Origin of the sequence: Aquabacterium sp. A7-Y (assembly GCF_026153205.1) — a bacterium.
GTDB lineage: Bacteria > Pseudomonadota > Gammaproteobacteria > Burkholderiales > Burkholderiaceae_C > Caldimonas.
Genome location: NZ_JAPFBW010000035.1, coordinates 1 through 54465 on the forward strand (window position 1 = coordinate 1; position 54465 = coordinate 54465).

Consider the following 54465-nt stretch of genomic DNA (forward strand, 5'->3'; position numbering starts at 1 on the left):
GGTCCACGTGCAGCAGGCCGGGCGCCGTGAGCGCCAGGCGCCACGGGTCCTCGCCCTTGAAGAAGCACTCGGGCTCCGGCTCGTAGCGCAAGGCCGTCGCGCCGCCGTGCGCGGCGAGCAGGGCCGCGGGGATACGGCCGAGCCAGCCGGGCGCGCCGTCGGCGGGGCTGTCCTGGGGCGCGGCGGCGCCAGCTCCGGGCGCCTGCTCGGCCGCGGCCTGGGGGGCGGCATGCTGCGCCTGCGGCAGCAGCGCGCGCAGCGCGGCCGCGAGCGCGTCGGAGCGGCCGTCGGCCGCCTCCAGGCGCTGGTCGCGCTCGATGCGGTCGATCAGCTCGCTGCTGTAGTCCATCGCGTCGAGCAGGGCGTCGGCCAGCTCGGGGCCGTAGGTCAGCTGACCGTGGCGCACGCGGTCGAGCAGGTCCTCGCCGGCATGCACCACCCGCTCCAGCGCCTGGAACTCGAACAGGCCGCAGTTGCCCTTGAGCGTGTGGACCAGGCGGAACAGGTCGTTGAGCAGGGCGCTGTCGGTCGGGTCGCGCTCGACCTCCAGCAGGCGCTCGCCGATCGCCTCCAGGCACTCGCGCGCCTCGGTGACGAACTGGTCCAGCAGTTCGGCGGTGTTCATCGTTGCACTCCTCGGGCGGCGGCGCGCGCGATCTCGGGCGTGCCGAGCAGCAGGGCGGCGGTCAGCACCAGCGCACCGGGGCGCGCGGGCTTGACCAGGTAGGCGTTGGCGCCGGCGTCCAGCGCGGCGCTGGCGTCGTGCGCCTGGGCCTCGGTGGAGACCATCACGACCGGCACCTGGTGCACCAGCGGCAGGCGGCGCAGCTCGCGCACGAAACCGTAGCCGTCGAGCTTGGGCATGTTGACGTCGACCACGTAGAGGTCGAACGCCGGCTCATGGGGCTCGGCATGCAGCCGCTCCAGCGCCTCGATGCCGTTGCTCGCCTCTTCGGTGTGCCAGCCGGCGTCGCCGAGCAGCTTGCGGTGGTAGAGCCGCACCGTGGCGGCGTCGTCGATGACGAGGATGCGGTTCATGACAGCGGCTTCTGGTGCACCATCGCCTCCGGGAAGCGGCGCACGGTAAAGAGGGACGAGATGCGGCTCATCGACTCGGAATGGCCGAGGCAGATGAAGCCGCCGGGGGTCATCGCGTCGTACATCGCCTCGGCGGCGACGCGGCGTGACAGGTCGTCGAAATAGATCAGCAGGTTGCGGCAGAAGATCACGTCGATGTCGCGGAAGCGCCGCGTGTCGGCCGGCTCGCTCAGGTTGACGCGGCTGAACTCGACCGACTCGACCAGCTCGCGCGAGATGCGCCACTGGCCGTCCGGCTGCGCCGTGAAGTACTTCTCCAGGTAGGCCGGGGGCAGCTGGGCCACCGAGCGCTGCGTGTAGACGCCGCGCCGGGCCGCGGCCAGCACGTCCGTGTCGATGTCCGACGACAGGATCTCGACGTCCCAGTTCCTCAGGCCGGCCCAGCGCTCCAGCAGGTAGATCGCGATCGAGTAGGGCTCCTCGCCGGTCGACGAAGGCACCGACCAGATGCGGATGCGCTCGCCGGGGCGCTTGCGCGACGCGACCTCGTCCATCAGGTGGCGCACCAGGCAGTCGAACTGGTAGGACTCGCGGAAGAAGTAGGTCTCGTTGACCGTCATCGCGTTGACGAGCTGCTGCAGCTCGCGCCCCGACGCCTCGAAGCGCAACGAGATGAAGTACTCGCGGAAGCTCTCGGCGCCGGTCGCCTCGATGCGCTCGATCAGGCGCTTGTCGACGAAGTAGCGCTTGTTCGGCTCGAAGTGGATGCCGGTCTTGCGGTAGAAGAACTCGGCGAACTTCGCGAAGTCCGCGTCCGTGATGGTCGGCTTGGCCGCGTCGGCGGCCGCGCTGGCGAGGGCGGGTTTCATGCGGCCTCGATGCGCGCCTGCGCGAGGTCGGCCGCGAAGCCGATGAAGGGGTCGTCGGCGAAGCGCCCGCGCGCGGCGGCCAGCGCGCCGAGCGCGGCCGGCGTGCCGACCTCGGCCAGCACCTCCAGCGCGGCGGCGACGACGTTCACCGCGTGCTCATCGCGCAGCACCCGGTCCAGCCACTGCGGCACGCCCGCATGCGGCAGCTCGCCGAGCAGGTTGACCGCGAAGATGCGCACGTCGTCGTCCGCGTCGGCCAGCAGCGCGTCGAGGTGGGGGCCGACCGCGTCCGGCAGGCGCGCCAGCACCTCGATGGCGCCGTTGCGCAACGCCGCCTCCTCACTGCGCAGCAGCGGCAGCAGCGCGGCCACCGCGGCGCCGCCGCCGGTGCGGGCGAGGCTGGTGAACAGCACGCTGCGCACGCTCGGGTCGGCTTCCTCGGAGAGGCGCGCGCCGAGGGCCGGCGCCGCCTCGGCGCGGCCGGCCAGGTCGCGCGCCGCGCCACGGCGGTCTGCCGCGTCGGCGGCGTGCAGCCGGGCCAGCAGGGCCGGCAGGGCCGCGGCGTCGTCGGCCGGGCGGGCCGGCTCGACGGCATGCAGCGCGCGTTGTGCGGAAGGGGCTTTGGTCAGGGCCATGGAAGACTCGCGGGGATCTGGAAACGGGTCACTGCACCCAGTGGCGCAACTGGTTGGCGATGGCGCCGGCCGGCAGCACCAGCGAGGCGCCGCCGCGCTCGATCAGCTCCTGCGGCATGCCGAACACCACCGCGGTTTCGGCCGACTCGGCGATGGTGCGGCCGCCGGCCTGGCGCAGCCGCGTCATCGCTGCGGCACCGTCGTAGCCCATGCCGGTCAGCATCACGCCGACCAGCCGCTGCGGCGGCAGCACCTTCATCGCGCTGTCGACCAGCACGTCCACCGACGGGTGCCACGGCATGCCGGCCTGCTCGGGGCGCGGCACCGCGTAGGGGCGGCCGCCGCGGTCGCTCAGCGCCAGGTCGGTGCCGGCGCGGCCGATGTAGACACGGCCCGGCTCCAGCGCTACCGGCGCCTGCACCTCGCTGACCTGCAGCGCGCACAGCCCGTCCATGCGGCGCGCGAAGGCGTCGGTGAAGTTGAGCGGCATGTGCTGGGCGATCAGCACCGGCCACGGGAAGTCGGCCGGCAGCCGGGGCAGGATGTCCTCCAGCGTGCGCGGGCCGCCGGTGGACACACCGATCAGCACCGCGCCCATCGCCGCGGTGGCGCCGGCGGCCGCCCGCGCGGCCGCCGGCGCGGCGGCCGTGCGCAACGGCGCCGCGGGCGGCTTGGCGGTGGGCCGGGCCTGCAAGGCCGGGCGACCCGCCGCGGTGCCGGCACGGCCGGCGGGGGCCACCCGGGCACGCGCGGCGGCCGCCACCTTCTCCAGCAGCATCGCCTTGATGTCGTCGACCTTGAGCGTGATGGTGCCGCCCGGCTTGGCGATGAAGTCCACCGCGCCGAGCGCGAGTGCCTCGAAGGTCGCGAGCGCGCCCTTCTCGGTCAGCGAGGACACCATCACCACCGGCGTGGGGCGCGCCGCCATCATCAGCGAGAGGGCGGTCAGGCCGTCCATCTCGGGCATGTTGATGTCCAGCGTCACGACGTCGGGCTGGACCGCCAGCAGCTGCTCCACGCCTTCCGCGCCGTGGCGGGCGGTGTGGACCTGGTAGCCGGCTTCGCTCAGCACGCCGCCGATCAGCTTGCGCATCAGGGCAGAGTCATCGACGACAAGCACCTTTTTCATGCCGCGGTCCTCCCCTCCCTCAGGCGGCCAGCGGCAGGGCCGCGGACTGGTTGCCCAGCAGGCGGGACACCAGGCCGGCCTCGCCGCCCTGCAGCAGGTGCTCGGGCTCGATGAGCATGACCAGGCGCTTGCCGCCGTCGAGGTTGGCGACGCGGCCGATCAGCCGGCTCTGCTCGTCCGACAGGCGCGGTGCCGGGGCGATGTGGCCGCGCGGGATGCGCAGCACCTCGGCCACCGAGTCGACGATGAAGCCGGTGCGCATGCCGCCCAGCAGGTAGACCATGATGCGCTGGCCCTCGTTGCGCGGGATGGAGGACATGCCGAGGCGGCTACGCTGGTCGATCACCGGCAGCACCGTGCCGCGCAGGTTGATGACGCCTTCGACGAAGTCGGGCGTCTTCGGCACGCGCGTCAGCGTCTCGGGCACGCGCACGATCTCCTGCACGCTCATGATGGGCACGCCGAACTCCTCGGCGCCGAGGCGGAAGATCACGACCTGGGTGTCGTCGTCGCCGCTGTCGCGGGTGGTGTCGGTGGTCTGCATGTCGGGCGAGGCGGTGGGGGCGTCGTCGTCGTTGGCGGCGCCGACGGCCTGCAGCGCGTCGTGCATGCCGGGCAGGCGCAGCAGGGCGCCGGTGTCGACGATGGAGACGAGGCGGCGGCCTTCGTCGAGTCGGCAGATCGAGGAGAACTCCTGCAGCTGCTGGTCGGCGGCGAGCACGCCGGGCATGGGTTCGGTCTGCGACCGGGGCACGCTCATCACTTCCTTGACGGCATCGGTCACCAGGCCGACATGGGCGCCGCCGGGCAGGGTCGTCACGAGGATGCGCTGCAGCGTGTCGTCGCCGGCAGTCGGCAGGCCAAACAGCGCGCGCAGGCTCACCAGCGGCAGCAGTCGCTGGCGCAGCGACATCACGCCGACCACGTGGTGGGCGGTGTTGGGCAGCACGCTCAGCCGCTCCGGCATCTGGACGATCTCCTGCACCTCGGCGATGTCGAGCGCGTACTCCTGCTCGGCGACCGAGAAGGACACCAGGCGCAGCTCGTCGCTGGTGCGCTCGGCCTCCGCGGCCTGCAGGTGCGCCGCGCCGGCGCCGTCGTTCGCATCGATGCCGCCGCTGCGCGAGCTGCCGAGCGCGGCGAACTGGCCGTCCACCAGCTGCTCGAAATCGACGATCAGCAGCATCTCGGTGCCGCCGCCGGGCTGCGGCCGCTTGATCACGCCGCGCAGGTAGTCGGCGCTGACGATGGTCTGGATGCTGGACGCGCTCTCGATCTCGGAGGGGTCCACGTTCACGACGCTCGCGACGCGGTCGACCACGAAGCCGAGCGGCTGGCCGAGGTTGATCACGACCGCGCGGGTGGCGTCGTCCTGCGGGCGCTCGGGGCAGCCGAACAGCCGGCGCAGGTTCATGATGGGCAGCACGCGGCCGCGCAGGTTGGCCAGGCCGTCCAGCGCTGCCGGTGCGAGCGGCAGGCGGGCGACCTCGGGCACGCGGATGATCTCCTGCACCGGGCCCATCGGCACCGCAAACATCTCGTCCGCGACCGAGAAGGTCACAAACTGGCGGTTGCCCGCCTCGGCCGCGGCGTCTTCACGCGCGGCCGGCTTGTCGGATGTGCTCATCGCACACCTCCTTCAATCTGGGGAGTGGGGATCAGGCGCTTTGCAGTTCGTCGGCGAGCGAGGCGATCTCCTCGATCGCGGCGGCCAGTTCCTCGGCGCCCTGCGACTGCTGCCGGGCGGCGCTGGCGGCCTGCTCGGCGGCCTTCTCGGCCTCGCTGGCAGCGGTCGAGACCTGCTGCACGCCGACCTTGACCTGGGTCACGGCGGCGGCGATCTCCTGGGCGGCCGCAACGGCCTCCTGGTTGCCCTTCTCGATGGTCTGGACGTCGTTTTCGATCTTGACCAGCGCTGTGGTGATGGTCTTGGCCTTCTCGACCTCGCCGAGCGCGGCGGTGACGATCTCGTGCAGGTCACGGCCGACCAGGCCGATCTGGTCCTGGATCGCCTTGACCATGTCCTTGATGCGGTCCGCGTTCTCGGCGGAGTCGTGCGCCAGGTTGCGGATGTCGGTCGCGACCACGACGAAGCCCTTGCCGTACTCGCCGGCACGCGCGGCCTCGATGCTGCCGTTGACCGCCAGCATGTTGGTCTGGATCGAGACCTGCGTGATCGCATCGACGATCTTGTCGATCTTGCGCGAGACCAGCTCCAGCTCCTTGACCTGCTGGATGCTGGTCTGCGTGGCGGCCACGCTGCTGGAGACGCCGGTGATCAGGTTGTCGATGTTCTGCTTGTTCTCGACCATCAGCGTGCGGATCGCGCGGGAGCGTTCACCGGCCTGCGTGGCGCGGCTCTCGGCGAGCTGCGCGCCCTTCTCGATCTGGGCCACCGCGGCGGCCGACTCGGCCGTTGCGGCCGCCTGGGTCTGGGCGCCCTTGCGGATCTGCTCCAGCGCCACCATGATTTGGCTGGCCGAGCGGTTGATCTCCTGCACGGCGGAGGACAGTTCCTCGGCGGAGCTCGCGACTTCCTCGGCGCTCTTGGCGATGTCGGTCGAGTTCTTCAGCTCGTCGGCGATCTCCGACAGGCCTTGCGCGGTCTGCTCGCAGATGCCGAGCGCCTGGGTCTGCTCGCCCACGGTCTTGTTGGCTTCCTCGCAAGCGGAGGACTGCTCGGTGGCGGCCGCGGCGATCTGCTCGGCGCCCTTGAGCGCCTGCTGCGCGGCGATGTTGCTCTGGCCGGCGGCGGTGGCGATCTCGGCGGCGCCGCTGGAGATGTCGGCCGCATCGGTGCGGATCTGCTCCAGCTGGCGCAGGATCACGCCGCTCTTGTCGACCTCGCCCTTGACGGTCTCGGCCGACAGGTTGATGCCCTCGGCGATGAGCTTGACCTCGCCCTGGATCTGGCCGACCAGTTCCTGGATCTGCTTGGCGCTCTTCTCCGACGTTTCGGCCAGCGTGCGCACCTCGTCGGCGACCACTGCGAAGCCCTTGCCATGCTGGCCGGCGCGCGCCGCCTCGATGGCGGCGTTCAGCGCGAGCAGGTTGGTCTGGTCGGCGATGCGGGCGACCGCCTTGACAATGTCGCTGATGTTGGCGGCCTGACGCTCCAGCTCGGTCATCATCTTGACCGAGGCGGCCTGGCGGTCCGCCGCCGTCGCGACATTGCCGACGGTGGCTTGCACCTCGCCGTTGACTTGCGCGGCGAGCGTCTGCATCGCTTCGGCGGTGCCCTGCGCCGTCGTCACGGCGGCGATCTGGCGGGTGATGGCGCCCGAGACCTGCGTGATCGCGGCCAGCGACTCCTGCGCTGCGCCGGAAGCCTCTTCGGCGCCGGTGGCGATCTGCTGCGCGGCGCGCTTCAGCTGCTCGGCGGCCGAGGCGGCTTCGTTGATGCCGGACGACAGCTGGCTGGACGCCGCGGCCACGCGCTCGGCGGCCTGCTGCTGCTTGGCCAGCGTGCGGGCGCGCTTGCGTTGCTGGTCGGCGTCGCGGGCGACGCTGCGGGGCAGGGCGCCGGCAACGGCATGGAGGGCGGGAGAGGACTCCGTGGTGGCCGGGGCCTTGCGAACGAGGGACATCGTGAAACTTTCGACAGTGGAAGGAGGAGGCTGCGTCCCGGGGAGCGGGCAGCGCAGCGGGATAGCCTGCTTTTCGGCGCCGGCCGGGCCGGCCGCATCGGATTCCGCCTGAAGTGCCATGCTCCGATGGCTGAGGGGCCGGCACGCCGTTGTTTGATGCAGCGCAAGGCGCGCGCCCGGCGCGGCCCTGCAGGCCGCACCGGTGCTGGGACCGCCGTCTCCGGGGCCCTCGGGAAAAACCTGAGGCGCCTCAGGTCTGGTCGGGCGAAATCAGTCCCTGCCGCAACGCGTAGAGCACCAGGCGGGGCAGGTCGCGGATGTTGAGCCGCTCCATGATCTGCGCGCGATGGGTCTCCACGGTCTTCACGCTCAGCCCCAGGTCGTAGGCGATTTCCTTCATGCCTTTGCCCGAAGCGAGCAGGGTCAGGATTTCGATCTGTCGTGGCGTGAGCGGCGAGGCGCCCGGCGGCAGGGGCGCCGGCCGGGTGTCGGCAGCGTGGGAGAGGGCATGTTCGACCACCGTGCCCGAGACGGCGGGGCTCAGGTAGCGCTGGCCGCTGGTGACGGCGTCGAGCGCGAGTTGCAGCTCGACGGCGGCGGAGTCCTTCAGCAGGTAGCCGTCGGCGCCCAGGCGCAGCGCCTGCATCACGAAGTCGGCGCTGTCATACATCGAGACGATCAGCAGCCGGGTGCCGGCGCTGGCCTGCTTGATGCGTGGCAGGGCATCCAGGCCGGTCAGCCGCGGCATCGTGATGTCGAGCAGCAGGACATCCGGCTGCAGCCGCAGCACCAGGGCGATGGCCTCTTCGCCGTCCTGCGCCTCGCCGAGCACCTGGTAGTCGCCAAAGTCCTCGATCAGCGAGCGCAGGCCGGCTCGCACCAGCTGGTGGTCGTCGGCCAGCACAACCGTCTTCCGGCCGGGTGTCATGATGTCTTCCACGGTAAGGTCGCTTCAATCCGGGTGCCCGAGCCCGGGCGGCTGTCGATCGAGAGTCCGCCACCGAGCAGGCGGGCGCGCTCCTCCATGCCGAGCAGCCCGAGCGTCGGCCGCTGGGGACCACGCGGGCGCAGGAAACCGATGCCGTCGTCCTCCACGTCGACCATCAGCGCTTCCGCGTCTTCGTGCAGGCGCACGTCGATGCGCGTGGCCTGCGCATGGCGCAAGGCGTTCGAGAGCGCCTCCTGCACGATGCGGTACGCGGCGATGGCGACGTCCGGGTGCACCGGGTGGGTGAGGGGGGAGGTGATGAAACGGATGTTCGCGCCATGCAGCCGGCGCAGCTCGTTGAGGTGCCAGCGCAGCGCCGCTTCCAGCCCCAGCGTCTCCAGCTGGGGCGGGTGCAGCAGCAGCGACAGGCTGCGCACCCGGCCGAGCGTGCTCTCGGTCATGCTGGCGGCGCTCTCGATCAGCCCGAGCAACTCAGAGCCTTGCACCCGGCGCTGCAGCTTGGCGAACTGCACGCGGATGGCGCTGAGGCTCTGGCCGATCTCGTCATGCAGCTCGCGCGCGATGGAGCGGCGCTCGCGCTCCTGCACTTCGATCAGGCTGCTGGAGAGCGCCGCGAGCTCGGCACGCGCCTGCTCCGCCTCGCGTTGCGCAAGCAGCACCTCGTCCAGGTTGCGGACGATCTGCAGCACCGCGGGGCGGTCGTCCACGTGCACCAGGCTGATGCCCAGCAGCGCCTCGAACCGGCTGCCGTCGAGGCGCTGCATGACCCGCGGCATGAAACGCAGGTCGCGCGCGCCGCCCTTGAGCACGCTGTCCACGCGCTGCTCGACCTCGGCGCGGTATTCCGGCACGAACCGCTCGAGCAGCGGGGACCCCCGCAAGGCGCCGGTGCCCCCGGGGTCGAGCAGGTCCTGCGCGACCCGGTTCGCGTAGAGGATGCGCCGGTCGCGGCTGATCAGCACTGCCTCGGGCAGCAGGGTGACCACGTTCTCGAGTTCGCGCGCGCTGCGTTGCGCCGCCGCGGCCGCCTGCCGCGCCTTGGACGCGGAGACCCGCAGCCGGCGCTCCAGGCCCCTCACCAGGAGGTAGAGCAGCAGCGCCGTGACGCAGACGAAACCGATGCCCTTGACCGTCTGCAGCTCCTCGCACAGGGCGGCATCGGTGCAGGGCGCGATCCAGTGGTCCGACACGGTGATCCAGGCGATGCTGAGGACCGCGTAGGCCAGGCTGATGTAGAACGGCGACAGCAGGCGCACGCCGCGCCGGGCCCGCACCTGCGGCGTTGCGCCCGGAGGCCAGGGATCGAGCGGATGGTCCTGGTGTTGCACCCCAGTACCACTTTAAAGGTCTGTGTCCGCCGGCGCGGCCCGGAACAGGTCGACATCGCCGAGCAGGTCCCGCGCCAGCGCCTCCAGCGGCGGAAGCATGGGGGGGTGGGCGCCGCTCGCCAGCCGTGCCAGCGTGTCCGCCAGGCGGTCGCCCGAGCAGAACAGCAGCCCGATCACGCCCAGCTCGGCGTTCCTGGCGGTGGCGACCTTCAGGATGCGGCGCGGTTCCGGCCCGCGCGGGTCGACGCTGCTGCGGCTGATGTAGAAGGGACGGTAGACGGGGGCCATGGAAGGGCGCGCAGGCTGCACTACCGGGCAGCAACTGGCACGCCCGCGGCGCGGCCGCGGTCCCTCACCAGTTTCTGCCGCAGCGCCTCTTCACGATTGCGCCGTTGCGTAAGGTCGCGCGCACCTTGGAGAAACCCACCAGTTGCCCGGAGGCGGCTCGCATGGGAGTGATGACGACGTTCGCCCAGAAGAGCGACCCATCCTTGTGGACGCGCCACCCTTCGTCCTCGAAGGAGCTTACGCGCGCGGCGACTTCCAGCTCGCGATTCGGGAACCCCCAAACACCCGGTTCAGGCGGATAGAACTCGAAAAAGTGACGACCGATGATCTCGTCGGCACGATACCCCTTGCCCTTAATGCGCTCGGCGCCGGTGTTCCACCTCAGGACATGGCCGCATGGGTCCAGCATGAAGACTGCGTAGTCGCGCACGCTCTCGACCAGCTGTCGAAAACGACCCTCGCCTGGCTCGAGCAGTTTGGCGCTCGGATCCGAGCGCCGCTTTTCGCCGTCCATTTCCGTCCTTTGTCAGCAGACAGCAGCGCGGTGGAGCGTTGCGGCAATCGGCGCGCCGGCCGGACATTGGCTCCGCTAGCCGCAGCAGCCATTGGCCGTGCAGCGTTGGCCGGGCAGGCACCGTGGTTGCCGCAGCGCTTGACCCCGACCCAGGGCCCCGATTGGCGTTTGTTTCGGTAAAACTGACATGGCACAGAGAAGCGATACAGCCGCTGGGGACATTCGGACAAAAGATCGGGCTTCGCGTCAGCGCGCTTCGTACGCTTGCCGCCATCGAAAGGAGCGGGCCTGAAAGTCAATCCGGCGGCGACCGTCGACGAAGCGCCAGGTTTTCGCCGCATGTTCCGCGCGGTCCGCCTCATGCTCGGCGTCTTCTTCCCCATCGGAAACCTTCAAGGGCGATGAGCCGTCGGCTGGTGCTGGGGGTAGCGTCGGGCGACCGGCCAGTGGAGTTCCCGGCATTTGCCATCGACATCGAACGGCGGGCAGTCCTGTTCCGCGATTCCTTCGAGGTGATCCACCACGTGCTCGAGCGAGAGTATCCGACCCTGCGAGCCACGGGCGGCAACCACGTCATCGCCGACCTCAAGTACGGCTCGCGCCGGCGTCCGAGGTGCTCGACCAGATCGGCAGCGAGGTGCTGCCGCCGCTGGCCGACGTGCAGGTCGACGATACGCTCGCGCCGCAGTCATGAGGCCGGCCCCGCAGGAGAACACCGATGAAGCGCATCTTCCTCTTCCTCGCCACCAAGGTCGCCGTGATACCGGTGCTGTCGGTCACGCTGCGGCTGACCGCAGGTTTGCGTCGCAGAGCGCGCTGTTGAAGAACGCCCGGTGTTGCACGGTGCGGCGCCGAGGCGCACGCTGAGAGCCGACACGCATCATCGACGCCTGGGCCGCCCGCGCAGGGCGGCCCAGGCACTCCCGCCGAAAACACACCCATGGCCACAGTGTGCAGACATCTCGACCAGATCGTCGTGACGACCACCGACACGGGGGTCTGCGAGGACTGCGTGAAGCTCGGCGACGACTGGGTGCACCTGCGCCTGTGCATGAGCTGCGGCCACGTCGGCTGCTGCGACTCGTCGAAGAACCGCCACGCCAGGCGGCACTTCCAGCACACCGGACACCCGCTCGTGCGCTCGATCTGGTGCTACGCCGACGAGGTCATGCCGGGCGAGCTGGCGGAGTGATGCCGGGCGAGCTGGCGGAGTGATGCCGGACGGCGCGCCAGCGGTCGGGATCATGTCCCGCCCCTCGTTCGAGACATGAAGTGCAAGCGTCGGGAAGAAGCCGGCGCCTGCGCTTCCTATGTTTGTTGGGATCGGTTTGCGAAGGAGAGACGCATGAGCGATTTGATCGTGGTGAGCTTCAGCAGCGAAGACACGGCCGACCAGGCGCTGAACAAGCTGCAGGCGCTGCAGAAGGAATACATCGTCGAGCTGGAAGACGCGGTGGTCGCAGTGCGCGACAAGAGCGGAAAGGTGCACCTGAAGCAGGCCGTCAACCTGGCGGCGACTGGCGCCCTGGGCGGCGCCACCTGGGGCATGCTGATGGGCACGCTGGTGGGCCTGCTCTTCCTCAACCCCCTGGCGGGGATGGCGACCGGCTTGGCGGTCGGCGCCGGCGCCGGTGCCTTGTCGGGCGCCCTGGCCGACTACGGCATCAACGACGACTTCATCGAGAACACGGCCAAGGAGTTCCAGCCGGGAACGTCGGCGCTGTTCATCCTGGCCCGCCGCATGAACTTCGACAAGGCGCTGCCCGAGCTGAAGAAGCTCGGCGGCAAGGTGCTGAAGACCTCGCTGACGAACCACGACGAAGAGCGCCTGAAGCACGCGCTGGAGGACCTGGTCGCTGCGCCGGCGTGACGGCGACGGGGATCGAGCGATGCTGGGCTATTGCACCATCCTGGTCCACCTGGAATTGAATTGACCCGGTCGGGAGCCACACCATGCCAGCCGTCATCCAGGCCTCGCAGCGGGACTTCGCTTCGACACTCTCGGCGCGGCAAGAGCCCGTGCTCGTCGACTTCTCGGCGTCCTGGTGCGGCCCGTGCAAGGCCCTGGCCCCCGCCCTGGAGGCCTTTGCCGAGCGTCGCCGCAACCAGCTCGCCGTCGTGAAGCTCGATATCGACGAGGCGCCGGACGTCGCTGCCCAGTATTCGATCCGCTCCGTGCCGACGCTGATGCTGTTCAAGGACGGCAAGCCGCTGGCGATGCAGGCGGGAATGATGAGCGAAGCGCAGCTGGACCGGTTCGTCGAGAAGTACCTGCCGGGACGCGGGGTCGGGCAGCAGGATCCGACGAGGCCTCAGATCGACCTCGACTGGTAAGACGCGAGATGGACACTCCGCTCTTCCGCACCCGCAACGACCTGCCGCACCCCGTGCGGCTGCGCGCCTGCCGGCGGCTCAACCAGCTGCTCGCCGACTGCATCGACCTGCAGACGCAGTGCAAGCAGGCGCACTGGAACGTGAAGGGCGCCGACTTCATCGCCCTGCACAAGCTGTTCGACGACATCAACGACGCCGTCGAGGACGATGTCGACCTGCTGGCCGAACGTGTGGTGCAACTCGGCGGCGTTGCCGAGGGCACGCTGCGCGGGGCGGCCCAGCGCTCCACGCTGGACTTGTATCCGTTGTCCATCAGCGATGCCGCTCAGCACATCGATGCCCTGGCCGGCGCGCTGGCTGCATTCGGCCGCAGCTCGCGCCGCGGCATCGACGAGATGGACGGACTGAACGATGCGGCAAGCGCCGACATCCTCACGCAGATCGTCCGTGGCATCGACCAATGGCTGTGGTTCGTCGAGGCCCACGTGCCGCCGCAGCCCGCGACGCCGCCTGCGAGCGAGGAGCCGGAACTGGCCTACGAGCCGGACATCCCGCCCGAGCGCTCGCCGGCAGCGTAAGCAGCGGCCGGCTGCGGCCGGTCATCGGCGCCCAGTTCGCGTTGGACGGCGTCGCCCGCGCGCATGCGCTGAGCGTGTCGGGTCATGCCCGCGCGAAGATCGTGCTGTACATCGGACGGCCATGAGGCAGGACCGGCCTTCGTTCACGGGACATCGCGGGCAATCCTGCGGCCGACTCCTAGGCCACCCACACGGTCTTGATGTTGACGAACTCCCTGATGCCCCAGTCGGACATCTCGCGCCCGTACCCCGAAGCCTTGATGCCGCCGAAAGGCAGACGCGGGTCCTCGTGGACCACGGCGTTCACCCACGCCATGCCGCAGTCCAGCAGCTCGGCCGCGATGTGCTCGCCGCGCTGCCGGTCGCGCGTGAGCACGCAGGCGCCGAGGCCATAGACCGAGTCGTTAGCCGCCGCGATCGCCGCGTCTTCGTCCTTCACCGGCACGATCGCGCCGACCGGGCCGAACAGCTCCTCGTCGAACGCCGGCATGCCGCGGTGGACATCGGTCAGCACGGTGCACGGATAGAACCATCCCGGGCCGTCGGGAACCCGGCCGCCGAGCAGCAGGCGCGCGCCGGCGGCGACGCTCGCCTGCACCTGCCGGTGCAGGTGTCGCGCAGGTCGGCGCGTGCCAGCGGCCCGACCTCGGTCTCGTCGCTCAGCAGATCGCCCACGCGCGCCGCCGCCATCAGCTCCAGGAAGCGCCGCTCGAAGGGCTGCCGCACGGCGTCCACGACGATCATCCGCTTGGCCGCGATGCAGCTCTGGCCAGAGTTCATCAGGCGGCCCCGCACGCACACCTGCGCGGCGAGCTCGAGGTCGGCATCGGCCAGCACGAGGTACGGGTCGCTGCCGCCGAGCTCCAGCACGCACTTCTTCAGCTTGTCGCCGGCCGCGCGGGCGACCGCCGCGCCGGCGGGACCGCTGCCCGTCAGGCTCACGCCGCGCACGAGCGGATGGGCAATCAGCGCCTCGACCTCCTTGCTCGCCACCAGCAGCACGCGCAGCAGGTCGGGCGCAATCCCGGCGCGGTGGAACAGATCCTCGATGGCCAGCGCGCTGGCGGGACGTTGGAAGCATGCTTGACGACGACGGCATTGCCGGCCATCAACGCCGGCACGGCCATGCGGAATACCTGGTGGTACGGCCAGTTCCACGGCTGCACGCCGACGATGACGCCCAGCGGCTGGAAGACGATGCAGCTGCGCGTCGCCTCGGTCGGGATGAGCTCGCTGGCCAGCGCCCGCGCAGCATGGTCGGCGAAGTGCTCGCAGATCTGCGCGCAGGCGCGCACTTCCTCGACCCCGCCGCGGACCGGCTTGCCCATGTCCTCGGCCATATGCCGCGCATGGTCGCGCTCTTCGTGCCGCAGCAGCTCGGCGGCACAGCTTTGCGAAGCTTGCGGTGGTTGGCAACGCGCGAGGTTGACGATGCCCGCGTGCTTGAGCGGACTGCGCCGGCTGTCGATACTGGAGCCATGAAGCAAGTTGCCTTCCCCGGCGGACAACGTGTACCCGCGCTCGGCCAGGGCACCTGGCACATGGGCGAGGACCAGGACCGGCACGACGAGGAGGTCGCGGCCATCCGCCTCGGCATCGACCTCGGCCTCACGCTGATCGACACCGCCGAGATGTACGGCGAAGGGCGCGCCGAAATGCTCGTGGGCGAAGCGATCCGGGGGCAGCGCGACAAGGTGTTCATCGTCACCAAGGTCTACCCGCACCACGCCTCGCGCGTCGAGATGCACCGCGCCTGCAACAACAGCCTGCAACGGCTGCAAGTCGACACCATCGACCTGTACCTGCTGCACTGGCCGGGCGAGGTTCCGACCGACGAAACCGTGCAGGCGTTCGAGGCACTGCAACACGAGGGCAAGATCCGCCACTGGGGCGTCAGCAACTTCGACCTGAGGCTGATGAAGAGCTTGTGGCAGGTGCCCGGCGGCGCGGCCGCGCAGACCGACCAGGTGCTCTACAACCTCGCCACCCGCGGCATCGAGTGGGACCTGCTGCCGTGGCAGCGCGAGCATCGCCTGCCGGTGATGGCCTACTCGCCGTTCGACGAGGGCCGGCTGCTGCGCACGCGCGCCCTCGTCGCGTTCGCGAAGCAGCATGCGATGACGCCTTCGCAGGTAGCACTCGCGTGGCTGCTGGCCCAGGACGGCGTGATCGCGATACCCAAGACGGGCCATTGCGAGCGTGTCCGCGATAACGCCGCGGCGTTGGAGCATCGCCTCACGGCGGCCCACCTGCGCGAGCTCGACGAGCTGTTCCCGCCGCCGAAGGGCCCGAGCCGCCTGGCCATGATCTGACGCGCGGGCTTCAGCCGCCGGCCGGCCTGCTCGACATGCTGGACCCCGAGCAGAACGTCCCCTTCCGGGACACCGACATCGTGCCGGGCCCTATGCGCGACCGCATGGAGGTGATCGAGCTGCCCGGCTACACGCTGGAGCAGGCCGCGCACCGCGTCCGTGGCGTCAAGGCGTGACCAACCTGATCGACGTCAAGCCGAAGGTCCAGGCGGCGGCGGTCAAGCGCAGACACGCATTGCGCTGCCGCAGCGTTGGAGAAGAGGCACGTCGCTCGCCGTTGCCTCGACCGACGTCGAAGCGCACGCTCACGAACTGTTCTTTCGACTCTTGAAAGGAGCGAATCATGGCCCGTGGTCATCTGTCGCCGTACGGCAACCAGAGCAACGATCCCTTCCTCATGCTGCGCAACGAGATGGAGCAGCTGTTCGACAACGTCCTGCGCGAGCCTTCGCAAGCGGTCGCTGGGCGGGCCACGGTGGTGGCGCCGCGCATGGACGTGAGCGAGGACGACCAGGAAATCAAGATCACCGCGGAGATGCCGGGCACGACGCCCGACAACATCGTGGTCACGGTCGACGACGACGTGCTGACGATCCGGGGCGAACGCGAGCAGGAGCGTGAGACCAGCCGGAAGAACTACCACGTGGTCGAGCGCACGGTCGGCGTGTTCCAGCGCTCGCTGCGCCTGCCAACGCCGGTCGATCCCGAAAAGGTCCAGGCGCGCTTCGACAACGGCGTCCTGACGATAACCGTCCCGAAGGGCGCCGCGGCACAGCGGTCGCGCCGCGTCCAGGTCACCGGCGGCACTTCGGGGGGATCCGCCGGAAAGGACACGCAGGGCGGCGCGGCAGCGGGGGACGGCGGCGCGCAGCAACAGCGCGACAAGACCCACTGAGCTTTCGAGCGGAGGCACTCTCCGCGGCGGGCGCCGTCGCGGCGGCGCCTGCCTGCCCTCCTCGTGTGCGTGCAGATGAGGCTACGGATCGCGCACGAGCCGAGGCTTGCGAGGCGAGGTCGACCTCGGGCGCGGCGACGCTCGGTTCCAGCTCGCCGCCGAACGGTTTGTCGGCATGGGTCGCGGCAAAGCCCAGCGCCTCTCCGCGCCGCCCAGGCCGGCAAGGCCTGGCCCCGGGCAGAACCCGGCCAGACCCGTCCGATGCCGAAGACCAGGTTGCTGCCCGCAAGCCGACGGTCGATAGGGCGCGCATTCGGCCCCACCACCTTTCCCGTTTTCCGCGCTCGCGGCCTACCGCAACGGCGAGGTGGAAGTGGCAGCGCTGCGCAACGTTGATCTCGACATCGCGCGCGGGGAATGTGGTAGCCCCGCACCGGAGCTCGGCATGAAGCACTGGACCGCAAGCGGCTGCGCGACCTGCGCTTGATGTGGAGCCAGCTCGGAAGCCTGGGTGACGAAGGGCTTGCAGGCCGGTGTCAGGGTGATCGTCTACCCGCCCGCGGCACTGAAGGATGGGGTGCGAGCGGCGATGCGACAGTCTTGAGGACTCGGCAGCCGGCCTTGACGGCACTTCGCACCCACCTATCCTCATTGTGGGGGCCGATGGCGGCATCGGCAGCGGGTTCGACGCCGTGAAGACCCAGTTCGGCTGGCAAGCGCACGAGTCCCGAGGCAGGAAGGTATGCGATGAGAAGCTCCAACGATTTGCGTTCCTTGATCGCGATGGTGGTGGCGGCGCTTTCCGGTTGCGGCGGCAATGGCAGCATGCCGACCGAGGGGCTTCAAGTGGTGCAAACGGATGCCGGGAGTCAGCCTACCGCCGCGGTGCGCGTGCTGTCGAGCGCGCCGCAATGGGTGTCGGGTGGCGACGCACGCATCGAAGTGCGTGCCGTGCCGGGCCTGCACGGCCAACTGCAGATCTGGATCAACGGGCGCAGGACCGCTCAATCGCTCGCGTCACAGGGCGATCGGCTCGACGGTGTCGTGAGCGGCTTCGCGGTCGGCGGCAACCTGCTCGAGATTCGTGATCAGCACGGCCGGCGTGTCCTCGCGTCGCTGCGCCTGAACAACCATCCAATCACCGGGCCGATGTTCTCCGGTCCTCAGCAGCAGCCGTTCGTCTGCAACACGAGCCAGTTCGGCCTTCAGCCGAAGATCGACAGCCGGGTGCCACCTGGCCATGCCGTGCGCCCTGGAGGGGGCAACCTGGTGGCCGGCTTCAGCCGCAACTGCTCGATCGACACCTTCGTGACCTATCTCTACCGATCGACCGACCACAGCTGGAAGACCTTGCCCTCAAACGGTAACGCGCCCGCCGACATGACCCAGGTGACGCTGCCCGATGGGCGCACGGTCGACTTCGTGGTTCGGCGCGAGGTGGGCTCGATCAACCGCTTCCTCTACAGCTTCGCCATGCTGGCGCCTCGCAGCGAAAGGGCGGCGCAGCCCGACCTCGGCCTGTGGAACAAACGCCTCGTCTACTACTTCCAGGGCGGCGTCGCGATCGGCCACACCCAGGGCAGCGTGAACAGCAGGTCGCTGAACGCTGACCTGCTGCGACAGGGGTATGCAATCGCGCACTCCAGCGGCAACAACACCGGCACGCACTACAACCTGCAGGTCGCCAGCGAAACCGCGATGATGACCAAGGAGCGCTTCATCGAACGTTATGGCCTGCCGCTGTACACGGTGGGGCTGGGCGCCTCGGGCGGCGCCATCCAGCAGTACATGCTGGCGCAGAACCACCCGGGTGTGCTGGACGCCGCATTGCCGGCGCAGTCATACCCGGACATGGTGACGCAGACGATACACGTGGGCGACTGCGAGCTGCTGGAGCACTACATGGACGTGACCGACCGCGGCAACTCGCGCTGGCAGCAGGCCAAGAACCGCACGCTGCTCGTCGGCTTCAATGCGGAGCAGACGGTGGCGGACCCGCTGGCGCCCATCAAGTCTCGGATCGGCTTCGCTGGCGCCAGCATGAGCACCGGCTCCACCGAGTGCAGTCACGCGTGGCGCGGCCTCTGGCCGCCCCTGGTGGCGAACCCGTGGTACGGCTCGGTACGCCACCAGGAGGAGTACGTGCCGCAAAGCGATATCGCCGCCATCCGATGGACCCACTTTGACGACTTGCGCCACATCTATGGCGTGGACCCTGACGGGTGGGCGCGCCCGACCTGGGACAACGTGGGCGTGCAGTACGGACTGAAATCTCTCAAGCAAGGCAGGATCACGCCCGCCGAGTTCCTCGACGTGAACTTCAAGGTCGGCGGCTGGAAACAACCAAGGCAGATGATCCAGGAGGCGTTTCCGTTTCTGTCCGGCATCACCGAGGACATGGCCGTGAACGACCCGAGCCTGTTCGACCCCTGGAGCCGACGCAACATGAACCTGAGCGCCAGTCCCGGGACGCCTGCAGCGCGCACCGAGGGCGACCCGATCGCCATGCGGGCAGCGTACACGTCCGGCATGGTGTTTGGAGGTCAGATGCCGGTGCCCACGATCGACCACCGGCAGTACATGGAGCGCGAACTCGACATGCACAACGTGCACCAGTCGTTCGCGGTGCGCAAGCGCGTGCTGCAGAAGATGGGCACGACCGACCACCTGGTGATCTGGTTCACCGACACAGTGCCCGGCGTGCCGAAGGCCAGCCAGAGTCTGGAAGCCCTGGCGGTCATGGACGAATGGATGGCCAACATCCGCGCCCATCCGGGCAAGACCATGGCCGAGAACCGTCCCGCGCGGGCGGTGGACAGCTGCTTCGATGCGAAGGGCCGGTTGATGCACGCCGGTCCCACCGTTTGGGACGGGGTGATAGACGACAAGCCCAAGGGCGCCTGCACACGGGCCTTCCCGATGTTCGGCACCTCGCGGACCGTCGCCGGCGCGCCGCTGGAAGGGGGTGTCTACAAGTGCGCGCTCAAGAGTGTCGACACGGCGTTGAGGGACGGCACTTATGAGCCTTGGGCTCCCGACGCAGCCGCCATTGCGAGCTTGAAACGGGTGTTTCCGCACGGCGTGTGTGACTATGCGCGCCCGGACCAGGCGCGGCCGTGACACCTTCCCTGCGCCAAAGCCAGAGTTGCTTCCTCCATCTGGTGTCTGTCTGTCGATACCTGCTGGAGCGACTTAAGCAGGGCACGACATGCATCGGGGACGCGCTGGCGCACAGGCGGGTCGCGTCCCCATTCACTCCAGCAGCTTACCCCGATGAAACACGGACTGTCACGTTGCTGCTTCCTGCTCGGCCTCGGAACCGTCATGCCTTCCGCCTGCCCGGAGGACCCCGATATCCTGGAATGGCCGGGGGACGAGGCCGACGCGGGCCTTGCCGCCAGGTCCCGCATTTGCTTGACCGGGAGGTCCTGTTTCAGCCCGACCTTGCAAAGTGAGGATCTGCCGACATACTCAGTGGATGGCCAAGTATGTGCTCTACAGGGAGCTGGTCGAATCCGTTCGGCCCTCCGCTGTTGCGTCGCCGGAGGCAGCCGCGAAGGTCGTGCTTGCCGAGGGCGCCGCGGTGGTCGGCCAAAGTGCCGGCACTTTGATCATCGACGCCGATGCTGATCAGGCCGAGCGTGTCCTTCACCAGCTGCCAGGGTGGTCGTGCACCCCGGAAAGCCGTGCCTTTCGCATCCCGCGGCCGCCGCGCATCCACCCGCGCTGACGCTCGTCGCCACACGGGTGCTTCATGGAGGGGCCGCCGCTCGGCTCGCGCCAAAGTCTGCAGCCGCAGCGCGCCTACGGGGCCGCAGCGTCCCGGTTCGGGAAGTCGACGAGAGCCGGTGGCGGGGGTCTCAAGGGTGCGGCGCTCAGCTGCGGTACTGACCACCGTTGATGGAGAAGTCCGCGCCGGTGATGAAGGCCGCCTGGGGCGACGCGAGGTGGCCCACCAAGGCGGCGACTTCGGAGGGCTCGCCGAGACGGCCCAGGGGAATGTCGGGCAGGATGCGGTTTTGCACCACCTCGGCCGGCACCTGGGCGACCATGCGCGTGCGCAAGTAGCCCGGCGACACGGTGTTGACGGTGATGTTCTTGCCCGCCAGCTCCAAAGCGAGCGACTTCGTGAAGCCGTGCATGCCCGCCTTGGAGGCAGCGTAGTTGGTCTGGCCGTGCGCCCCGCGCTGACCGTTGACGGACGCGATATTGATGATGCGTCCCCACCCGAGCGTCACCATGTCCTCGATGACCTGCTTGGTGACGTTGAACACCGAGTCCAGGTTGGTGCGCAGGACCGCCTGCCAGTCGGTGAACGTCATCTTCCGGAAGCTGGCGTCGCGGGTGATGCCGGCACAGTTCACGAGTACCGAGACCGGGCCATGGTGCGCGCGCAGCGTGGCGAAGCCCTGCTCGCAGGCACTGAAGTCCGCGACGTCGACACCGAGGGTGGCGAACCGGTAGCCGGCGTCCTGCTGCGTCTTCAGCCACGCCTGCACGCGCTGGTTGCCGGGTGTGTGCAGGGCGATCACGCTCAGTCCGTCATCGGCCAGACGCCGGCAGATCGCTTCGCCCAGGCCACCCGTGCCACCGGTGACAACGGCCAGTTTCAGAGAGGTGCTCGTCATGGTTCGGCTCCCGAGGTTGTCGTGCTGTACAGGGTCGCGCAACAGGCTGGCCTGCACTTGATTTTGCGCAAACGAAGCGACGGGCAGGCTGACAGGATGGATCGAAATCGTGTGCGCACGCCGTCCGGCGTGTCGCCGTACCGAGGAGCGCCTGCATGAACGAGCCCAACCCTGGCGGACTGTCTGCCGATCTCTCGGAAGACGAGGTCACTGCGATCGTCGCCCGGTTCGACGGGGACCGCACGCGGCTGCTCGACATGGTGCAGGCCGTGCAGCGGCGTGCCGGCTGCATCGATGCGGCGCGTGCGGCGATGCTGGCCAAGGCGCTGGGCATGCCGGTCGTCGCGGTCGAGGACATGACCTCTTTTTATGCTTTCCTCGACCGCGAGCCCAAGGGCCGCTTCCGGATTCGCCTGTCGCGGACACCCGTGTCCCTGATGAAGGGGGCCGAACTGTTGGCGCGTGCCCTGGTCGAGGCCACCGGGGCGCCGCTTGGCGGCACTTCCGCGGACGGCATGTTTTCCTTGGCATGGACCAGCGACATCGGCATGGCCGACCAGGAACCGGCGGCGCTGGTCAACGGCCGCGTGTACACCTCCCTGACAGCCGCCGATGCCGTTCCGCTCGTGCAGGCACTGCGTGACAGCGCCGACCTGCCGCTTGTCGACGACGCGGGTCCGCCCCTGTTCGCCGATCTGGCGGGCGCCGTACTGCACCTGCCTCAGGGCAGGGTGGGGCGCAGCCTGGTGGCGGCCGGCCCCGTCCTCGGCGGCCCGCAGGTGCTGGGCGAAGCCCTGCAGGCCGCGCTGGCGCGTGAGCCAGAGGCTGTCGTCGAGGAGATCTCGCGGGCGCAGTTGCGAGGGCGGGGTGGCGCGGGCTTTCCGACGGCCCTGAAGTGGAAGTTGTGCCGGCGGGTGGCAGCGCCCGAGCGTCATGTGGTTTGCAATGCCGACGAGGGCGAGCCCGGCACCTTCAAGGATCGGGTGCTGCTGACCGAGGCGCCCGATCTGGTGTTCGAGGGCATGACCATCGCCGGCTACGCGGTCGGGGCACGGGGCGGCCTGCTCTACCTTCGCGCCGAGTACGCCTACCTGTGGAACGACCTGCAGCGCTGCCTGGCCGAGCGGCGGCGCTCGGGATTGCTGGGGGGACGGGCCGGCGGGATGGAGGGCTTCGACTTCGACATCCGGATACAGCTCGGCGCCGGCGCCTACGTCTGCGGCGAAGAATCCGCCTTGATCGAATCGCTGGAGGGCAAGCGGGGCGCGCCCCGAGACCGGCCGCCGTTTCCCACCGAACGCGGCTACCTGCAGCAGCCGACCGCCGTCGACAATGTCGAGACCTTCGCTTGCGTCAGCCGGATCCTGCAACACGGCGCTGCGGCCTTCGCCCGCCTCGGCACGGCCGAGTCCACCGGGACCAAGCTGCTGTCCGTCAGCGGGGACTGCGAGCGCCCCGGCGTGTACGAACTGCCGTTCGGGGTGACGCTGCACCGCTTGTTGGATCTGGTGGGAGCGCCCGAGACCGGGTTTGTCCAGGTGGGCGGCCCCTCAGGGCAGTGCGTGGCGCCCAAGGACTTCGGGCGGTGCATCGCCTACGAAGACCTGTCGACGGGCGGTTCGGTCATGGTGTTCGGGCCGCAGCGCGACGTGCTGACCACCGCGCTGCAGTTCACGGAGTTTTTTGTGGAGGAGTCGTGCGGCTGGTGCACCCCCTGCCGCGTCGGCACCACCCTGCTCCAGCAGGGCCTCGAGAAGATCCTCGCCGGCCGCGGCACGCTGAGCGATGTCGCGTCGCTCGAAGCGCTCGCTGGGCTGGTTGGGCGCACCAGCCGATGCGGCCTGGGGCAGACCGCGCCCCAGCCCATCCTGTCTACCTTGCGCAGCTTTCCGCAGGCCTACGAGGCCCGGCTGCGCCCCGAGCCCTTCCTGCCGCGTGTGCCTATAGAGGCGGCGCTCTCGGAGGCGGCGAACATCCGCGCGGAGGGGCGCAGCCGCCCAGCGCCGGGAGTCAAGGCATGAGCGCTCGCCGTTTCAGTCTGCGCGTCGACGGCATCCCGGTCGAGGCGGCACCGGGGCAGAGCATCCTGCAAGCCTGCGACGCCGCCGGCGTCTACATTCCGCGGCTGTGCGACCATCCCGACCTCCCGCCGGCTGGCCACTGCCGCGTCTGCATTTGTCTCGTCGACGGTCGCCGTGCCTGCGCCTGCACCACCCCGGCCGCCGCTGGCCAGGTGGTGCTGAACGACACCCCGGAGCTGCAGGACGAGCGCCGTGCGATGGTCGAGTTGCTGTTCATCGAAGGCAACCACTACTGCCATTTCTGCGAGAGAAGCGGCGACTGCGAGCTGCAGGCGCTGGGCTACCGGCTCGGCATGTCCGTGCCGCGCTGGCCTTACCTCTGGCCGCGGCGCGAACTCGACGGGAGCCACCCGGACGTTTTCATCGACCACGACCGCTGCATCCTCTGCTCGCGCTGCATCCGCGCCTCCCGCCTGGAGGACGGCAAGTCACTGTTCGGCTTCGAAGGCCGGGGGATACGGATGCGCCTCAAGGTGGAGGCCGAAGGCCACCTCGACGCCACTGCCCTGGCGGCCGCCGACCAGGCCGTGCGGGTCTGCCCGGTCGGCTGCATCGGCGTCAAGCGCACCGCGTTTCGGGTGCCGCGTGGGATGCGCCGCTACGACCAGACACCCATCGGTGCCGATATCGAGGCCCGGCGCGAGCCGCTCAAAGACTGAGCCCCGTCTACCAGGAGCGCATCCATGGCCAAACCGCGACTCGCCACCTGTTCACTGGCCGGCTGTTTCGGCTGCCACATGTCGCTGCTCGACATCGACGAGCGTCTGCTCGAGCTGGTCGACCTGGTCGACCTCGACCGCTCGCCACTGGACGACAAGAAGGCCTTTGACGTCCCGGTCGACCTCGGGCTGGTGGAAGGGGGCTGTGCCAGCGAGCACAACGTGCAGGTGCTGCGCGAGTTCCGGGAGCACTGCCGATGGCTGGTGTCGGTCGGTGCCTGTGCGATCAACGGCGGGGTGCCGGCCTTGCGCAACACCATCGGCCTGCGCGCTTGCCTGGAGGAAGCCTACGTGCGGGGCCCCACGGTCGAGGCCGGCGCCTCGATTCCCGACGACGAAGACCTGCCGCTGCTGCTCGACCGGGTCTATCCCTGCCATGAGATCGTCAAGATCGACGGCTTCCTGCCCGGTTGCCCGCCTAGCGCGGACGCGATCTGGACCGCGCTGACGGCGCTGCTGACGGGGCAGGCGCCCCGCCTGCCGTACCGGCTGCTCAAGTACGACTGAGTCATGGCCGACCCCTCCAGCGCCAGCCCGCCGCCCGCCCGCGGCCCCCGCAAGATCGTCATCGACCCGGTGACGCGGGTCGAGGGCCACGGCAAGGTCACCATCCGCCTCGACGAGGCGGGCGAGGTGGCGCAGGCCCGCTTCCACGTCGTGGAGTTCCGTGGCTTCGAGCGTTTCATCTGCGGCCGGCTGTACTGGGAGGTGCCGATGATCGTGCAGCGGCTGTGCGGCATCTGCCCGGTCAGCCACCACCTGGCTGCCGCCAAGGCCCTGGACCAGGTCGTGGGCGCCCGCAGGCTCACGCCCACGGCAGAGAAGGTCCGGCGTCTGATGCACCACGGGCAGGTGCTGCAGTCCAACGCCTTGCACCTGTTTCACCTCGCCTCTCCCGACCTGCTGTTCGGCTTCGGGGCACCCGCCGAGCGTCGTCACATCGTCGCGGTGCTGGAGCGTTATCCGGAGGTCGGCAAGTGGGCGATCTTCATCCGCAAGTTCGGGCAGGAGGTCATCCAGGCGACCGGAGGACGCAAGATCCATCCGAGCAGTGCCCTGCCCGGCGGGGTCAACCAGAACCTCTCGATCGAGAACCGCGACGCGCTGCGCCGCGGCGTCGACCAGATCATCACGTGGTGCTGCGAGGCGCTCGAACTGCACAAGCGGCTGGTGCGCCGGCATGCCGCCTTGCACCGCGACTTCGCCGCGTTCGAGTCGAGTTTCATGAGCCTGGTCGGAGAGAACGGGCGCATGGATCTCTACGACGGCCGCCTGCGGTCCGTGGATGCGGATGGGCGAACGCTGTTCGACGGCGTCAGCCCCTCGGACTACCGAGAGCACCTGGTCGAGGAAGTGCGGCCCTGGAGCTACATGAAGTTCCCGCACTTCAAGGCGCTCGGACGCGACGCGGGCTGGTACCGCGTCGGCCCCCTGGCGCAAGTCAATTGCTGCGACGCCATCGACACGCCGCTGGCGGAGGCGGCGCGGCGGGAGTTCGCCGCGGAGGGCGGCGGGCGCCCGGTCCATGCGACGCTGGCCTACCACTGGGCGCGCTACATCTGCCTGGTGCACTGCGCGGAAAAGATCAGGGAGTTGCTGTTCGACGACGAGTTGCAGGGCCAGGAGCTGCTCACGCAGGGCGAGCGGCAGCCGGAGGGCATCGCCTGCATCGAGGCGCCGCGCGGCACGCTGTTCCACCACTACCGCGTGGACGAGCACGATCGCGTCACGGCGGCCAACCTGATCGTCTCGACGACCAGCAACAACGAGGCGATCAACCGCGCGGTCACCCGGGTGGCGCGCGACTACCTGTCCGGCCGTGAGATCACGGAGGCCTTGCTCAACCACGTCGAGGTCGCCATCCGGGCCTTCGACCCCTGCCTGTCGTGCGCGACGCATGCCTTGGGGCAGATGCCGCTGGTGGCGACGCTGGAGGATGCGGACGGTCACGTCCTGCACACGGGGGTGAAATCATGACCGCACCCTGGCACGTGCCGGGCGGCGGAGCCGGCGCCCCGCGAGAGCCGGGCCCAGCGCGTGTGCGGGTGATCGGCTACGGCAACCCGGGGCGGCAGGACGATGGCTTGGGCCCGGCCGCGGCTGCCGCGGTGGCGGGGTGGCAGATTCCGGGCGTCGCCGTGTCCAACAATTACCAGCTGGTGGTCGAGGACGCGCTTGAGCTCTCGACGGCCGATGTGGTTTGGTTCGTCGACGCGGACCGCACAGGGCCGGGGCCTTACCACTTGGCCCGCGTGGCCCCGGACGGCGAGGCGAGCTTCACCAGCCATCTCCTGTCCCCTCATGCCGTCCTCGCGCTGTGCGAACGCTACTGGGGCAGGTCACCCGAGGCCTGGCTGATGGGCATACGCGGCTACCGCTTCGACCTCGGCGAGGGGCTCGGCAGCGCGGCTCAGGCGAATCTCTCTCAGGCCTTGGTCTGCCTGCGCCGCGGCTTGGTGGTCGGCAGCGGGGAGGCCCCATGAACGTCGGCTGGGGCGAGCGCCGCAGAACCGTGCTGCTGATCGATGCCGATCCCCACGCGCGGGCGGCCTTGAGAAACGCCTTGGAGGCAGCGGGCTTCTCGGTCGGAGAGGCGGTCGACCGCCGCGAGGGTGCGCGGACGGCGGCACGCGTGTGCTTCGACGCGGTGTTGGCCGACTTGCCGATGGAGCAGATCGAGCCCCTCGGGCAGGGCGGGGCGGACGACACGCCTTTCTACCTGCTCAGCACGGCGGGCGACGCCCTGGTCGGCGGTGTCGGATTGCAGGAACTCGGCATCTCGGGCTTCTTCCTGAAGCCGGTCGATGCCGCCGTCGTGGTGCAAACACTCAGGATGCGCCTCGCGGTCGACCCATCGGGGCAGGCAGGGGGTTGAAGGATGCATGAGATGTCGATCACCGAAGAACTGGTGCTGCTCATCGAGGCGCAGGCGCTCCAGCATGGCTTTCAGCGTGCCGCGCGGGTGCACGTGAAGCTCGGGGCCTTGGGCCACGTGGCGCCCGAAGCCTTGCGCTTCTGCTTCGACGCAGCGGCTCGCGGAACCCCGGCGGAGGGCGCCTGTCTCGACATCCACGTGGTGCCAGGCGTGGGCTGGTGCCCGAACTGCCAATGCGGCGTGGCGCTAAACGAGCGTCACGCCCCCTGTCCCCGCTGCGGCAGTGGCCCGCTCCGCCTCGAGGCGGGCGACGAGTTGCAGCTGACCGAACTGGAGGTGGAATGATGTGCACGATCTGCGGATGCGAGGCCCACGCCGACCACGAGCATGACACTCTGCTGGAGCACGGACATCCCGCAGGGGATCACGTCCATGCCGGGGAGGACGCGCTGCGCCTTGACTCCGTTCACGCCGCGGGCATGGACGGCGCGCGCACGGTGCAGGTCGAGCGCGACATCCTCTCGCGAAACGCGGCCTTCGCGGCCGCGAACCGGCGGCGGCTGCAGGCCGCGGGGTGCTTGACGCTCAACCTCATGTCGAGTCCGGGCGCAGGCAAGACGTCCCTGCTGGTGAGCACGGTCGGCGCGCTGGCCGGCCGCAGCACCGTCGGCGTGATTGAAGGCGATCAGCAGACCTCGCTGGACGCGCAGCGCATCCGACACGCTGGAGCGCAGGCGGTGCAGATCAACACCGGACGGGGTTGCCACCTCGACGCCCACATGGTGGGGCACGCATTGGATCGCATCGGGCCGCCACAGGGCGGACTGTTGTTCATCGAGAACGTCGGCAATCTGGTGTGCCCGGCCGCTTTCGATCTGGGCGAGCACCGCAAGGTCGTGCTGCTGTCGGTCACCGAAGGGGAGGACAAACCCCTGAAGTACCCGCACATGTTCGCGGCGGCGGACCTGCTGCTGCTGACCAAGCTCGATCTGTTGCCGCACGTGGATTTCGACATGGAGCGGTGCATCGCCCATGCGCACCGGGTGCGCAGCGGACTGGAGGTGTTGGCCGTGTCGGTGCGGACGGGCGCCGGGCTGGGCGACTGGCAGGCCTGGATCGAACGACAGCGCGCTGCCGCGGTGGAGACCGCAGTGCTACCGCGGTGAGGCAAGCATGTCGAGCCCGCAGATTTCTTGCTCCGGCCAGGCCCTGTCTCAGGCCCCCACGACAGCGTCGCCGCGGGTTCGGGTTCGGGTTCGGGTGCGTGGTGCGGTGCAGGGTGTCGGATTCCGTCCCTGGGTCCATGGGCTCGCAACCCGGTTGGGGCTCGGCGGCTGGGTGTGCAACGACGCCGAGGGCGTGCTGATCGAAGTCGAAGGGGCCGACCGGCAGGTCTTCCTGGCAGCTTTGAGGGACCAGCCGCCGGCGCTGGCCCGGGTCAACGCGATCGAGGTGGAGGAGCAGCCGGCCTCGGAGCCGGGGATGGAGGAGGGCTTCCGTATCCTGCCGAGCGGGAATGGGCCGTCGTCCACCGGTATCGTGCCCGACGCGGCAAGCTGCGACGCCTGCCTCGACGAGTTGCGCGACCCGGACAGCCGCTTCTACCGTTATGCCTTCGTCACTTGCACGCACTGCGGTCCGCGGTACAGCCTGACGCGGAGCCTGCCCTACGACCGCTGCAACACTGGCATGGCCGATTTCCCGATGTGTCCGGCCTGCGCGGACGACTACCGCAACCCGGACAGCCGTCGCTTCCATGCGCAGGCCACGGCCTGCCCGCGCTGCGGTCCGCGGCTCAGCCATCCGGTGGACGAAATCGTCGACCGTTTGCAGGCCGGTCAAATTGTCGCGCTCAAGGGGCTGGGCGGCTTCCACCTGGCCTGCATGGCGTGCAACGAGGCCGCCGTCGCGCGCTTGCGTGTCGTGAAGGGCCGGGATGCCAAGCCCTTCGCGGTGATGGTGGCCGACCTGGCCGCGGCCGGCCGGTGGGCCGAGCTGGATGAGGCTGGCGCAGCGCTGCTCACGGCGCCGGCGCGGCCCATCGTGCTACTGCGTCGCCGAGCCGATCCCGTGGACACGGAGCGCCTGGCTGCCTCCGTCGCACCCGGCCTCGCCCGCATCGGCCTGATGCTGCCGCACACACCGCTGCAGCACCTGCTGTTCGAGCCGCCGCCGGGCAGCACGGCAGCCGGCGGGCGCGAGCGCCGGCCTGCGCTGACCCTGGTGATGACCAGCGCCAACCTCGGCGGGGACCCGTTGCTGGCCGACAATGCCGACGCCCAGCGGCAACTTGCCGGCATCGCGGACCTCGTGGTCACGCATGACCGTCCGATCGTCGCCCGCTGTGACGACTCGGTCACCCTGCTGGTCCGGGGACAGCCCCGGCTGGTGCGGCGCGCCCGCGGTCATGTCCCTGATCCAATCGATCTGGGCGCCGACGGCCCCGCCGTGCTGGCCGTCGGCGGGCAGTCGAAAAACACCGTCTGCCTCACGCGGGGGCGCGAGGCCTTTGTCTCGCAGCACATCGGTGACCTCGACCGCGCGGCGACACGCCGCTTTTTCGACGAGACGGTGCACCATCTGTGCGACTTGCTCGGCGTGGAACCCGAACTCGTGGCCCACGACCTCCATCCGGACTATCACGCGACCCGCTATGCCCTGGACACCGGCTTGCCGCACCTGGCAGTGCAGCACCACCGGGCCCACATCGCTGCCGTCGCGGCGGAGCATCTCGCTCGCGGCCCCTTGCTGGGCCTGGCACTCGACGGGCATGGACTGGGCAGCGACGGCACGAGCTGGGGCGGTGAACTGCTGCTGATCGAGGGCGGGCGCTTTACGCGGCTCGGTCACCTGGCAGCGCTGCCGCAGCCGGGCGGCGACCGAGCCGCCCGTCAGCCGTGGCGCCTGGGTGCCGCCATCCTGCACCAGCTCGGACGCGGCGCCGAGATCGCCAGCCGCTTTGCCGAGCAGCCGGAGGCGGGCAGGCTCGCGGCGCTGCTGGACCGCCCGCGGCTCGTGCCGTCGGGCTCCAGTTGCGGCCGCTATTTCGATGCCGCCGCGGCGCTGCTGGGCGTTCGCGAGGTCAGCAGCTACGAAAGCCAGGCGGCGATGGAACTCGAGGCCCGGGTCGCACAGACCGAAAGTCTCCCCGATGGCTGGCAGCTGCAGGGCGAGACCCTGTCCCTGCTGCCGCTGATGGCCTGCCTTGCGGACCTCGGGCCGCCAGGGCAGCCGCTGGGCGCCGCCTTGTTCCATGGCACGCTGATCGAGGCGCTGGCGGACTGGGTCGTCCGGGCAGCGAAGCGCACCGGCGTCCGCCGGGTGGCTTGCGGCGGTGGGTGCTTCCTGAACGCGATCCTGAGCGCCGGCCTCGATGAGCGGCTGGCTGCGCAGGGCATCGAGAGCCTGCACGCGAGCGCGCTGCCCTGCCACGACGGCGGCTTGTCGCTCGGCCAGGCCTGGATCGCCCGGCAAGGTGTCATCGGGCAGGAGGGGCCGCCATGTGCCTAGCCATCCCGGTCGAGGTCGTCGAGCTTCTGCCGGGCGATACCGCGCGCGTATCGCTCGACGGCGTCACCAAGGTCGTCTCGGTGGCCTTGCTCGACGCGGTGCGGCCCGGCGACTTCGTGATCCTGCACGTCGGCTACGCGTTGTGCCGCCTGGACCCGGAGGAAGCTAGGCTGACCTTGGCACTGCTGGCCCAGGGCGGGGTGCTTGACGGCGGGAGGGACGCCGGATGAAGTTCGTCAACGAGTTCCGCGATGCAGGGATGGCACGTCGGCTGGCCGCCACGCTGAAGGAGGAAGTCGATCCGGCGCGGCACTACGCCTTCATGGAGTTCTGCGGTGGTCACACCCACACGATCGCCCGCTACGGCATCGAGGACGTGCTGCCGCCCCAGGTGCGCATGATCCACGGACCTGGCTGTCCCGTCTGCGTGCTCCCCACCGGCCGGATCGACAGCGCCATCGCGCTGGCACGTCGCCGCGAGGTGATCCTGTGCACTTACGCCGACCTGATGCGGGTGCCCGGCTCCCACCGCAGCAGCCTGATGCAGGCCAAGGCCGAGGGCTGCGACATCCGCATGGTCTACGCCACCAGCGATGTGTTCACCATCGCCCGGGCGGAGCCGTCGCGGGAGGTGGTGTTCCTGGCAATCGGTTTTGAGACCACCACGCCGGCGACGGCGGTGGCCTTGCACGCTGCGCGCGCGGCCGGGCTGCGCAACTTCAGCGTGCTGTGCAACCACGTGATGACGCCCCCGGCGATGCAAGCCATCATCGCGGCGAAGGGCCCAGGCGGCCCGGTCCGCATCGATGGTTTCGTCGGCCCGGCGCATGTCAGCACCGTGATCGGCACCCGACCCTACGAGAGGTTCGCGGGGGAGGGCGGCCGCCCGGTCGTGGTCGCGGGCTTCGAGCCGCTGGACGTCCTGCTGGCCGTCCTGATGCTGGTGCGACAGCTCAACGAGGGGCGTTGCGAGGTGGAGAACCAGTACACCCGGGCCGTCACCCGCGACGGCAACCGCCGCGCTCAGCAGTTCATGGCCGCCACGTTCTCCACCCGGCCGGCATTCGAGTGGCGCGGGCTCGGCGTGCTGCCGCGCAGCGCGTTGGCGCTGTCCGAAGGCTGGGCCGAGCACGACGCCGAACGGCGCTTCGGCATCGAGTACCAGCCGGCCCCCGATCATCCGGCCTGCGAGTGCCCGGCCGTCCTGCGCGGGGCCAAGCAGCCGCGGGACTGCAAGCTGTTCGGCGTCGCCTGTACGCCCGAGACGCCTGTCGGTGCCTGCATGGTGTCGTCGGAGGGCGCCTGCGCCGCGGCCTGGACCTACGGCCGCTGTCGGTCGCGGGAGCGTGCCCAATGACAACCGGTCGTCCGCGGAGGTCACGCCTGGACCTTCAGGAGGGGCGCGTGGAGCTGTGCCACGGCGCCGGGGGGCGCGCGACGCGGCAACTGATCGCCGAGGTGTTCCAGGCCGCGCTGGACAACGAGTGGCTGCGCCAGGGCAACGACCACGCCTTGCTGCCGCCCATGCAGGGACCACTGGTCATGACGACCGACGCCTACGTGGTCTCGCCGCTGTTTTTCCCGGGTGGTGACATCGGCAGGCTCGCGGTACACGGCACGGTGAACGACCTCGCGATGGGGGGTGCCCAGCCGCTGTGGCTGTCGGCGAGCTTCATCATCGAAGAAGGCTTTGCCTTGGCCGACCTGCAGCGCATTGCCGACAGCATGGGACGGGCCGCGCGCGAGGCCGCTGTGGCGGTCGTCGCAGGCGACACCAAGGTGGTCGAGCGTGGCAAGGGCGACGGCGTGTTCGTCTCGATGACGGGCGTGGGCTGTGTCCTCCCGGGCGTCCACGTCTCGGGCGACCGCGCCCGGCCAGGGGATGTCGTGCTTGTGTCGGGCACCCTCGGGGATCACGGCGTGGCGGTGATGTCAGGGCGCGAGAACCTCGGATTCGACACCCATATCGTGTCGGACTCGGCCGCCTTGCACGGACTGGTCGCCGCGATGGCGGCGCGGCACGGCCCCGCGCTGCATTGCCTGCGCGACCCGACCCGCGGCGGTCTGGCGGCGACCTTGAACGAGCTGGCCTGCCAGTCGGGGGTGGGCATCGTGCTCGATGAAGCGGCGCTGCCGGTGCGTCGCGAGGTGGCTGCCGCCTGCGAACTGCTGGGTCTGGATCCGCTCAATGTCGCCAACGAGGGCAAGTTGGTGGCTATTGTGGCGGAGGAGGCCGGGCCCGGCGTGCTGGCCTCGATGCGCTCCCACCCGCTAGGCCGGGAGGCGGCCTTGATCGGCACGGTGGTGACAGATGCGCAGCAACTCGTCCGCATGAGCACCGGCTTTGGCGGTGAGCGGGTGGTCGACTGGCTGTGGGGCGAACAGCTGCCGCGGATCTGCTGAAGGGCAGGAAGGAGAGCCGGTGGTGGGAGACGTGCTGAAGAGCCAGGCAGGTGCCGAGGAGGCGGCCCGTCTGCAGGAGGGGCGACACGTGGTCGAGGGTTTGCGCCGTCATCTCGAAGCGTCGGATCCAGCCGGTGCGGTCGAACTCCTGGAAACGCATGCGTCCTGGGTCTTGCTGGCCGGTCGCTTCGCCTACAAGCTCAAGAAGCCGGTGTGTCTGGGATTTCTCGACTTCAGGACGCTGGACGCACGGCGTTGCTACTGCGAGGAAGAACTGCGGCTGAACCAGCGCTTGGCGCCGACGCTGTACCTGTCGGTGCTGCCCGTGCGGGGCACCTCGGACGAGCCGCGTCTAGGTGGAGACGGCCCGGACCTCGACTACGTCGTGTGGATGCGGCGCTTTCCCGCCGGCGCGCTGTTGAGCGAGCGACTGGCCGCCGACGCAGTGCCCTCATCGCTCATCGACCGCCTGGCTCGGCGGCTCGCGACGTTCCATGAAACGGCACCGGTTGCGGACCCGCACACCGCCCATGGGTCCGCAGAAGTCGTCGCGGCCGGAGCCGATGCGACTCTGCAAGGCTTGCGGGCGTTGGGCAGGGACGTCAGCGGCCTCGATACCTGGCTGGCAGAGCAGGCGCGCGTCCTGACACCGGCGTGGGCGGCGCGCCGCGCGGCCGGCCGCGTGCGGGAGTGCCATGGCGACCTCCATCTGGGCAATGTGGTGGTACTGGGCGACGAGGCGGTTGCATTCGACTGCCTCGAGTTTGCGCCCGCGTTGCGATGGATCGACGTGGCGAACGACCTGGCGTTCCTCGCCATGGACTTGGCCGCGCACGGACGCTCGGATCTCGCCTGGCGCGCTCTGAACGAGTGGCTCGACCACACCGGAGACCACCAGGCCCTGCCGGTGCTGCATTTCTACATGATGCATCGGGCCCTGGTGCGCGGGCTGGTCCTTGGGATTCAGGCCGCTCAGCAAGCCGAGACGTCGGCGGGCCGGCCGGACTACTTGCAGCTTGCGCGGCAGCTGCTCATCCGGCATCGCGGGCCACTGCTGCTGATGCATGGCGTGTCGGGATCCGGCAAGACCTGGGTGTCCGGGAGGCTTCTGGAGCTGACAGGCGCGGTACGGCTGCGCTCGGATGTCGAGCGCAAGCGGCTGTTCGGGATGCGGCCCGCGCAGCGTGCGGAGACCGGCGCGCAGACAGCCGCGCTCTACGACGACGCCGCGAACCAGCGGACCTATGACCGCCTGTTGGCACTCGCTGGCCTGTCCCTGGACGCCGGCTATCCGACCATCGTCGACGCGGCATTTTTGCGACGCGAGGAACGACAGCGGTTCGAGCGGATGGCACGAGATCGAGGTGTCCCCTTCCTGATCGTGCAATGCGAAGCCGCGCCGCCAACGCTGCAAGAGCGGGTACGCGTCAGGCGGGTGGAAGGGCGTGACGCGTCCGATGCCGATGAGACGGTGCTCGCCAGGCAATGGAGTCGGATCGAGGCTCTCGACGATGGCGAACGTATGCGTGCCGTGGTGGTCGACACATCGAACCCGCTCCGCCTTCGGGACATCGTGGGAAGGTGGCTCCCTGGGACTGGGGCGGAAGCGGCGGATGGCGCAGAGGGTCGGCGTCCTGTTTGACCCCCATTGCAATTGGGTCTGTGGCTCAGCCCGGACCTGCGCTCATGCCGATTGGGGGGACCATGTCGCGGCGCGCCTGACCGGCCCGCCGCCCTCCGCGTCCTGCACCGCCCGGCCGAAGGCCCTCAGGCGGGGCATGCAACTGCCGTCCTCGACCTCCCGAGCGGTGAACGCGCTACTCATGAGCGGTGTTCGCCCCAGCCGCTGGCTGATCTCGGCGACGGCATTGGCCGCGCCGCGATTGCCCATGACAGGGACGACCGCAACGTCCTTGAGGAGGTGCCTGTTCGCTTTGGCGTTGGGCACGAGACTGCGCAGCACGAAGCCTTCGAGCGCTCCGAGGTCAGGGATGTGCACTTCGCGACGTGCGCTCGATTCGAAACGGATGACCTGTTCGCGAGCCAGCCTGGAGAACGCGCGGCTCACGCTTTCCAGCGTCATGCCCAGGTAGCTGCCGATCTCGGCGCGGCTCATGCGCAAGGTGAGGCGGTCGGTGCGCTGCCCGCGACGTATCAGCGCATCGATCCAGTAGCGCAGGAACTCGGCCACACGGGCATCCACCGGCAGGGTGCACAAGGTCATCTGGAAGTCCCGGTCCCGGACCATTTCCCGGCTCATGGCTGCATGCAGGGCATTCAGAAGGGCAGGGCAATCGGTGCAGGCGCGAATCAGCGAGTCGTAGCGGAAGGTCCATACTTCGCCCGTGTCCATCGCGACGGCCTCACAACCATATCGGCCGCTCGCGATGCCGTCGAACCCCATCCAATCTCCCTTGAAGTGCAGGGCCACCACCTGCTCTCGCCCATCCGCGGTGAGATCGACGAGCTTGAACAACCCCGAGTGCAGCACCGACAGCCGCTCGAATCGCTCCCCCGCTCGGTAGAGACAGTCCCCCGCATGCACCACACGGCGGTGGATGGGCAGCCGCTCTTCCAACAAACGCAGGGTGTCGGCGATGGCCTCGACACTCGCCTGCGCCGGCAGGCGCCTCGGCGTCTTGGCTGTTCCGACCGACAGGGGGTGGCCGCCGGACGCGGCGCTGCAAGGCGAAAGTTCCATGGCTGATCCTCCAATGTCTTTCAGCCTAGGCGACTCGTGTGAACTTCTTGGCAATGCGCCCCGACGCTCGGTAAGGCTCGGTAAATGGTTTGTGTCCGGTGTGTATGAGCGTCTGGGACGGCAGCCGGAACCGTGGAATCCCGCCGCGTCGGGGCGGTGAACGGGGAGGTCGGACGCCACGAAGACGCACTATGGGTGGGCTTGATGGAGCGCGGCTGCGTCGGGAGGTTTCACCAGCAGCACGGGAATCGGGCTGCTGCGTGCCACCAGCTCAGCATCGCTGCCCAACATCCAGCGGCTCAGCCCGCGCCGACCGTGCGTCCCCATCACCATGAGGTCGCAGCCCGAATCGGCGGCTTCCGCCAGGATGGCTTCAGCCGTGCGTTCGCCGGGCGTCGCTTCGCGAAGCGCCGTCTCCACTGCAATGCCGGCCTCACTTGCTGTACGGGCGGCCTTGTTCACCATCGCCTGACCATACTCTCGCATGGTGCGTTGCAAGCCTTCGTAGCTGACGGACGAGGTGGCGCCCATCAGCAAGGGATGCAAGTCGATGATGTGCACGATGCGCAGCGCCGCGTGCTGGTCCACAGCGAGTGCGATGGCTTCACGCAGGCCCCGTTCAGCGGCCGGGCTTCCGTCGAAGGGTAGAAGCATCCTCTGGTACATGCGCGAATCTCCTTCGCCGGCGGACTTCCATCCGACCGGCGGTCGGTAGAGCAGAGCGGAAATGCCTCGGGTTAGCGGACCGTCAGCTGATTGACCACGGCGCGGATGCCAGGAGCAGACCAAGCGGCGCCGAAGGCAGCCTGACGTTCGCGCAAGGAGTTCACCTGGCCGCGCAAGGTGGCGACATTGTCCGTGACCCGGATCTCCATGTCCTGGGCCTCCCGCACCGCCTGCCGGGTGAGCGCCTCGCGGATCCGTCGTTCCAGGTCCTCGGGCGTGGCCTTCGGCTCCAAGGAGATTTCATTGTTGATGCCCAGGACGCCGGTCAGATTGCGCAGGGCCTTCTCGGCATTGACCCGTTGGTAGTCCCATTGGACCTCGCCCTCGAGGGTGATCCAGCCTTTGTCGACTGTGACCCGGATCTTGTCGGGTGGCAGGCCAGCGTTCCACTGGATCGCCATCTCGGCAGCGCGAGCGACGTCCGTATCGCTGCGACGGTGATCCGGTGAGAGCTTGACCTCCAGCTCAAGGGCCACAGCCTTTATCCCAGTGAGGCGACGCAGCGCCTTCTCTACGGCCCACTTCTCGGCATACGTTTCAAGGCGGCCGCTCAGTGTGACGACGCCGTCCTTCACGGCGACGCCTATCCCTTCCGATCGAATCGCGGGATCCCAGGCGAGTTCGGCTTCCACATCGCGCTTCATTTCGGTATCTGTCTTCATGACGGTCTTCCTTTCGAGAGGAGAAGGGCAACGCTTTACCAATCTAGGCAGACGCGAGGGGGTGTCTTGCGCCATATCAGTCAGGAGGCATCAGCGTGAACCCGTGACAGGAGCAAAGTTCTGTCGGTAGAACAAGGTGTCAGTGCGACATCAGCACGGGCACCGCCATGCGAGCCAGGACGGTACGGGTGGTTCCACCGAAGACGAATTCGGCCATCCGGGAATGTCCATAGCCTCCCATCACGAGAAGGTCGGCTTTCCGATCGCCGACTGCCGCGAGCAGGGCCTGCCCGGGGTCGACATCCCGTATCAGCACCTCGGTGTGAGCGGTGATGCCATGACGGCGCAGCGAGGCGTCCGCCCACTGCAGTTGCTGACGGGCTTCGCGCCCAGGATCATCGCCGACATCGATGAACAGCAGATGGACTTCCGTCGCCTGTTTCAGGAAGGGCAGGGCGTCCGAGAGCGCACGCGCGGTCTCTCGGCCGGGACTCCAGCCGACGATCACCCGTTGGCCCAATGTCTCGAATTCCCCCTTGTGGGGTATGAGCAGTACCGGTCGTCCGGTTTCCAGCACCACCTGCACCGGAAAGTCCTTGGCAGCGAGTTGCCGCCGCACTTCGGGATCGGTCGCTCCGACGACTACCAGATCGCAGCAGCGTCCTCGCATGACCACGGCCGGCAGTGGCTCGTTCTCGACAATGGACGCCTCGAAGGACGATAGGCCGGCGCCTTGCACCTCCAGCGCGAAACGATCGGTCAGTCGCGTTGCGTTCTGACCCAGTTCGACCTGCTGCTGTTGCAGGATGTCCGACCCGACTTCCGCGGGCAAGTTGACGAGACCGGTGGGTGCGATACCCACCAGGTGGCTGCCGTGCAGCAACGCCAGTTGCGCCGCGAGTTGGACGCGGAGCGAGCACCTCGGCGTATCGTCGAGATGCACGAGGACGGTCTGGTAGCTCATGTCGACGCTCCTGTTTGGACTGAGAGGCCGCCTCTTGGATGTGGACTCCAACGGTGGTGGTCCAGGGTCATGCGGCAGTAGGACACCAGCGTCGTCGACAACCGATGCTGGGGTTTTGCGCTTCATCAAGTCAGGCTGATCGCCGGAGCATATCGGGCGCGGACGGAGGGCGGCGTCGGTTCCGTCGCGTGGCAGGCCGGATCGAGAGTCACAGCAGCATGTCACCGAAGCAAAACGGCGGTTCACCGTACATCGCCAAGCCCGTGATGACGATGCGACCGACCCCAGTCGGGTGGCGAGTGCACCGCCACGAGGCGCGGCGCGGGCTTGACCCATATCAACCGCGGCCAGTCGCAGACGACCCAAGATCCGGGCAGTCCCCACCCCCGGAAATGCGCATGAAGCGGCAAGTCCAACAGGTTTCTGACCGTCACTCGCTGGCGTCACCCACGCTGTGGCGCAGGCTGCGGACGGCAGCCCGTCGCCGGATCGGGCTCGCGCTGCTCGCTACAGCCGTCGGGCTGGCTGCATGCGGAGGCGGGCTGCCGCGGGCCCCGCAGGCAAGCTCCACCGAGCATCCGTCCTTCGCTCCTGACGGCTTTGCGACCGCGGTCAGCCGGAGCTTGCCGGTTGCCGTGGGGGTCTACGGTGTCGGCCAGAGGGAAGTCGACGACAACGACTTGCTGTCGAAGTCGAGCGGCCCCACTGTCACGCCGGTCAGGCTTTCAGGAGCTCGGAAGCCGAGGCCGGCTCCGACCTCTCCCGACTTGGAAGCTGAGCAGGCGACGATCGGTGCCGGCTTCATCATTGATCCCGAGGGTTTGATCGTGACGGCCGGACACGTGGTAAGCGAGTCCGAGGTCATCCTCGTACAACTCTACGATCAGCAGGTCCTTCGCGCTGAGCTGGTCGGCCTCGATCCGGACACGGACATCGCCCTGCTGCGCGTCGCTTTGCCTCGTCCATTGACGCCGCTGTTCGGGCAATCGGTGGCACTGCGCCTGGGAGACTGGGTTTTGGCACTCGGCCACCCCTATGGATTGGACCGTTCGGTGACGTCGGGCATCGTCAGCGGGATGAACCGGCACTTTGTCCAGGATCGCGAGGTCCTCTTCATCCAGACCGATCTGGCCCTCAATCCGGGCAATTCCGGCGGGGCCCTGCTGGACGCCTCCGGTGCGATCGTCGGGATGAACCTGCGCCTGGTGGTAGGAGGTCTCGGCTCGCCAGGCCTCGGGCTCGCCATTCCGATCGAGATCGTCAGGCAGATCGCCGAGGAACTGCGCAGTACCGGCCGCATCGTCCGCCCGCCGGTCGGTGCGCGCTTCGAGGACGTGGCGGCCCCGGTGGCGCACCGGGCGGGCCGAGCCTACGCAAGCGGCGCCCTCGTGACGGAGGTGAGTCGCGGCGGTCTCGCCGAAGCCTTGCGTCTACAGGTGGGCGACATCGTGGTGGGCATGAACGGGGAGCCGATCGGCGAGAGTGCCGATCTGGTGCGCATGCTGCTCGACCTGCGCACGGCTCAAGGCACCTCGATGACGGTCTACCGCGGCGGCCGCTACAAGCGCCTGTGGGTCGACTGATCGACCCCGGCCAGCAAGGTCTTAGGCCGTCGCGATGCGGATGCGATTTGTCGTAGATCAATAGTCAATCGTCCCAGCTGTCTATATTGAGTCGATTGCCGAGACGGCGCGTCAGAACTTGAGAGGCCGTATGGATCTTCCCCTTGATATCACCTTCGACGGTGTCGAGCCGCGACCAGCCTTGTTGACCGTTGCGCAAGAAAAGGCCAACAAGCTGGTGCGCCGTCACGAAGAACTCGTGCACTGTCGTGTTGTCCTGCAGCAGCTGCCCGCGTGCCCGGGCGGCAGCAAGCCGTTCGGCGTCTGCATCGATGCCACGCTGCCCGGGTACCATGTGACCGTCAACGACGTCAGGAACGATGACCCCTACCTGGCGCTCCGCGACGCGTTTGTCGATATGGGCCGGGAACTGCACGGGCTGTCGGTGTTGCGCCCCACCTCCTCATGTCCCGGCTGGGGAGCTTGAACAGCAAGGGGGCCAATCGCTGACGAGGCGGCCCCCATGAAGAGCCCCTCGCGACGGGTGTGGATTGCGGCGCCGGTGTTCCTATTCCGCACGAGGAGCCGCCGGGCGTCTGGGCAGGGAGGGGATGCTCGGCATCGGACGCAGCAAGAGGCGCCCGGCAATGCCCCCGCGATCATCTTCACCGACGAGCTCGACGCCCTCTGGAAGGTGCGCGGCGTCTTCCCGGTGTCCGGCGGCCTTTTTGCCTTCCGCGGAAAGTCGGGACGGCGCCGCGGCGCAGGCGGCTCACCCGGTCAGTCCGCTCACGGCGCGGCGGATCGACGAGGCGGTCCGCACCCTCCTGGATGACTGCATGGCACGCGCTACGTCCGTGTTACAGGCACGCCGCGGGATGCTGGTCCGGTGCGTGAAGGCCCTCATGCAGGAGGAAACGCTCGACGAGTCCCGGCTGCTCGCACTGACCGGGACAGCGGTGCCACCGCTGCAGCAGCAGGCGCTGCGTGGTTCGCGCGAGCAACGCTGATGAGCACTCAATGAGCCCGTTGCCATGCGGGGATCAGCGCCTCGTAGGGCAGGGTGAGCGGTACGCCATCGACGCTGAGGGAAGCCGGCAATGCCGCCTTGGCCTCGCGCTCACGGGACTTGCGCAGCGACTGCGCCAAGCTGGTCATGTCCGAGGCCCAGGCTTCGATCAGGTCGTCGATCGACACGATGCCGACCAGTTCTCGGTGGGGCCCGGTGACGAGCAGGCGCCGCACGCCTTCGCTCTCCATGGCCGCAATGGCGTCGGACAGGGTTGCTTCCGAAGGAACGGCCACCAGGCGACCGCTGACCAGCTTCGAAATCGGCCGACTGGCGCTGTCATGCCCTTGGGCGAGCACTTCAATGGTCAGGTCGCGATCGGTGACCACTCCGATGACCGTCGTCCCGCTGCTGTCCGCCGCAGTGACGACCAAGGCGCCCACGTGCTCGTCGCGCATTCGCCTTGCGGCATCCTGCAGGTTCATGTCCCGATCGATGGTGACCACGTCACGTTGACAAATGGAGCTGACATCCATGCGATTCTCCTCAAGTAGATCGTGATGCAGGTGTACTCGGTAGCCGGCTCTACCGCAGCCGAACGACCGATCGCGTGGAAAGGTTTCAGGGCGGCCGCGAAGCCACCGAGGCCGTCGCTCTCGGCACAGCAGATGGAGGCGCGGACGGCGTGGCCTCCACCTTCGGTCGGGGCGGCTGGGGCGACCCGGGCAGCTTCGGCTTGATGCATGAGAAGCCAACGAGCACCGCGAGTAACGACGCCGCCACGGCCGGCACGATGTGTTTCATGACGACTTTCCTTCAAGGTGAATCAGCAGTGCAAGGTGCGGTGCACGGCTTCAACAACTCTAGGTCGCGACCCTCCTCCCGGTTTGACGAAGCGCAATGCCTTGGGGCCGTCTGCCCGGCCCACCCCGAGCAGTGCATCTGGCTGCGGCGCAGTTGACAAGGCGCAAAGACCCGGCCGCAGCGCTTACTACATTGAGTTCATCGCAGTCCTCCACGCTTCCCAACCCACCGTCAAGGAGCCACATCATGGGTGCATTAACACGCCTGGAACGATTCGACGAGCTGTTTCCCGACTTCTTCCGCCGCTTCGCTCGACCTCTCGCGCTTGCGGACGAAGTGCCGGGGGACATCAAGCTGGACCTCATCGAGAACGACAAGGACTACCTGGTACGCGCCGACGTGCCGGGCGCAAAGAAGGAAGACATCCGGGTGAGCGTAGACCGGAACTTCGTCTCCATCGCCGCCGATGTCAAACGCGAGCGGGAAGAACGCCAAGGCGGCCGCGTGCTGGTGAAGGAGACCTATGTCGGCAGTGCCTCACGTGGCTTCTCTCTCGCCCATGAGATCGACGAGAAAGAGGTGCGCGCCACGCTGGAAGACGGGGTCCTGAGGCTGACGCTGCCAAAGCGTGACGGTGCCGGCGGGCACAGCATCGCGATCGAGTAGCGTCGCGCCGTGTCGGCCGTCGGCAAGCCGCACTGCCCATGATGGCATTCAGAAACTGGGGCCGCTTTCGACGCCCATCGGCAACGAACGGGGTTGAAGCGAGCCCGAAATTCATGTCACCCGAAAGGACCAAAGCTCATGAAATCGGACGCGGAACTGAAGCAAGATGTAGAAGCCGAACTGGCGTGGGATCCGGCCATCAAGTCAACCGCGATCGGCGTGGCGGTCAAGGATGGTGTTGTCACCCTCAGCGGCCAACTGGACTCCTACACGGAGCGATCGAGCATCGAGAAGGCGCTGCGCCGCCTAGAGGGCGTACAGGCGATCGCTCTTGAGCTGGACGTCCGGTTGGAACCGGAGGCAATGCGCAGCGACACGGAGCTCGCGCATGCTGCCGAAATGGCGCTCCAGTGGAACACGGTCCTGCCAGCAGACGCGGTGAGAGTGGTGGTGCACCAGGGTTGGATCACCTTGCAGGGTGAGGTCGGCTGGGACTTCCAGCGCCATAGCGCCGAGCGAACAGTCAGGGCGCTGCGGGGCGTCGTCGGCATCAGCAACGAGATCAGCCTCAAGCATCGCCCAACACCACCGGATCTGCAGCATCGGATCCAGGATGCCTTGACCCGTCAGGCCGAGCGCCAGGCAAAGCACATCACGATCGACATGGACGGCAACGCGGTCACGCTCCGGGGAACGGTGCACTCTTGGCACGAGCGCGAGGCGGCGCGGGCAGCGGCTTGGGCGGCCCCGGGCGTGCGCACGGTGATCAACCGTCTCGTCATCGGCTAAGCGTCGCTGCATGGGAGAGCGTTCGCGAAAGCCGGTAGAAGGCGAGGGTACCGTCCAAGGACGGCACCACCTTGAGCGCAAAGCACCCGGGTCAAGAGAGATCGCCTCACACCGCCCAGGCCGGGGCCTCCGAATGATTTCCGTCGCCAGTGTGCCCTTTGGGACCGGGATATGACGCGAGCCGGTCTCTTTGGCCTTGCCGCGCCGGCGGTGCAGCCGGCAATCCCACGACCCTCGGATCCTGGACGGCGGCAAGCCCAAAGAATAAATTGGGTCGGATCATTGTTCGGGGTCAAGGCGAGCGGCGTCTGGCCGTCTTCGGGCGGCGCCTGTTGCTTGCCGTGCTGGCCGTCTGCGCGCTGATTGTCCTGACCAGCCTGCTGCGCGGCGAGCCCTGGATGCTGATGGGGCTGACGGCGATCAGCCTGGCCGTCGCCGCCGTTCCCGAGGCGCTGCCGGCGGGTCGGTCACCACCATCTGCTCGGACAAGACCGACACGCTGACGCAGAACCGGATACGTCGATGTGGCCCTGGGCCGCCACGCCCTACCGGGCACGCCAGGCACAGCTGTCGCCCAGCCGCGACCCGAGCAGCTCCGCGCCGCTGGGCGAGTCGAAGTACTGCAGGTGCACTTCGCGGGCGCGCCGCAGCAGAGGCAGCGCGTCGCTCAGCGCGCGGGCGGACTCGCGGCTGCCGTTCCAGGCCACCAGCACCTTCTGCCCCAGGCCCGCGAAGCTGCCGGAGTACGGCAGCACGAGCACCGGCCGCCCGCTGAACCGCTTCGTGTTCACCGGGCTCGGCACGAATGCGCGGTTCCTTCGCTCGGCCGACCCTTGCGGCATGAGGTAGATCAAGCGGGCGGCCCCCCCGGTGCACGACCATGGCGGCTGATTCAAGCAACCGACCGGGGCCCCCATGACGACCGACGCCAGTCCCTCCCGTTCCTTCCACCACCCGCTGGACGCAGTCCTGAAAGGCTGGATCGGGCGCGCGACGCACGGCACCTCCCCGGCGGCAATCACGGCCGCTCTCGAGGACTGGCTGATCCACCTCGGCTTTTCACCGGGCAAGCAGGCGACGCTGATCGAGAGCGCCCTGCGCAAGCAGCTGTTATGGCTGTTGTGCGTGCGAGACTCGATGCTCGATCCGACGGCGCAGTCCTGCGCGGAGATCCAGCGCGACAAGCGCTTCGCCCCGCCTCAGTGGGACCGGCATCCGTTCGACTGGCAGGCCCAGGCCTTCCTGCTGATCCAGCAGTGGTGGCACGAAGCGACCACCGGCGTGCGCGGTGTCTCCATGCACCACGAGCAGGTGACCGAGTTCGTGGTACGGCAATGGCTGGATATGTGGTCGCCGTCCAACTTCGTCGCGACCAACCCGCAGGTCCTCGAAGAGACGTGGAACACGGGTGGGCGCAACCTCGTGCAGGGCCTGTCCAACTGGTGGCGCGACGCGGTCGCCGTGTGCACGGACGGCGCGCCGGCCGGCGTCGAGCAGTTCAAACCGGGACGCTCGGTGGCCATCACGCCGGGCAAGGTGGTGTTCCGCAACCGACTCATCGAGCTGATCCGTTATGACCCGGCGACACCGTCGGTGCACCCTGAGCCGGTGCTGCTGGCGCCGGCATGGATCATGAAGTTCTACATCCTCGACCTGTCGCCCCAGAACTCGCTGGTCCGGTATCTGGTCGGGCAGGGCCACACGGTGTTCATGATTTCTTGGAAGAACCCGGACGCGTCGGACCGAGACCTCTGCCTCAACGACTACCTCGAGCTGGGCGTCCTGACTGCCTTGCGCGAGGTGTCGGCCCGCTGCCCGGATGTCGGCGTGCACGGGGTCGGCTACTGCCTGGGCGGCACGCTGCTGGCCATGGCGGCGGCGGCGCTGGCGCGATCGTCGGCAACGCCCTTGAAGACGCTCACGCTGCTGGCGGCGCAGATCGACTTCGAGGAGCCTGGGGAACTCGGCCTGTTCATCGACGAGAGCCAGGTGGCCTTCCTGGAGGACCTGATGGCCGAGCGTGGCTGCCTCGACGGGCGCCAGATGGCCGGCGCCTTCGCATTGATCAACTCCAAGGACCTGGTCTGGTCGAAGCTCGTGCACGAGTACTTGATGGGCAACCGGACGCCGCTGACCGACCTGCGCGCCTGGAATGCCGACGCGACCCGCATGCCTCAGCGCATGCACAGCGAGTACCTGCGGCGGCTCTATCTCCACAACGAACTCGCCGAGGGATGCTACGAGGTGCAGGGGCGGCCGGTGGCAGTGCAGGACATTCGCCTGCCTCTGTTCGTGGTGGCGACCGAGCGCGACCACGTATCGCCTTGGCGCTCGGTGTACAAGGTGCACCTCCTGACCGACGGGGACCTGCAGTTCGTGCTGAGCAGCGGCGGTCATAACGTCGGGATCGTGAACCCACCGGAAGGCGAAGCGGCGCATCCGCACGCCAGCCACCGGGTGGCGATTCGCGAGGCCGATGCCCCGTACCGCGACCCGCAGGCCTGGTACGACAGCGCGGAGCTGCGGCCCGGGTCCTGGTGGCCGACCTGGCAGCGGTGGCTGGCCGAGCACTCCGGCCCGCAGGTGCCGGTGGAGCGTCTCGAACGAGAGGCGACTGGAGAACGGCTGCTCGGTGACGCGCCGGGCAGTTACGTACACCAGATCTAGTGGTGTCGCAGCGGTCAACCGGACAGTCAGTCCACGCTGGCGGCTCTCAAGCGCAGCGCGTTGCCGATCACGCTGACCGAAGACAGCGCCATCGCGGCGGCCGCGACCACCGGCGACAGCAGCAGCCCGGAAAACGGGTACAGCACGCCTGCCGCGAGTGGAATGCCCGCGACGTTGTAGGCGAAGGACAGGAACAGGTTCTCCCGGATGTTGCGCATGGTGGCGCGCGACAGCCTTCGGGCCCGGACGATGCCCGTCAGGTCGCCCTTCAACAGGGTCACGCCGGAACTCTCCATGGCCACGTCCGTGCCGGTGCCCATCGCGATACCGACACACGCGTGACCTGGGAGCCAGGGGCCTTTGCCACCTGCATCGGTTCGCCGGTCACCATCGACTCGTCGACGGTTCCCTTGCCTTCCACCAACTCGCCGTCTACGGGCACCTTTTCTACCGGGCGTACCCGGAGCAGATCGCCGACCACGATGGCGTCGATCTGCTCCGTTTCGTCGCCGCCGTCGGCCCGCACCTATACCGCCGTCTTGGGCGCCAAGTTGAGCAGCGCCCGGATGGCCCCTGAGGTTTTTCGCGGGCGCGAAACTCCAGCATCTGGCCGAGCAGCACGAGCACCGTGATCACCGCTGCGGCTTTTGAGTAGATCGCCGCGGCACCCTCCATGCCGCGGAATTCGGCCGGGAGCAGGCCTGGAATGCTCCTTGGCCAGCCCTGCGACTCGCCGCCGCCGTGTCGTGGCCGTCCATGACGAACTCCTTACCGGGTGGGCGCATTCGGCGCCTCTCGGTCCATCATCATCTTCATGGTCATGTCCTTCATGTCCATGCATCGCTTCATCTTGTCCTCGGTGCCGACGATGCGGGGCGAGCCCATGCCGTCCTGGCCCATTTCGCACATCATCGACATGCCGGCTTGCATGGCTTTCATGTGCTCAGCCATCAGGGCTTGACGTTCCTCGGGCGTCTTGGCGGCTCTCATCTTCTGATGCATCTCCTGCATCATCTTCATCTGCTGGTCGGCCGCGGCGGGCGACACGGCCAGCGCCGGCGCGGCAGTCCTGCTGGGGTGGTGCGCCGCGTGCGCCTCGCCGGTGGACCGGTGCTCGGACGAGGCGCAGCCGACCAGCGCCACGCAGGCGACGGTGAGAAGAAGAACGGTTTTCATACACATCTCCAAGGGAAGAGCCTCAAGCATCCCGCTGCCCGGTCGATGTCGGTTTGATGTGTGTCAACCGCGGCGCCGCACTCGCTGGCCGCCATAGCGGCAGCCGGCTGCGCCTGCTCCCTTCGTCCGTGATGAACCGAAGGGCGCCGCGCTCGACCCGTTTCCGCAGGGTTGCCCCTCAGTGTCGAGACCGACATCCTGATCGGCCACGGCGACACGGTGATCCGGCAAGGCAGCTTCCTCGCCCGGCGACTGCAGGGCAGGGGGGCTCTGCCCGTGACCGGGGGAGCACTGGAGCTGGACGGCCGAGGCTCGGTCATCGGCCATCTGGAGGGTTTCAGCGCCGCGCACGGGCTCGACCAGCAGCGCAGTCGCGCAGCAGGCAAGCGCCCGCGAGCGACCTCACCGGTCGCACAGATGCGCTCGTGCCTCCTCCGCCGTCTCGTAGATGTGCGGCGCCACACCGCGTGCAGCCAGCGCCGGGCCCAGCTTGGCGCGCAGGAAGACGCCGGTGCTGTAGCGGGTGACGTTGAGGTAGTAGCGGTCCACCAATTCCCGCGACATCTCTGCCCAAGCGTCCTCGAGCTGCGGATCGATGTAGAAGTGGTCGTAGTTGATCACGCCGAACACCTTGTGTCCCAGTGGCTCGAGGCGGGCCTCCAGCTCGCGGCGGACGGCCTCTACATCCTGTGGGGTGTGGATGGCCAGGCGTTCGAAGTTGACGAACAAGGTCTGTTGCTGAGCGTCGTAGCTCAAGCGGTCCGGCAGGGGCAGGAACAGCAGCCGGGCCCGCAGGCCCATCGACCGTTCGAGGAACAGCGCCGGGTCCATTGGCGTGGGATCGCGCTCGATCACCGGCTTGAAGCGCATCTGAGCGAGGATGTCCCGCTCGATATCGAGGCCCGGTGCCACTTCGATCAACTCGAGCCCCCGCTCGTGCAGGCGGAAGACGCAGCGCTCGGTGATGTAGAGCACCGGCTGGCCTCGCCGCAGCGCCTCTTTCCCTGAAAAAGTTCGATGCTCGACCTGCCCCAGAAACTTCGCATCACCCGTGTGGCCCTGTAGCTGAAGGCGGCCGTCGGCGACGCGCAGACCGACGTCGTCCACCGTGAAGGTGCCGACGAACACGACCTTCTTGGCGTTCTGGCTGATGTTGATGAAGCCGCCGGCGCCGGCCAGGTGCTCGCCGAACCGGCTGACGTTGAGATTGCCCTCGGCATCGGCCTGCGCGAGGCCGAGGACAGCGATGTCCAGGCCGCCGCCGTCGTAGAAGTCGAACTGGTAGGGCTGATCGATGACGGCCTGCGTGTTGACAGCGGCGCCGAAGTTGAGGCCGCCGGCCGGGATGCCGCCGATCACGCCGGGTTCCGCGGTGAGGGTGAGCAGGTCGATCACCCGTTCTTCTGCCGCGACGGCGGCCACGCCCTCTGGCATGCCGATCCCCAGATTCACGACGCTGTTGGGCCGCAGCTCCAGCGCGGCTCGGCGTGCGATGACCTTGCGTGGGCTCATTGGCATGGGGGCGATGTTCCTGGCCGGCTCCCGGATTTCGCCGGCGTAGGCGGGGTTGTAGGCCTGCGCGAAGGTCTGCGGATGGTACTCGGGCTTCTCGGCCACGACCACGCAGTCGACCAGCACGCCGGGGATCTTGACCTGGCGCGGATGGAGCGAGCCGGCTTCGGCCAGCCGCTCCACCTGCACGATCACGATGCCGCCGCTGTTGTGCGTGGCCATCGCGATCGCCAGCGATTCGAGCGTGAGCGCTTCGCGCTCCATCGTGATGTTGCCTTCGAGCGCGGCCGTCGTGCCGCGCAGGAAGGCCACGTCGATGGGGAAGGCCTTGTAGAACAGGAACTCCTCGCCATCCATCTCGAGGCGGCGCACCAGGGCGTCGGGCGTGCGCGCGTTGATGCGGCCGCCACCGTGTCGCGGGTCGACGAAAGTATCCAGCCCGACCCGCGAGAGGTGGCCGGGCTTGCCCGCGGCGATGTCCCGGAACAGGTGCGAGATCACCCCTTGCGGCAGGTTCCAGGCCTCGATGCAGCCGGCCACTGCCAGTTTCTGCAGTCCGGGCACCAGCCCCCAGTGACCACCGATCACGCGCGCCAGCAGGCCTTCGTGGGCCAGGTGGTTGAGGCCACGCTCCTTGCCATCGCCTTGACCAGCCGCGTAAACAAGCGTCAGGTCGCGCGGCGTTGCCGTGGTCAGGAAGCGCTGCTCCAGTGCCACCGCGAGGTTCTCGGCAAAGCCGATGCCGACAAAACCGCTGGTGGCGATGGTGTCGCCGTCCGCAATCAATTGCACGGCCTCGGCGGCACTGACGACCTTGCCTTGCACGCCGCCCTTGAACGCCGCAATGCGCTCATGGGCCCTGCTGTGGTGATGATCGAACATGGACACCTCCTGGCGGTTCAGCTTCGCGACCGCTTGCTATGCGGGTGTGACCTGCTGAGCGAGCCGGGTCATTGTTGACCTGTCGCCGATATGCAGGCTTGAGATATCTCACTTCATCGGCGCGCGGTCATCGCCCCCAGTGTTGACGAAGCGCAACGCGCCTGTTCCCCTGCTTCCTACAATGGCCAAGCACGACCCTATCCTGAGGCGCCCGACCACGGCGCGATACTCTTGCCACACCGAGGACTGAAGCAGCTGACACCCAGATGAAGCGCGCGACGCACCGAACTTCGGCACGCCATATCGGACCGCATGCTTTGCTGGCCCACCCCGGCGAGTCGGCCGCCGAGGTTCGCGCCGAGGCCCGGCGGCAGGGCCGTAGCGATTGGGACCTGCTCTGCGTGGTGGACGAACGGCGCCGCTTGCTGGGCACGCTGACACCGTCGGCGCTGTTGGCACTGCCCGACGAGACCCGGCTCGCCGACGTGGCGCGCCGCGACCTGCCTTGCATCGCGCCTGGCACTGATCAGGAACACATGGCTTCGCTCGCCCTGCATCACCGGGTGGCCGCGATGCCGGTGGTTGACGAAACCGGCCGCCTCGTCGGCGTCGTCGGTCCGACCACGCTGATGGACATCCTGAGGAGCGAGCACGTAGAGGACATTCACCACCTGGCAGGCATTGGGCGCGAAGCCCAGCAGGCCCGCCGGGCGCTGGAGGCGCCCCCCATGCGGCGGCTGCGCCACCGCCTGCCCTGGCTGCTGGTCGGGCTGGCCGGCAGCATGCTGGCCACCTTCGTGGTCTCCCGCTTCGAAGCCGCGCTGGCCGCCAAGCCGACGATCGCCTTCTTCGTGCCGGCGCTGGTCTACCTGGCCGATGCAATCGGCACGCAAAGCGAGGCCATCGCCGTGCGCGGCTTGTCGCTGAGCCGCCTGAGCTTGCGCGGCCTGATCCTCGGCGAATGGCGCACCGGCCTGCTGATCGGCCTGGTGCTGGCGGCCATCACATTTCCGATGGTGTGGCTCGCGTTCGGCGAACTGCGCCTGGCGCTCGCCGTGGCGAGCTCACTGGCCAGCGCAAGCATCGTGGCGGCGGTCCTGGGTCTGATGTTGCCCTGGCTGCTGAGCCGGGTTGGCTCCGACCCGGCCTATGGCAGCGGACCGTTAGCGACCATCGTGCAGGACGTGCTCACCCTGTTGATCTATTTTGGCTCGTTGTCGATCGTCGTGTTCTAGGCATCGCGCAAGGAGCTCCTGGTTCGACCCTAAGGACTGGGCGCGCCTCAAAGCGGAGGTACGCGAAGTTCGAGCCGCGTGTGCAGCTCGTGGGCCAGAACGGTCCGCAGCACGCTGGAAACCTGCTGAACCGTGGCGAAGACGGTGTCGTTCACGTCCGAACCGCCTGTGCTAGGAAGCGCTCTCATTGCCACAGCGACGGCCTTGCAAACTTGCCGCCATTGGGTTGCGTCCAGCGTCTCGGGATGCGCGAGGCGATTCAGCGAGAACCCCTGCGGCATGGGGATGGAACCCAGGAAGTCCCTGAATCTGCGTTCCACGTCTTCGGGTCGCCGGATGCATTTCCACCCCTTCAAATCGGCGGCGGCTTGCAGCGTCTCTTGCAATGCGAAGTAGAACTCCCGTGCGTTCGTCGTCAGGAACATCCCGCCGTCGGCAGAGAAGTACCAATGAGTCAGCGCCTCGGCCAAGTGCTGCACCTTGGGCGGAGAAAGCACTTCATCGGAATAGATGGCGAGCGGCTTCAGCGTCGACCACAGCCGGCCGTATGCATCAAAGCGCTTGTTCAGCAGATCCCGCGCAACCTGTTGTTGCAGGTCTGTCCGCAGCTTCGCCAAGTCGGAACCGAGCTGGTAGAGAGCCAAGACCAGCACGACCAGCAAGACCCCCGCAATGCCAAACTGGGTGAGCACATAGTTGAAGCCGGTTGAGTCCACCCACTTCTCCCTCGTCTGGCGTTGTCACACCTTCGGTGCCCATGAGTAGCGGCAGCACCTGGCTATGGACCACCGCTGGCCCTTGGGATTCGCCGCAGAGCCTGCAGGCCGGCGGTATCCAGGGCGTCAGTAGCGAACCCAGGTTCGGGTTCGCTCCACCTGCCCAACCCCTGGCCGGCTGTAGTCGCACACGCCCTCCGGGAACACCACGGCCAAGCGGTCCCTCTGTGCCGGTGTGAACACGGCGGGCGCATAGTCGGCGAAATCGATCGGCTTGAGTTGGCACTTGAGGATATCGTCCGTCACCGGCCCACCTGCCACCATGCGTGGCGAGGGCGTCTTGGGGTAGAGCTGGTTGCACACGCCGGGGCCGAAGAGGGTCGCAGGTTCACGATGGCGCACCCGATCGACGGGGCTCCAGCAGCTGTCCAGCGCGTCGCCCGGCTTAACCCGGGCGACCTTGTCCGCTGTGGCCGGGGTACCGTCGCGGGTGAGGGCGTCGAGCCAGGCGGTCATCAGGTCCAGGCGCATGGTCACCACCTCGCGAGACAGCCTGGCCAGGGCCTGCTGCTCGGCGGGATGGAGCCCAAGCCAGGGAGCCAGGTCCGGATCCGGCACCACCCAAATCACCTGGTTGTCAAATCGTCTGTTCGCTCGCAACAGCTGCTGTCTCAGCTTGATGTCGTTGTACCCGGAGTGAATGTCGCCCAGCGGCTCGGCATAAGGCCTTAAATGAAAGATCGGTGTGGTTGCCAAACCGCCGCTGCCGGTGCCCACGCGTCCCAGCGCGTAGGACCGCGTAAGGGCGGCGGAGTCAGCGACAGTGCGCCCCGGCGCCGGCCGACCGTCCTGGTCGAAGCCGCCGATCTTCTCGTTCAGATCAAGAAACTGCTCGACCGTGAGGTCGCCCGCACGCAAGCCGGCAAGACCATACTGAACGCCAAGGTTGTCCAGGGCACGTCGAGCAAAGCCGGTGTCCGGGTCGCGTCCCAACGAAGCCGCGTTGACGTCGTAGATCGAGCAGCGTACCCCTTGCGGGTTGGTCACTGGGTGGTAGACCTGGCGGCGGTCGGTGAGCCCGCAGGGCGGGTCAACACCGCCATCGGTCGCGTCAATCGCTCCGGCGAGGTGGTCACTCCACTCCTCGCAGGTGCCCTTGAAGTGGCCTTCGAAGGCGCGGCGGGTCGCGTCGGTGGCGGGGTGCGCGGTGAAATACCGGAGCAGCAGCCGGCAGTCGGTCGCGGCCATGGCGGTGCTGAAGACGTCGGGGTAGCTCAGGTCAGGCATCACCCCGTCCAGGATGCCGGGGTAGTTCTGTGCGATCAACAGCTGCTGAATCGCCGCGCCCGAGCTGCCCATGCCCACCATCCAGCGCGGTACGCCGTAGGACTTGGCGATGTGCTCACGCAGCATCATCGCCGTCTCGGCCGCGAGTGGATCGTTGACGTTGACCTTGTTGATGTTGAGCGTGGACAAGACATAGGCGAAGCCGCGTCCCAGCGCGGTCACGCTCTGCGTCTCCTCCTCGCTGGTCCGAAAGACCTGGTCGAGCCGGTTGATGCCCTGGTTGTATTGAACCCCGGCCGAAGGATAGAAGCGCAGGACCACGCGCTGGTTCCAACCGGTCGCGCTCGGCAGGGCCTGCTGCGCCGGATCGTCCAGCACGCCGATGCGGTAGATCGACCGGTTGATCGTCCCCGATTCCACCCGGACGATGAAGGGCACGGTGCGCCCGTCGAGCGTGGTGGTGTGGGCGAGGTCCGCGGGGCGCGGTCCGGTCGGGTCCGGGAGGGACCGGCGCTCCCCGCTGCGCGTGAAATAGAACCAGTCGTAGCGCGTCTGCGCCGAGCAATGGCGGTCCAAGGGCGGCCCCAGGCCCGACTCCTCGGTTCTACATTCGAAGGGAGACAGGTGAGGGCCGGAGAAGATCGGTCCCGAGCGGGGATGGTTGCGGATGGCCAGCTGTGCGGCAGGAGATGCGTTCGATCCCGCGACTTGCAAGTGGTGCTCGCCGACGGACAGCCCGGAGATCAAGGCCTGGACACGCCGACCCATGCGTTGCACCACGCGGGCATTGGCGGGCTTGCCATCGACCGTGAACCGCAGGGACTCGGCCGGCACGCCGAACGGCAGCGTCACACCGACCAAGGTGCTGCCGCCGCTGACCATGTCGGGCCGGCCGGACAGAACCGCGGCCTCGATGGCCACCGCGCCAGGTTGCTGTTGCACCGGTGCCGCAACGGCACTGCTGCAGACGAATGACAAAAGCAGGACGGCCGCCAAGCTGATCCATGAGCAGCTCGCTGCCAGTGCTGAAGCCGAGCGTCGGGATCTCGTGACGTCGGAACCTTCCATCAGATCTCCCTGTCAGTCCCACACGGCATCATCGCAAAGGCCAAGCCGCAGCCTGCCGAGGTCATGTCGCCGTGGCGGAGGTGAACCGCGCCTGCCTTTCGCTTGCTGTGCGATGCGGCCTTCGACAACATCGTTCATACGCGACATGGCGTCAAGGAGCCACGGGAGGGTCAGGGACGCAGTGCAGCTGAACGCGGCGCTGGTGGTGCCGTTCAACCGAAACGAAGGACGGACGCGCAGCTCGAGCACATCACCTGGCAAGGGCGCCGGACGTCGCCTATGCTCGGAGAAACGGAAGGGGACGGAGTTGTCGGCCCTGTGAAGCGCCATGGCGGAACCCGCCTCCGTACTGCTCCTTCTACGGTCTGGCGCTGCTTTGAGCAGTGAGCCGCCACCGTGGCGGCTGGCAATCAGCCTCTTTTCGCCAAGCCAGGCCAGGCCAGTTGTGGCAACCTCCGCATCCGCCGTAGACGCTCGGGGGTTGACTACGAGCGCACACCCGGCGACAACGTCCTCGACGTGCCGAACACCACGCCGGTAGCAGGCACCGGAACCACGCCCCCCTCGACATCCGCGATCAGTTCTTCGGTGCAGTGGAGCTGCCGCAACACGCTGCAGATGATCAATCTGCACGGTGGCAACGGGGGGACGTGCAGCTTCACGTTCAACCTACCAAGCCCATACGCCGCACAGCAAGTGGCACCGACGCTGTTCGTCCCCGTCTACATCCCCGAACGGTCAGGGATGGTTCCGACCACCTGCCTTCAACTTTTGAAGGAGATCAGCATGGCGATTATCACTGGGACACTGCACGCTGATGTACTCCCCGGGACAGCGACCTACGACGAGATTTTCGGCCTCGACGGGGACGACCTGTTGAACGCGAACTGGTCGGACGGCGATGACATCATGATCGGCGGCCCGGGCAACGACGTGTACTGCGTCAACTCCGTTGAGAACCGGGTGGTGGAGGACCCGAACCAGGGCGTCGACAGGGTGGTCTCCCGCGTGCTCAGCTACACACTGGGAAATAACGTCGAGAACCTGTTGCTCGACACCGCGGGTCCAGCGATTAAAGGCTTTGGCAACGCCATGGACAATTTCATGATCGGCAATAACGCCAACAACACCTTGGCGGGAGGTGATGGCAATGACAGATTGGACGGAGGCGATGGCAACGACTGGTTGGGCGGCGAGGGCGGCAACGACGGCATCGGCGGAGGCAAAGGCGACGACACGCTGGTCGGAGGCAACGGTGACGACTCGATCTTCGGCGACTCGGGCAACGATGTCTTGAATGGCGACGACGGCGCGGACAGATTGGACGGTGCCGTGGGCAACGACACGGTGCAGGGGCCTGTCCGATT

General features: G+C 68.2%; 56 protein-coding genes and 3 pseudogenes (1 of these 59 only partly in view). 32 read left to right on the top strand and 27 right to left on the bottom strand.

All coding sequences use genetic code 11. The features are described 5' to 3' along the window. The 12 genes from OOT46_RS25050 to OOT46_RS25105 form a co-directional block, all read right to left on the bottom strand. The coding region (locus tag OOT46_RS25050) for an Hpt domain-containing protein (protein WP_265406355.1) at positions 1-625 on the bottom strand (625 nt) is incomplete at its 3' end. Next, positions 622-1038 (bottom strand): response regulator, encoded by a 417-nt coding sequence (locus tag OOT46_RS25055; protein WP_265406356.1) that lies wholly within the window; start codon positions 1036-1038, stop codon positions 622-624. The genes OOT46_RS25050 and OOT46_RS25055, both read right to left, overlap by 4 nt. Beyond that, entirely contained in the window at positions 1035-1907 is an 873-nt protein-coding gene (locus tag OOT46_RS25060; RefSeq protein ID WP_265406357.1) for a CheR family methyltransferase, read from the bottom strand. Before OOT46_RS25060 ends, OOT46_RS25055 begins: the two co-directional genes overlap by 4 nt. Continuing rightward, the gene (locus tag OOT46_RS25065; protein WP_265406358.1) at positions 1904-2542 is read right to left on the bottom strand and encodes a HEAT repeat domain-containing protein; all 639 of its coding nucleotides are present in this window, start codon (positions 2540-2542) and stop codon (positions 1904-1906) included. The genes OOT46_RS25060 and OOT46_RS25065 overlap by 4 nt, the downstream gene beginning before the upstream one ends. Positions 2543-2570: 28 nt before the next feature. After that, a complete protein-coding gene (gene cheB, locus OOT46_RS25070; RefSeq protein WP_265406359.1) occupies positions 2571-3671 on the bottom strand; it encodes a chemotaxis-specific protein-glutamate methyltransferase CheB in 1101 nt (366 codons plus the stop codon). Positions 3672-3690: 19 nt separating this feature from the next. Further along, positions 3691-5298: a chemotaxis protein CheW gene (locus tag OOT46_RS25075; RefSeq protein ID WP_265406360.1), complete on the bottom strand. Its 1608-nt coding sequence runs from the start codon at positions 5296-5298 to the stop codon at positions 3691-3693. Between the two features lie 31 nt (positions 5299-5329). Beyond that, positions 5330-7258 (bottom strand): methyl-accepting chemotaxis protein, encoded by a 1929-nt coding sequence (locus OOT46_RS25080; protein WP_265406361.1) that lies wholly within the window; start codon positions 7256-7258, stop codon positions 5330-5332. A gap of 250 nt (positions 7259-7508) precedes the next feature. Further along, positions 7509-8186 (bottom strand): response regulator, encoded by a 678-nt coding sequence (locus tag OOT46_RS25085; RefSeq protein ID WP_265406362.1) that lies wholly within the window; start codon positions 8184-8186, stop codon positions 7509-7511. Then, complete coding sequence (locus OOT46_RS25090) at positions 8183-9535, bottom strand: PAS domain-containing sensor histidine kinase (protein ID WP_265406363.1); 1353 nt, start codon at positions 9533-9535, stop codon at positions 8183-8185. The genes OOT46_RS25085 and OOT46_RS25090 overlap by 4 nt, the downstream gene beginning before the upstream one ends. 12 nt (positions 9536-9547) lie before the next feature. Further along, positions 9548-9823 (bottom strand): hypothetical protein, encoded by a 276-nt coding sequence (locus OOT46_RS25095; RefSeq protein WP_265406364.1) that lies wholly within the window; start codon positions 9821-9823, stop codon positions 9548-9550. Between the two features lie 64 nt (positions 9824-9887). Further along, positions 9888-10337 carry a PAS domain S-box protein gene (locus tag OOT46_RS25100; RefSeq protein WP_322114292.1) on the bottom strand — a complete coding sequence of 150 codons (450 nt, stop codon included), beginning with the start codon at positions 10335-10337 and terminating at the stop codon, positions 9888-9890. Positions 10338-10583: 246 nt separating this feature from the next. After that, positions 10584-10733 (bottom strand): hypothetical protein, encoded by a 150-nt coding sequence (locus OOT46_RS25105; protein WP_265406365.1) that lies wholly within the window; start codon positions 10731-10733, stop codon positions 10584-10586. 544 nt (positions 10734-11277) lie between these two features. Between OOT46_RS25105 and OOT46_RS25110 the strand changes: the two genes are divergently transcribed. From OOT46_RS25110 to OOT46_RS31040, 5 genes are all read left to right on the top strand, one after another. Further along, complete coding sequence (locus OOT46_RS25110) at positions 11278-11529, top strand: UBP-type zinc finger domain-containing protein (RefSeq protein WP_265406366.1); 252 nt, start codon at positions 11278-11280, stop codon at positions 11527-11529. Positions 11530-11682: 153 nt separating this feature from the next. Beyond that, positions 11683-12207 (top strand): DUF1269 domain-containing protein, encoded by a 525-nt coding sequence (locus OOT46_RS25115; RefSeq protein ID WP_265406367.1) that lies wholly within the window; start codon positions 11683-11685, stop codon positions 12205-12207. Between the two features lie 83 nt (positions 12208-12290). Further along, positions 12291-12671 carry a thioredoxin gene (gene trxA, locus OOT46_RS25120; protein WP_265406368.1) on the top strand — a complete coding sequence of 127 codons (381 nt, stop codon included), beginning with the start codon at positions 12291-12293 and terminating at the stop codon, positions 12669-12671. 8 nt (positions 12672-12679) lie between these two features. After that, positions 12680-13249: a DNA starvation/stationary phase protection protein Dps gene (dps, locus tag OOT46_RS25125; protein WP_265406369.1), complete on the top strand. Its 570-nt coding sequence runs from the start codon at positions 12680-12682 to the stop codon at positions 13247-13249. Next, the gene (locus tag OOT46_RS31040; protein WP_416136254.1) at positions 13132-13374 is read left to right on the top strand and encodes a zinc-binding dehydrogenase; all 243 of its coding nucleotides are present in this window, start codon (positions 13132-13134) and stop codon (positions 13372-13374) included. Before dps ends, OOT46_RS31040 begins: the two co-directional genes overlap by 118 nt. Before the next feature lie 53 nt (positions 13375-13427). On the opposite strand, the pseudogene OOT46_RS31045 reads toward OOT46_RS31040, so the two are convergent. Next, positions 13428-14589, bottom strand: a pseudogene (locus OOT46_RS31045) (aldehyde dehydrogenase family protein). Positions 14590-14727: 138 nt separating this feature from the next. Here OOT46_RS31045 and OOT46_RS25145 point away from each other — a divergent pair. Beyond that, positions 14728-15561: an aldo/keto reductase gene (locus tag OOT46_RS25145; RefSeq protein ID WP_265406371.1), complete on the top strand. Its 834-nt coding sequence runs from the start codon at positions 14728-14730 to the stop codon at positions 15559-15561. 35 nt (positions 15562-15596) lie between these two features. Continuing rightward, entirely contained in the window at positions 15597-15737 is a 141-nt protein-coding gene (locus OOT46_RS25150; RefSeq protein ID WP_265406372.1) for a hypothetical protein, read from the top strand. On the opposite strand, the gene OOT46_RS25155 is transcribed toward OOT46_RS25150, so the two are convergent. Next, complete coding sequence (locus OOT46_RS25155; RefSeq protein WP_265406373.1) at positions 15727-15906, bottom strand: hypothetical protein; 180 nt, start codon at positions 15904-15906, stop codon at positions 15727-15729. The two genes, OOT46_RS25150 and OOT46_RS25155, sit on opposite strands and share 11 nt — an antisense overlap. Here OOT46_RS25155 and OOT46_RS25160 point away from each other — a divergent pair. From OOT46_RS25160 to OOT46_RS25170, 3 genes are all read left to right on the top strand, one after another. Next, on the top strand, positions 15905-16456 hold the full coding sequence (locus tag OOT46_RS25160) for an Hsp20/alpha crystallin family protein (protein WP_265406374.1): 552 nt from the start codon (positions 15905-15907) through the stop codon (positions 16454-16456). The genes OOT46_RS25155 and OOT46_RS25160 overlap by 2 nt on opposite strands. Positions 16457-17203: 747 nt before the next feature. After that, positions 17204-19576, top strand: a complete 2373-nt coding sequence (locus OOT46_RS25165; RefSeq protein ID WP_265406375.1) for a DUF6351 family protein — start codon at positions 17204-17206, stop codon at positions 19574-19576. Positions 19577-19934: 358 nt separating this feature from the next. Continuing rightward, complete coding sequence (locus OOT46_RS25170) at positions 19935-20186, top strand: hypothetical protein (RefSeq protein ID WP_265406376.1); 252 nt, start codon at positions 19935-19937, stop codon at positions 20184-20186. A 145-nt stretch (positions 20187-20331) separates the two neighbouring features. On the opposite strand, the gene phbB is transcribed toward OOT46_RS25170, so the two are convergent. Next, the gene (phbB, locus tag OOT46_RS25175) at positions 20332-21084 is read right to left on the bottom strand and encodes an acetoacetyl-CoA reductase (protein ID WP_265406377.1); all 753 of its coding nucleotides are present in this window, start codon (positions 21082-21084) and stop codon (positions 20332-20334) included. A gap of 155 nt (positions 21085-21239) precedes the next feature. Here phbB and OOT46_RS25180 point away from each other — a divergent pair, with 155 nt between their 5' ends. The 13 genes from OOT46_RS25180 to OOT46_RS25240 are packed head-to-tail and all read left to right on the top strand — an operon-like array spanning position 21240 to position 34314. Beyond that, entirely contained in the window at positions 21240-23105 is a 1866-nt protein-coding gene (locus OOT46_RS25180; protein WP_265406378.1) for an NADH-ubiquinone oxidoreductase-F iron-sulfur binding region domain-containing protein, read from the top strand. Next, the gene (locus OOT46_RS25185; RefSeq protein WP_265406379.1) at positions 23102-23824 is read left to right on the top strand and encodes a 2Fe-2S iron-sulfur cluster-binding protein; all 723 of its coding nucleotides are present in this window, start codon (positions 23102-23104) and stop codon (positions 23822-23824) included. Before OOT46_RS25180 ends, OOT46_RS25185 begins: the two co-directional genes overlap by 4 nt. 24 nt (positions 23825-23848) lie before the next feature. Continuing rightward, the gene (locus tag OOT46_RS25190) at positions 23849-24391 is read left to right on the top strand and encodes an NADP oxidoreductase (RefSeq protein WP_265406380.1); all 543 of its coding nucleotides are present in this window, start codon (positions 23849-23851) and stop codon (positions 24389-24391) included. A gap of 3 nt (positions 24392-24394) precedes the next feature. Further along, positions 24395-25861, top strand: coding sequence for a Ni/Fe hydrogenase subunit alpha (locus tag OOT46_RS25195; RefSeq protein WP_265406381.1), 1467 nt, complete (start codon positions 24395-24397; stop codon positions 25859-25861). Then, positions 25858-26367 (top strand): hydrogenase maturation protease, encoded by a 510-nt coding sequence (locus OOT46_RS25200; RefSeq protein ID WP_265406382.1) that lies wholly within the window; start codon positions 25858-25860, stop codon positions 26365-26367. The genes OOT46_RS25195 and OOT46_RS25200 overlap by 4 nt, the downstream gene beginning before the upstream one ends. Next, positions 26364-26759 (top strand): response regulator, encoded by a 396-nt coding sequence (locus tag OOT46_RS25205; protein ID WP_265406383.1) that lies wholly within the window; start codon positions 26364-26366, stop codon positions 26757-26759. The genes OOT46_RS25200 and OOT46_RS25205 overlap by 4 nt, the downstream gene beginning before the upstream one ends. 12 nt (positions 26760-26771) lie before the next feature. Beyond that, positions 26772-27104, top strand: a complete 333-nt coding sequence (locus OOT46_RS25210) for a hydrogenase maturation nickel metallochaperone HypA (protein ID WP_265406384.1) — start codon at positions 26772-26774, stop codon at positions 27102-27104. Beyond that, positions 27101-27925, top strand: coding sequence for a hydrogenase nickel incorporation protein HypB (gene hypB, locus OOT46_RS25215; RefSeq protein ID WP_265406385.1), 825 nt, complete (start codon positions 27101-27103; stop codon positions 27923-27925). Before OOT46_RS25210 ends, hypB begins: the two co-directional genes overlap by 4 nt. A 7-nt stretch (positions 27926-27932) precedes the next feature. Next, the gene (gene hypF / locus OOT46_RS25220; protein ID WP_265406386.1) at positions 27933-30269 is read left to right on the top strand and encodes a carbamoyltransferase HypF; all 2337 of its coding nucleotides are present in this window, start codon (positions 27933-27935) and stop codon (positions 30267-30269) included. Then, positions 30260-30499: a HypC/HybG/HupF family hydrogenase formation chaperone gene (locus OOT46_RS25225; RefSeq protein WP_265406387.1), complete on the top strand. Its 240-nt coding sequence runs from the start codon at positions 30260-30262 to the stop codon at positions 30497-30499. Before hypF ends, OOT46_RS25225 begins: the two co-directional genes overlap by 10 nt. Further along, positions 30496-31626, top strand: a complete 1131-nt coding sequence (gene hypD / locus OOT46_RS25230) for a hydrogenase formation protein HypD (RefSeq protein ID WP_265406388.1) — start codon at positions 30496-30498, stop codon at positions 31624-31626. The genes OOT46_RS25225 and hypD overlap by 4 nt, the downstream gene beginning before the upstream one ends. Then, complete coding sequence (hypE, locus tag OOT46_RS25235) at positions 31623-32672, top strand: hydrogenase expression/formation protein HypE (RefSeq protein ID WP_265406389.1); 1050 nt, start codon at positions 31623-31625, stop codon at positions 32670-32672. Before hypD ends, hypE begins: the two co-directional genes overlap by 4 nt. Positions 32673-32694: 22 nt before the next feature. Then, positions 32695-34314, top strand: a complete 1620-nt coding sequence (locus tag OOT46_RS25240; protein WP_265406390.1) for an AAA family ATPase — start codon at positions 32695-32697, stop codon at positions 34312-34314. Between the two features lie 42 nt (positions 34315-34356). Here OOT46_RS25240 and OOT46_RS25245 read toward each other — a convergent pair whose 3' ends face one another. The 4 genes from OOT46_RS25245 to OOT46_RS25260 form a co-directional block, all read right to left on the bottom strand. Next, entirely contained in the window at positions 34357-35373 is a 1017-nt protein-coding gene (locus OOT46_RS25245; RefSeq protein WP_265406391.1) for a Crp/Fnr family transcriptional regulator, read from the bottom strand. A gap of 189 nt (positions 35374-35562) precedes the next feature. Then, entirely contained in the window at positions 35563-36039 is a 477-nt protein-coding gene (locus OOT46_RS25250; RefSeq protein ID WP_265406392.1) for a universal stress protein, read from the bottom strand. 71 nt (positions 36040-36110) lie between these two features. After that, entirely contained in the window at positions 36111-36761 is a 651-nt protein-coding gene (locus OOT46_RS25255) for a BON domain-containing protein (protein ID WP_265406393.1), read from the bottom strand. Positions 36762-36900: 139 nt separating this feature from the next. Further along, the gene (locus tag OOT46_RS25260) at positions 36901-37725 is read right to left on the bottom strand and encodes a universal stress protein (RefSeq protein ID WP_265406394.1); all 825 of its coding nucleotides are present in this window, start codon (positions 37723-37725) and stop codon (positions 36901-36903) included. Positions 37726-38123: 398 nt separating this feature from the next. Between OOT46_RS25260 and OOT46_RS25265 the strand changes: the two genes are divergently transcribed. The 3 genes from OOT46_RS25265 to OOT46_RS25275 all read left to right on the top strand — a co-directional run bounded on the left by OOT46_RS25265 (position 38124) and on the right by OOT46_RS25275 (position 40297). Further along, positions 38124-39308: a S1C family serine protease gene (locus tag OOT46_RS25265; protein ID WP_265406395.1), complete on the top strand. Its 1185-nt coding sequence runs from the start codon at positions 38124-38126 to the stop codon at positions 39306-39308. Between the two features lie 130 nt (positions 39309-39438). Next, on the top strand, positions 39439-39774 hold the full coding sequence (locus tag OOT46_RS25270; protein ID WP_265406396.1) for an HPF/RaiA family ribosome-associated protein: 336 nt from the start codon (positions 39439-39441) through the stop codon (positions 39772-39774). A 160-nt stretch (positions 39775-39934) separates the two neighbouring features. After that, positions 39935-40297: a hypothetical protein gene (locus OOT46_RS25275; RefSeq protein ID WP_265406416.1), complete on the top strand. Its 363-nt coding sequence runs from the start codon at positions 39935-39937 to the stop codon at positions 40295-40297. 7 nt (positions 40298-40304) lie between these two features. Here OOT46_RS25275 and OOT46_RS25280 read toward each other — a convergent pair whose 3' ends face one another. Next, a complete protein-coding gene (locus tag OOT46_RS25280; RefSeq protein ID WP_265406397.1) occupies positions 40305-40832 on the bottom strand; it encodes a CBS domain-containing protein in 528 nt (175 codons plus the stop codon). A gap of 514 nt (positions 40833-41346) precedes the next feature. On the opposite strand from OOT46_RS25280, the gene OOT46_RS25285 reads away from it, so the two are divergent. The 3 genes from OOT46_RS25285 to OOT46_RS25295 all read left to right on the top strand — a co-directional run bounded on the left by OOT46_RS25285 (position 41347) and on the right by OOT46_RS25295 (position 43058). Then, positions 41347-41766, top strand: a complete 420-nt coding sequence (locus OOT46_RS25285) for an Hsp20/alpha crystallin family protein (protein ID WP_265406398.1) — start codon at positions 41347-41349, stop codon at positions 41764-41766. Positions 41767-41904: 138 nt separating this feature from the next. Beyond that, complete coding sequence (locus tag OOT46_RS25290; RefSeq protein WP_265406399.1) at positions 41905-42555, top strand: BON domain-containing protein; 651 nt, start codon at positions 41905-41907, stop codon at positions 42553-42555. Positions 42556-42887: 332 nt separating this feature from the next. After that, entirely contained in the window at positions 42888-43058 is a 171-nt protein-coding gene (locus OOT46_RS25295) for a hypothetical protein (RefSeq protein WP_265406400.1), read from the top strand. A 42-nt stretch (positions 43059-43100) separates the two neighbouring features. Here the strand turns inward: OOT46_RS25295 and OOT46_RS30820 are convergent, their stop codons facing one another. After that, entirely contained in the window at positions 43101-43346 is a 246-nt protein-coding gene (locus OOT46_RS30820) for a universal stress protein (protein WP_322114293.1), read from the bottom strand. Positions 43347-43470: 124 nt separating this feature from the next. Here OOT46_RS30820 and OOT46_RS25305 point away from each other — a divergent pair, with 124 nt between their 5' ends. Then, entirely contained in the window at positions 43471-45222 is a 1752-nt protein-coding gene (locus OOT46_RS25305) for a PHA/PHB synthase family protein (protein ID WP_265406401.1), read from the top strand. 26 nt (positions 45223-45248) lie between these two features. On the opposite strand, the pseudogene OOT46_RS25310 reads toward OOT46_RS25305, so the two are convergent. From OOT46_RS25310 to OOT46_RS25325, 4 genes and pseudogenes are all read right to left on the bottom strand, one after another. Beyond that, a pseudogene (locus tag OOT46_RS25310) lies at positions 45249-45638 on the bottom strand (hypothetical protein); the annotation flags it as partial. Further along, positions 45617-45748: pseudogene (locus tag OOT46_RS31050) on the bottom strand (hypothetical protein); the annotation flags it as partial. The pseudogenes OOT46_RS31050 and OOT46_RS25310, both read right to left, overlap by 22 nt. 242 nt (positions 45749-45990) lie before the next feature. Next, positions 45991-46398 carry a hypothetical protein gene (locus OOT46_RS25320; RefSeq protein WP_265406402.1) on the bottom strand — a complete coding sequence of 136 codons (408 nt, stop codon included), beginning with the start codon at positions 46396-46398 and terminating at the stop codon, positions 45991-45993. A gap of 402 nt (positions 46399-46800) precedes the next feature. After that, complete coding sequence (locus OOT46_RS25325; RefSeq protein ID WP_265406403.1) at positions 46801-48792, bottom strand: acyl CoA:acetate/3-ketoacid CoA transferase; 1992 nt, start codon at positions 48790-48792, stop codon at positions 46801-46803. A 266-nt stretch (positions 48793-49058) separates the two neighbouring features. On the opposite strand from OOT46_RS25325, the gene OOT46_RS25330 reads away from it, so the two are divergent. Next, positions 49059-50027, top strand: a complete 969-nt coding sequence (locus OOT46_RS25330; RefSeq protein ID WP_265406404.1) for a magnesium transporter — start codon at positions 49059-49061, stop codon at positions 50025-50027. Between the two features lie 47 nt (positions 50028-50074). On the opposite strand, the gene OOT46_RS25335 is transcribed toward OOT46_RS25330, so the two are convergent. Next, positions 50075-50743 (bottom strand): hypothetical protein, encoded by a 669-nt coding sequence (locus OOT46_RS25335; RefSeq protein WP_265406405.1) that lies wholly within the window; start codon positions 50741-50743, stop codon positions 50075-50077. Between the two features lie 126 nt (positions 50744-50869). After that, positions 50870-53098 (bottom strand): DUF6351 family protein, encoded by a 2229-nt coding sequence (locus tag OOT46_RS25340; RefSeq protein WP_265406406.1) that lies wholly within the window; start codon positions 53096-53098, stop codon positions 50870-50872. 396 nt (positions 53099-53494) lie between these two features. On the opposite strand from OOT46_RS25340, the gene OOT46_RS25345 reads away from it, so the two are divergent. Further along, on the top strand, positions 53495-54465 hold the 5' portion of the coding sequence (locus tag OOT46_RS25345; RefSeq protein ID WP_265406407.1) for a calcium-binding protein. It continues 34 nt past the right edge of the window; only the first 971 of its 1005 coding nucleotides appear in the window; the start codon lies at positions 53495-53497; its stop codon lies off the right edge, out of view.

What these genes read in the sequence shown, in the direction of transcription:
- OOT46_RS25115 (WP_265406367.1), top strand. Translation starts at nt 11,683, where the DNA reads ATGAGCGATTTGATCGTGGTGAGCTTCAGCAGCGAAGACACGGCCGAC.
- OOT46_RS25110 (WP_265406366.1), top strand. Translation starts at nt 11,278, where the DNA reads ATGGCCACAGTGTGCAGACATCTCGACCAGATCGTCGTGACGACCACC.
- OOT46_RS25330 (WP_265406404.1), top strand. Translation starts at nt 49,059, where the DNA reads ATGAAGCGCGCGACGCACCGAACTTCGGCACGCCATATCGGACCGCAT.
- OOT46_RS25075 (WP_265406360.1), bottom strand. Translation starts at nt 5,298, where the DNA reads ATGAGCACATCCGACAAGCCGGCCGCGCGTGAAGACGCCGCGGCCGAG.
- OOT46_RS25095 (WP_265406364.1), bottom strand. Translation starts at nt 9,823, where the DNA reads ATGGCCCCCGTCTACCGTCCCTTCTACATCAGCCGCAGCAGCGTCGAC.
- OOT46_RS25225 (WP_265406387.1), top strand. Translation starts at nt 30,260, where the DNA reads ATGTGCCTAGCCATCCCGGTCGAGGTCGTCGAGCTTCTGCCGGGCGAT.
- OOT46_RS25150 (WP_265406372.1), top strand. Translation starts at nt 15,597, where the DNA reads ATGCTGGACCCCGAGCAGAACGTCCCCTTCCGGGACACCGACATCGTG.
- OOT46_RS25085 (WP_265406362.1), bottom strand. Translation starts at nt 8,186, where the DNA reads ATGACACCCGGCCGGAAGACGGTTGTGCTGGCCGACGACCACCAGCTG.
- hypE (WP_265406389.1), top strand. Translation starts at nt 31,623, where the DNA reads ATGACAACCGGTCGTCCGCGGAGGTCACGCCTGGACCTTCAGGAGGGG.
- OOT46_RS25260 (WP_265406394.1), bottom strand. Translation starts at nt 37,725, where the DNA reads ATGAGCTACCAGACCGTCCTCGTGCATCTCGACGATACGCCGAGGTGC.
- OOT46_RS25325 (WP_265406403.1), bottom strand. Translation starts at nt 48,792, where the DNA reads ATGTTCGATCATCACCACAGCAGGGCCCATGAGCGCATTGCGGCGTTC.
- OOT46_RS25055 (WP_265406356.1), bottom strand. Translation starts at nt 1,038, where the DNA reads ATGAACCGCATCCTCGTCATCGACGACGCCGCCACGGTGCGGCTCTAC.
- OOT46_RS25190 (WP_265406380.1), top strand. Translation starts at nt 23,849, where the DNA reads ATGGCCAAACCGCGACTCGCCACCTGTTCACTGGCCGGCTGTTTCGGC.
- OOT46_RS25170 (WP_265406376.1), top strand. Translation starts at nt 19,935, where the DNA reads ATGGCCAAGTATGTGCTCTACAGGGAGCTGGTCGAATCCGTTCGGCCC.
- OOT46_RS25165 (WP_265406375.1), top strand. Translation starts at nt 17,204, where the DNA reads ATGAGAAGCTCCAACGATTTGCGTTCCTTGATCGCGATGGTGGTGGCG.
- OOT46_RS25155 (WP_265406373.1), bottom strand. Translation starts at nt 15,906, where the DNA reads ATGATTCGCTCCTTTCAAGAGTCGAAAGAACAGTTCGTGAGCGTGCGC.
- cheB (WP_265406359.1), bottom strand. Translation starts at nt 3,671, where the DNA reads ATGAAAAAGGTGCTTGTCGTCGATGACTCTGCCCTGATGCGCAAGCTG.
- OOT46_RS25265 (WP_265406395.1), top strand. Translation starts at nt 38,124, where the DNA reads ATGAAGCGGCAAGTCCAACAGGTTTCTGACCGTCACTCGCTGGCGTCA.
- OOT46_RS25250 (WP_265406392.1), bottom strand. Translation starts at nt 36,039, where the DNA reads ATGTACCAGAGGATGCTTCTACCCTTCGACGGAAGCCCGGCCGCTGAA.
- OOT46_RS25080 (WP_265406361.1), bottom strand. Translation starts at nt 7,258, where the DNA reads ATGTCCCTCGTTCGCAAGGCCCCGGCCACCACGGAGTCCTCTCCCGCC.
- OOT46_RS25065 (WP_265406358.1), bottom strand. Translation starts at nt 2,542, where the DNA reads ATGGCCCTGACCAAAGCCCCTTCCGCACAACGCGCGCTGCATGCCGTC.
- OOT46_RS25255 (WP_265406393.1), bottom strand. Translation starts at nt 36,761, where the DNA reads ATGAAGACAGATACCGAAATGAAGCGCGATGTGGAAGCCGAACTCGCC.
- hypF (WP_265406386.1), top strand. Translation starts at nt 27,933, where the DNA reads ATGTCGAGCCCGCAGATTTCTTGCTCCGGCCAGGCCCTGTCTCAGGCC.
- dps (WP_265406369.1), top strand. Translation starts at nt 12,680, where the DNA reads ATGGACACTCCGCTCTTCCGCACCCGCAACGACCTGCCGCACCCCGTG.
- OOT46_RS25285 (WP_265406398.1), top strand. Translation starts at nt 41,347, where the DNA reads ATGGGTGCATTAACACGCCTGGAACGATTCGACGAGCTGTTTCCCGAC.
- OOT46_RS25245 (WP_265406391.1), bottom strand. Translation starts at nt 35,373, where the DNA reads ATGGAACTTTCGCCTTGCAGCGCCGCGTCCGGCGGCCACCCCCTGTCG.
- OOT46_RS25100 (WP_322114292.1), bottom strand. Translation starts at nt 10,337, where the DNA reads ATGGACGGCGAAAAGCGGCGCTCGGATCCGAGCGCCAAACTGCTCGAG.
- OOT46_RS25185 (WP_265406379.1), top strand. Translation starts at nt 23,102, where the DNA reads ATGAGCGCTCGCCGTTTCAGTCTGCGCGTCGACGGCATCCCGGTCGAG.
- OOT46_RS25195 (WP_265406381.1), top strand. Translation starts at nt 24,395, where the DNA reads ATGGCCGACCCCTCCAGCGCCAGCCCGCCGCCCGCCCGCGGCCCCCGC.
- OOT46_RS25305 (WP_265406401.1), top strand. Translation starts at nt 43,471, where the DNA reads ATGACGACCGACGCCAGTCCCTCCCGTTCCTTCCACCACCCGCTGGAC.
- hypD (WP_265406388.1), top strand. Translation starts at nt 30,496, where the DNA reads ATGAAGTTCGTCAACGAGTTCCGCGATGCAGGGATGGCACGTCGGCTG.
- OOT46_RS25290 (WP_265406399.1), top strand. Translation starts at nt 41,905, where the DNA reads ATGAAATCGGACGCGGAACTGAAGCAAGATGTAGAAGCCGAACTGGCG.
- OOT46_RS25205 (WP_265406383.1), top strand. Translation starts at nt 26,364, where the DNA reads ATGAACGTCGGCTGGGGCGAGCGCCGCAGAACCGTGCTGCTGATCGAT.
- OOT46_RS25060 (WP_265406357.1), bottom strand. Translation starts at nt 1,907, where the DNA reads ATGAAACCCGCCCTCGCCAGCGCGGCCGCCGACGCGGCCAAGCCGACC.
- OOT46_RS25270 (WP_265406396.1), top strand. Translation starts at nt 39,439, where the DNA reads ATGGATCTTCCCCTTGATATCACCTTCGACGGTGTCGAGCCGCGACCA.
- OOT46_RS25145 (WP_265406371.1), top strand. Translation starts at nt 14,728, where the DNA reads ATGAAGCAAGTTGCCTTCCCCGGCGGACAACGTGTACCCGCGCTCGGC.
- hypB (WP_265406385.1), top strand. Translation starts at nt 27,101, where the DNA reads ATGATGTGCACGATCTGCGGATGCGAGGCCCACGCCGACCACGAGCAT.
- OOT46_RS25210 (WP_265406384.1), top strand. Translation starts at nt 26,772, where the DNA reads ATGTCGATCACCGAAGAACTGGTGCTGCTCATCGAGGCGCAGGCGCTC.
- trxA (WP_265406368.1), top strand. Translation starts at nt 12,291, where the DNA reads ATGCCAGCCGTCATCCAGGCCTCGCAGCGGGACTTCGCTTCGACACTC.
- OOT46_RS25340 (WP_265406406.1), bottom strand. Translation starts at nt 53,098, where the DNA reads ATGGAAGGTTCCGACGTCACGAGATCCCGACGCTCGGCTTCAGCACTG.
- OOT46_RS25180 (WP_265406378.1), top strand. Translation starts at nt 21,240, where the DNA reads ATGAACGAGCCCAACCCTGGCGGACTGTCTGCCGATCTCTCGGAAGAC.
- OOT46_RS25275 (WP_265406416.1), top strand. Translation starts at nt 39,935, where the DNA reads ATGCCCCCGCGATCATCTTCACCGACGAGCTCGACGCCCTCTGGAAGG.
- OOT46_RS31040 (WP_416136254.1), top strand. Translation starts at nt 13,132, where the DNA reads ATGGCTGTGGTTCGTCGAGGCCCACGTGCCGCCGCAGCCCGCGACGCC.
- OOT46_RS25320 (WP_265406402.1), bottom strand. Translation starts at nt 46,398, where the DNA reads ATGAAAACCGTTCTTCTTCTCACCGTCGCCTGCGTGGCGCTGGTCGGC.
- OOT46_RS25200 (WP_265406382.1), top strand. Translation starts at nt 25,858, where the DNA reads ATGACCGCACCCTGGCACGTGCCGGGCGGCGGAGCCGGCGCCCCGCGA.
- OOT46_RS25280 (WP_265406397.1), bottom strand. Translation starts at nt 40,832, where the DNA reads ATGGATGTCAGCTCCATTTGTCAACGTGACGTGGTCACCATCGATCGG.
- OOT46_RS25160 (WP_265406374.1), top strand. Translation starts at nt 15,905, where the DNA reads ATGGCCCGTGGTCATCTGTCGCCGTACGGCAACCAGAGCAACGATCCC.
- phbB (WP_265406377.1), bottom strand. Translation starts at nt 21,084, where the DNA reads ATGACGAGCACCTCTCTGAAACTGGCCGTTGTCACCGGTGGCACGGGT.